General features: G+C 57.5%; 53 protein-coding genes (1 of these 53 only partly in view). 20 read left to right on the forward strand and 33 right to left on the reverse strand.

Annotation, left to right across the window (positions count from 1 at the left end; translation table 11 throughout):
* Positions 1-89 precede the first annotated feature (89 nt).
* Together HMPREF1144_RS10485 and HMPREF1144_RS10490 are read right to left on the reverse strand one after the other, a co-directional pair.
* A complete protein-coding gene (locus tag HMPREF1144_RS10485) occupies positions 90-1,805 on the reverse strand; it encodes an AsmA family protein (RefSeq protein ID WP_009652746.1) in 1,716 nt (571 codons plus the stop codon).
* A 145-nt stretch (positions 1,806-1,950) separates the two neighbouring features.
* The gene (locus HMPREF1144_RS10490) at positions 1,951-3,342 is read right to left on the reverse strand and encodes a nucleobase:cation symporter-2 family protein (RefSeq protein WP_004855527.1); all 1,392 of its coding nucleotides are present in this window, start codon (positions 3,340-3,342) and stop codon (positions 1,951-1,953) included.
* 286 nt (positions 3,343-3,628) lie between these two features.
* Between HMPREF1144_RS10490 and gltS the strand changes: the two genes are divergently transcribed.
* Positions 3,629-4,831, forward strand: a complete 1,203-nt coding sequence (gltS, locus tag HMPREF1144_RS10495; protein WP_004855526.1) for a sodium/glutamate symporter — start codon at positions 3,629-3,631, stop codon at positions 4,829-4,831.
* 215 nt (positions 4,832-5,046) lie between these two features.
* On the opposite strand, the gene glpK is transcribed toward gltS, so the two are convergent.
* Entirely contained in the window at positions 5,047-6,558 is a 1,512-nt protein-coding gene (gene glpK, locus HMPREF1144_RS10500; protein ID WP_004126722.1) for a glycerol kinase GlpK, read from the reverse strand.
* Between the two features lie 21 nt (positions 6,559-6,579).
* Entirely contained in the window at positions 6,580-7,431 is an 852-nt protein-coding gene (locus HMPREF1144_RS10505; protein ID WP_009652759.1) for an MIP/aquaporin family protein, read from the reverse strand.
* A 442-nt stretch (positions 7,432-7,873) separates the two neighbouring features.
* Here HMPREF1144_RS10505 and zapB point away from each other — a divergent pair, with 442 nt between their 5' ends.
* The 4 genes from zapB (at position 7,874) to HMPREF1144_RS10525 (ending at position 11,590) form a co-directional block, all read left to right on the forward strand.
* On the forward strand, positions 7,874-8,119 hold the full coding sequence (gene zapB, locus HMPREF1144_RS10510) for a septal ring assembly protein ZapB (protein ID WP_009652751.1): 246 nt from the start codon (positions 7,874-7,876) through the stop codon (positions 8,117-8,119).
* Positions 8,120-8,269: 150 nt separating this feature from the next.
* On the forward strand, positions 8,270-9,259 hold the full coding sequence (locus tag HMPREF1144_RS10515) for a sulfate ABC transporter substrate-binding protein (RefSeq protein WP_004855524.1): 990 nt from the start codon (positions 8,270-8,272) through the stop codon (positions 9,257-9,259).
* 197 nt (positions 9,260-9,456) lie between these two features.
* Positions 9,457-10,212: a CDP-diacylglycerol diphosphatase gene (locus tag HMPREF1144_RS10520; protein WP_009652756.1), complete on the forward strand. Its 756-nt coding sequence runs from the start codon at positions 9,457-9,459 to the stop codon at positions 10,210-10,212.
* Positions 10,213-10,285: 73 nt separating this feature from the next.
* A complete protein-coding gene (locus HMPREF1144_RS10525) occupies positions 10,286-11,590 on the forward strand; it encodes an SLC13 family permease (protein WP_009652736.1) in 1,305 nt (434 codons plus the stop codon).
* A 94-nt stretch (positions 11,591-11,684) separates the two neighbouring features.
* Here the strand turns inward: HMPREF1144_RS10525 and tpiA are convergent, their stop codons facing one another.
* Together tpiA and HMPREF1144_RS10535 are read right to left on the reverse strand one after the other, a co-directional pair.
* A complete protein-coding gene (gene tpiA / locus HMPREF1144_RS10530) occupies positions 11,685-12,452 on the reverse strand; it encodes a triose-phosphate isomerase (RefSeq protein WP_009652753.1) in 768 nt (255 codons plus the stop codon).
* A gap of 108 nt (positions 12,453-12,560) precedes the next feature.
* A complete protein-coding gene (locus HMPREF1144_RS10535) occupies positions 12,561-13,160 on the reverse strand; it encodes a DUF1454 family protein (protein WP_004855520.1) in 600 nt (199 codons plus the stop codon).
* A gap of 112 nt (positions 13,161-13,272) precedes the next feature.
* On the opposite strand from HMPREF1144_RS10535, the gene HMPREF1144_RS10540 reads away from it, so the two are divergent.
* The gene (locus HMPREF1144_RS10540) at positions 13,273-13,701 is read left to right on the forward strand and encodes a DUF805 domain-containing protein (RefSeq protein WP_004855519.1); all 429 of its coding nucleotides are present in this window, start codon (positions 13,273-13,275) and stop codon (positions 13,699-13,701) included.
* On the opposite strand, the gene fpr is transcribed toward HMPREF1144_RS10540, so the two are convergent.
* The 7 genes from fpr to gmk all read right to left on the reverse strand — a co-directional run bounded on the left by fpr (position 13,702) and on the right by gmk (position 21,637).
* Complete coding sequence (fpr, locus tag HMPREF1144_RS10545) at positions 13,702-14,448, reverse strand: ferredoxin--NADP(+) reductase (RefSeq protein WP_004855518.1); 747 nt, start codon at positions 14,446-14,448, stop codon at positions 13,702-13,704.
* 96 nt (positions 14,449-14,544) lie between these two features.
* Positions 14,545-15,555, reverse strand: a complete 1,011-nt coding sequence (gene glpX / locus HMPREF1144_RS10550) for a class II fructose-bisphosphatase (RefSeq protein WP_004855517.1) — start codon at positions 15,553-15,555, stop codon at positions 14,545-14,547.
* 53 nt (positions 15,556-15,608) lie between these two features.
* On the reverse strand, positions 15,609-17,690 hold the full coding sequence (recG, locus tag HMPREF1144_RS10555; protein ID WP_004855516.1) for an ATP-dependent DNA helicase RecG: 2,082 nt from the start codon (positions 17,688-17,690) through the stop codon (positions 15,609-15,611).
* A gap of 2 nt (positions 17,691-17,692) precedes the next feature.
* Complete coding sequence (gene trmH / locus HMPREF1144_RS10560) at positions 17,693-18,382, reverse strand: tRNA (guanosine(18)-2'-O)-methyltransferase TrmH (protein ID WP_004855515.1); 690 nt, start codon at positions 18,380-18,382, stop codon at positions 17,693-17,695.
* A gap of 162 nt (positions 18,383-18,544) precedes the next feature.
* Complete coding sequence (gene spoT, locus HMPREF1144_RS10565) at positions 18,545-20,665, reverse strand: bifunctional GTP diphosphokinase/guanosine-3',5'-bis pyrophosphate 3'-pyrophosphohydrolase (RefSeq protein ID WP_004855514.1); 2,121 nt, start codon at positions 20,663-20,665, stop codon at positions 18,545-18,547.
* Positions 20,666-20,683: 18 nt separating this feature from the next.
* Positions 20,684-20,959, reverse strand: a complete 276-nt coding sequence (gene rpoZ / locus HMPREF1144_RS10570; RefSeq protein ID WP_004106927.1) for a DNA-directed RNA polymerase subunit omega — start codon at positions 20,957-20,959, stop codon at positions 20,684-20,686.
* A gap of 54 nt (positions 20,960-21,013) precedes the next feature.
* A complete protein-coding gene (gmk, locus tag HMPREF1144_RS10575; RefSeq protein WP_004126677.1) occupies positions 21,014-21,637 on the reverse strand; it encodes a guanylate kinase in 624 nt (207 codons plus the stop codon).
* Positions 21,638-21,894: 257 nt separating this feature from the next.
* On the opposite strand from gmk, the gene ligB reads away from it, so the two are divergent.
* Positions 21,895-23,571 (forward strand): NAD-dependent DNA ligase LigB, encoded by a 1,677-nt coding sequence (gene ligB / locus HMPREF1144_RS10580; protein WP_009652741.1) that lies wholly within the window; start codon positions 21,895-21,897, stop codon positions 23,569-23,571.
* Between the two features lie 5 nt (positions 23,572-23,576).
* On the opposite strand, the gene HMPREF1144_RS10585 is transcribed toward ligB, so the two are convergent.
* Positions 23,577-24,194 carry a trimeric intracellular cation channel family protein gene (locus HMPREF1144_RS10585; protein ID WP_004126674.1) on the reverse strand — a complete coding sequence of 206 codons (618 nt, stop codon included), beginning with the start codon at positions 24,192-24,194 and terminating at the stop codon, positions 23,577-23,579.
* A gap of 274 nt (positions 24,195-24,468) precedes the next feature.
* On the opposite strand from HMPREF1144_RS10585, the gene HMPREF1144_RS10590 reads away from it, so the two are divergent.
* On the forward strand, positions 24,469-25,728 hold the full coding sequence (locus HMPREF1144_RS10590; RefSeq protein ID WP_004855511.1) for a chloride channel protein: 1,260 nt from the start codon (positions 24,469-24,471) through the stop codon (positions 25,726-25,728).
* A 73-nt stretch (positions 25,729-25,801) separates the two neighbouring features.
* On the opposite strand, the gene HMPREF1144_RS10595 is transcribed toward HMPREF1144_RS10590, so the two are convergent.
* Positions 25,802-26,665 carry a YicC/YloC family endoribonuclease gene (locus HMPREF1144_RS10595; RefSeq protein ID WP_004855510.1) on the reverse strand — a complete coding sequence of 288 codons (864 nt, stop codon included), beginning with the start codon at positions 26,663-26,665 and terminating at the stop codon, positions 25,802-25,804.
* A 123-nt stretch (positions 26,666-26,788) separates the two neighbouring features.
* On the opposite strand from HMPREF1144_RS10595, the gene rph reads away from it, so the two are divergent.
* Positions 26,789-27,505, forward strand: a complete 717-nt coding sequence (gene rph, locus HMPREF1144_RS10600) for a ribonuclease PH (RefSeq protein ID WP_004106921.1) — start codon at positions 26,789-26,791, stop codon at positions 27,503-27,505.
* A gap of 65 nt (positions 27,506-27,570) precedes the next feature.
* On the forward strand, positions 27,571-28,212 hold the full coding sequence (gene pyrE / locus HMPREF1144_RS10605; protein WP_009652758.1) for an orotate phosphoribosyltransferase: 642 nt from the start codon (positions 27,571-27,573) through the stop codon (positions 28,210-28,212).
* Between the two features lie 152 nt (positions 28,213-28,364).
* Here the strand turns inward: pyrE and slmA are convergent, their stop codons facing one another.
* The 3 genes from slmA to coaBC all read right to left on the reverse strand — a co-directional run bounded on the left by slmA (position 28,365) and on the right by coaBC (position 30,786).
* Complete coding sequence (gene slmA, locus HMPREF1144_RS10610) at positions 28,365-28,961, reverse strand: nucleoid occlusion factor SlmA (protein WP_004855507.1); 597 nt, start codon at positions 28,959-28,961, stop codon at positions 28,365-28,367.
* A 177-nt stretch (positions 28,962-29,138) separates the two neighbouring features.
* Positions 29,139-29,597, reverse strand: coding sequence for a dUTP diphosphatase (gene dut / locus HMPREF1144_RS10615; RefSeq protein WP_004855506.1), 459 nt, complete (start codon positions 29,595-29,597; stop codon positions 29,139-29,141).
* Positions 29,575-30,786, reverse strand: a complete 1,212-nt coding sequence (coaBC, locus tag HMPREF1144_RS10620) for a bifunctional phosphopantothenoylcysteine decarboxylase/phosphopantothenate--cysteine ligase CoaBC (protein WP_071532253.1) — start codon at positions 30,784-30,786, stop codon at positions 29,575-29,577. The genes dut and coaBC overlap by 23 nt, the downstream gene beginning before the upstream one ends.
* 175 nt (positions 30,787-30,961) lie before the next feature.
* On the opposite strand from coaBC, the gene radC reads away from it, so the two are divergent.
* From radC to mutM, 4 genes are all read left to right on the forward strand, one after another.
* Positions 30,962-31,627, forward strand: a complete 666-nt coding sequence (gene radC, locus HMPREF1144_RS10625; protein ID WP_032743493.1) for a RadC family protein — start codon at positions 30,962-30,964, stop codon at positions 31,625-31,627.
* Positions 31,628-31,843: 216 nt separating this feature from the next.
* Positions 31,844-32,080, forward strand: a complete 237-nt coding sequence (gene rpmB / locus HMPREF1144_RS10630) for a 50S ribosomal protein L28 (RefSeq protein ID WP_002436699.1) — start codon at positions 31,844-31,846, stop codon at positions 32,078-32,080.
* A 20-nt stretch (positions 32,081-32,100) separates the two neighbouring features.
* Positions 32,101-32,268 (forward strand): 50S ribosomal protein L33, encoded by a 168-nt coding sequence (gene rpmG / locus HMPREF1144_RS10635; RefSeq protein WP_003024094.1) that lies wholly within the window; start codon positions 32,101-32,103, stop codon positions 32,266-32,268.
* A 199-nt stretch (positions 32,269-32,467) separates the two neighbouring features.
* Positions 32,468-33,277: a bifunctional DNA-formamidopyrimidine glycosylase/DNA-(apurinic or apyrimidinic site) lyase gene (gene mutM, locus HMPREF1144_RS10640; RefSeq protein WP_004855503.1), complete on the forward strand. Its 810-nt coding sequence runs from the start codon at positions 32,468-32,470 to the stop codon at positions 33,275-33,277.
* Positions 33,278-33,400: 123 nt separating this feature from the next.
* On the opposite strand, the gene coaD is transcribed toward mutM, so the two are convergent.
* The 7 genes from coaD to rfaQ all read right to left on the reverse strand — a co-directional run bounded on the left by coaD (position 33,401) and on the right by rfaQ (position 40,334).
* A complete protein-coding gene (coaD, locus tag HMPREF1144_RS10645; protein ID WP_004106901.1) occupies positions 33,401-33,877 on the reverse strand; it encodes a pantetheine-phosphate adenylyltransferase in 477 nt (158 codons plus the stop codon).
* Positions 33,874-34,650: a glycosyltransferase family 2 protein gene (locus HMPREF1144_RS10650; RefSeq protein ID WP_004855501.1), complete on the reverse strand. Its 777-nt coding sequence runs from the start codon at positions 34,648-34,650 to the stop codon at positions 33,874-33,876. The genes coaD and HMPREF1144_RS10650 overlap by 4 nt, the downstream gene beginning before the upstream one ends.
* Positions 34,650-35,924 carry a lipid IV(A) 3-deoxy-D-manno-octulosonic acid transferase gene (gene waaA, locus HMPREF1144_RS10655; protein WP_004855500.1) on the reverse strand — a complete coding sequence of 425 codons (1,275 nt, stop codon included), beginning with the start codon at positions 35,922-35,924 and terminating at the stop codon, positions 34,650-34,652. Before waaA ends, HMPREF1144_RS10650 begins: the two co-directional genes overlap by 1 nt.
* A gap of 92 nt (positions 35,925-36,016) precedes the next feature.
* Positions 36,017-37,006: a glycosyltransferase gene (locus HMPREF1144_RS10660; protein WP_009652743.1), complete on the reverse strand. Its 990-nt coding sequence runs from the start codon at positions 37,004-37,006 to the stop codon at positions 36,017-36,019.
* Between the two features lie 30 nt (positions 37,007-37,036).
* Positions 37,037-38,131 carry a glycosyltransferase gene (locus tag HMPREF1144_RS10665; protein WP_004855496.1) on the reverse strand — a complete coding sequence of 365 codons (1,095 nt, stop codon included), beginning with the start codon at positions 38,129-38,131 and terminating at the stop codon, positions 37,037-37,039.
* A gap of 2 nt (positions 38,132-38,133) precedes the next feature.
* Positions 38,134-39,261 (reverse strand): glycosyltransferase family 4 protein, encoded by a 1,128-nt coding sequence (locus HMPREF1144_RS10670; protein WP_009652752.1) that lies wholly within the window; start codon positions 39,259-39,261, stop codon positions 38,134-38,136.
* A complete protein-coding gene (gene rfaQ, locus HMPREF1144_RS10675) occupies positions 39,258-40,334 on the reverse strand; it encodes a putative lipopolysaccharide heptosyltransferase III (protein ID WP_009652755.1) in 1,077 nt (358 codons plus the stop codon). Before rfaQ ends, HMPREF1144_RS10670 begins: the two co-directional genes overlap by 4 nt.
* A gap of 111 nt (positions 40,335-40,445) precedes the next feature.
* Between rfaQ and HMPREF1144_RS10680 the strand changes: the two genes are divergently transcribed.
* Together HMPREF1144_RS10680 and HMPREF1144_RS10685 are read left to right on the forward strand one after the other, a co-directional pair.
* Positions 40,446-41,408, forward strand: a complete 963-nt coding sequence (locus HMPREF1144_RS10680) for a polysaccharide deacetylase family protein (RefSeq protein ID WP_009652742.1) — start codon at positions 40,446-40,448, stop codon at positions 41,406-41,408.
* 21 nt (positions 41,409-41,429) lie between these two features.
* Entirely contained in the window at positions 41,430-42,512 is a 1,083-nt protein-coding gene (locus HMPREF1144_RS10685) for a glycosyltransferase family 9 protein (protein WP_004855485.1), read from the forward strand.
* A gap of 26 nt (positions 42,513-42,538) precedes the next feature.
* On the opposite strand, the gene HMPREF1144_RS10690 is transcribed toward HMPREF1144_RS10685, so the two are convergent.
* The 5 genes from HMPREF1144_RS10690 to rfaD are packed head-to-tail and all read right to left on the reverse strand — an operon-like array spanning position 42,539 to position 47,566.
* Positions 42,539-43,705 (reverse strand): O-antigen ligase family protein, encoded by a 1,167-nt coding sequence (locus HMPREF1144_RS10690; protein WP_009652750.1) that lies wholly within the window; start codon positions 43,703-43,705, stop codon positions 42,539-42,541.
* Positions 43,683-44,591 carry a sugar glycosyltransferase gene (locus HMPREF1144_RS10695; protein ID WP_009652754.1) on the reverse strand — a complete coding sequence of 303 codons (909 nt, stop codon included), beginning with the start codon at positions 44,589-44,591 and terminating at the stop codon, positions 43,683-43,685. Before HMPREF1144_RS10695 ends, HMPREF1144_RS10690 begins: the two co-directional genes overlap by 23 nt.
* Positions 44,591-45,562, reverse strand: a complete 972-nt coding sequence (gene rfaC / locus HMPREF1144_RS10700) for a lipopolysaccharide heptosyltransferase RfaC (protein WP_009652757.1) — start codon at positions 45,560-45,562, stop codon at positions 44,591-44,593. Before rfaC ends, HMPREF1144_RS10695 begins: the two co-directional genes overlap by 1 nt.
* Before the next feature lie 3 nt (positions 45,563-45,565).
* Complete coding sequence (gene rfaF / locus HMPREF1144_RS10705; RefSeq protein WP_004855479.1) at positions 45,566-46,624, reverse strand: ADP-heptose--LPS heptosyltransferase RfaF; 1,059 nt, start codon at positions 46,622-46,624, stop codon at positions 45,566-45,568.
* A gap of 9 nt (positions 46,625-46,633) precedes the next feature.
* The gene (gene rfaD, locus HMPREF1144_RS10710; protein WP_004126603.1) at positions 46,634-47,566 is read right to left on the reverse strand and encodes an ADP-glyceromanno-heptose 6-epimerase; all 933 of its coding nucleotides are present in this window, start codon (positions 47,564-47,566) and stop codon (positions 46,634-46,636) included.
* A gap of 214 nt (positions 47,567-47,780) precedes the next feature.
* Between rfaD and kbl the strand changes: the two genes are divergently transcribed.
* The 3 genes from kbl (at position 47,781) to HMPREF1144_RS10725 (ending at position 50,968) form a co-directional block, all read left to right on the forward strand.
* Complete coding sequence (kbl, locus tag HMPREF1144_RS10715; RefSeq protein ID WP_004855476.1) at positions 47,781-48,974, forward strand: glycine C-acetyltransferase; 1,194 nt, start codon at positions 47,781-47,783, stop codon at positions 48,972-48,974.
* Positions 48,975-48,983: 9 nt separating this feature from the next.
* On the forward strand, positions 48,984-50,009 hold the full coding sequence (gene tdh / locus HMPREF1144_RS10720; protein ID WP_004855475.1) for an L-threonine 3-dehydrogenase: 1,026 nt from the start codon (positions 48,984-48,986) through the stop codon (positions 50,007-50,009).
* Positions 50,010-50,170: 161 nt separating this feature from the next.
* On the forward strand, positions 50,171-50,968 hold the full coding sequence (locus tag HMPREF1144_RS10725) for a glycosyltransferase family 2 protein (protein WP_042927492.1): 798 nt from the start codon (positions 50,171-50,173) through the stop codon (positions 50,966-50,968).
* Here HMPREF1144_RS10725 and HMPREF1144_RS10730 read toward each other — a convergent pair.
* Genes HMPREF1144_RS10730 through gpmM form a run of 3 tightly spaced genes read right to left on the reverse strand, consistent with a single transcriptional unit; the run spans position 50,965 to position 54,729 of the window.
* Complete coding sequence (locus HMPREF1144_RS10730) at positions 50,965-51,900, reverse strand: divergent polysaccharide deacetylase family protein (RefSeq protein ID WP_025107809.1); 936 nt, start codon at positions 51,898-51,900, stop codon at positions 50,965-50,967. The two genes, HMPREF1144_RS10725 and HMPREF1144_RS10730, sit on opposite strands and share 4 nt — an antisense overlap.
* Before the next feature lie 3 nt (positions 51,901-51,903).
* The gene (gene envC, locus HMPREF1144_RS10735; protein WP_004855470.1) at positions 51,904-53,175 is read right to left on the reverse strand and encodes a murein hydrolase activator EnvC; all 1,272 of its coding nucleotides are present in this window, start codon (positions 53,173-53,175) and stop codon (positions 51,904-51,906) included.
* Between the two features lie 9 nt (positions 53,176-53,184).
* Complete coding sequence (gene gpmM, locus HMPREF1144_RS10740; protein WP_042927493.1) at positions 53,185-54,729, reverse strand: 2,3-bisphosphoglycerate-independent phosphoglycerate mutase; 1,545 nt, start codon at positions 54,727-54,729, stop codon at positions 53,185-53,187.
* A gap of 245 nt (positions 54,730-54,974) precedes the next feature.
* Here gpmM and HMPREF1144_RS10745 point away from each other — a divergent pair, with 245 nt between their 5' ends.
* A protein-coding gene (locus HMPREF1144_RS10745; protein ID WP_004126582.1) for a rhodanese-like domain-containing protein crosses the window boundary here: on the forward strand, positions 54,975-55,251 show its 5' portion. It continues 155 nt past the right edge of the window; the window shows 277 of its 432 coding nt (coding positions 1-277); the start codon lies at positions 54,975-54,977; the stop codon falls past the right edge of the window.

A 55,251-nucleotide genomic window follows, 5' to 3' on the forward strand; every position in this document is an offset into this window, starting at 1 on the left:
GGGAAATAGGTACAAACAGCCGCTTAATGGCAACAGGTTTCGCGAATGGAACAGGCCCCTCTCCCGTGGGGGGAGAGGGAGAGGAAAAGTCAGGGCGTCGTTGTCGCCGGCGCTGAAGGGGGCTGGGTGCTGGTGACCTCCCCGTTGCGCATCACCTGCGCCACCTGCTGTTTTTCCATATTTATCGCGCTCAGCTGGCCGTTGACGGTCGGCTTCAGCGGCGCATCCGCCAGCACGCTGCCGGTCGCCGTCAGCTGAAGGTTACCGTCGCCGGAAACCGGCAGCGCGGGCCAGCCCCACGCCTGCAAAATATTCAGCGGCACGCCGCGACCGTTCAGGCTCAGGTTGACCAGGCGCTGCGGGAGCTGCGACACCGCCGCGGTGGCTTGCAGGATCCCTCGCTCGGTAAAGGCGCTGAGCTCGTTAACGTTCACCGTGGAGGCATTGGCGCTCAGCTTCAGCGACGGGCGGCGGACGTCAATACGATTAAAGGTCGCGGCGGCGGCGTTCAGCGTCGCGCTACCGCTCCACACGCCCCAGCTGCGGTTTTTCACCAGCTGCAGCTCGCCGCCGTAGCCGTCGAGCGCGGTGATTTGCCACGGGAACGCCGGTTCAATATCGATAATCAGGTTGCGGCTGGCGCTGAACTTTCTCAGCGTCAGGCTTTGCAGCCAGTCGGGCAGCGGCGCCATCCACAGCTGCTTCCAGTTGGTTGGCAGCGTATATTCCAGCCCGGCGAACGCCGCGTCATCCAGCACCAGCGCATGGCCGGCGCGCAGCCAGTTGCCGGACGTGCGCACCATCCCGCCCTCCCAGCGTGAGGTGAACTGGCGCAGCGCGATGCCCTGCGGTGAGAACCCGGCGTTAAGGATCGGGTCGAGGAAATGCAGCGAGCCGTAAATGAACTCGTTTGCGTTCATCGACAGCGTACCCTCCTGGGTTTGCCAGTCGCCGCGGCTCAGGGTGAGGTTGCGCAGGTTAAGATCGAGGCCGGCGATCGCCCAGTCAGGCCCCTGCAGGCTGGCGTCGGTTACATCAAGGCGGCCAATCTTTAGTGACGGCAGGGTGGTCAGCGGCGCGAAAAAGTCGGCAAGTGATTTATCGCTTTGCAGGCGAATCTCGTTGAGCCGCAAATTATCGACCTGCCAGCCGCCGTCGGCGCTGCGTTTCGCCGTGCCGGTGAGCGTACCGCGGGCGACGTCCGCTCCAATGGTCGAGAGGGACACTTCGCCGTTATCAATATTCCCCTGAATCAGCACGTTGCTGGCTTCAATACCGTTGAGCGTCATCGACCCGGCGCTCATCTGAATCTGCGTTTTCTTGCCGAGCACGTTGCCCGCTTCCGGCGCCCACGGGCTGACGCCGCCGGTGACGCGCTGCGCGCTCAGATCCCAGTCGCTCTCCGGGCTATTGAACGCCATATTGCGCAACTGGAGACGGTCGGCGGCGAATGGCAGCGCCGCGGAAGAAGGGGAGAAGTTCAGCGTGCCGTCGCTGAGGACGATTTCGTCAGCATGCAGCGGGTCGCTAAACTGGCGGCTGCTAAACCCGATATCCACCGTTTGCGCCACCAGCGTGGCGGGTTTGCCGTCGCGTCCGAGGGTGACGTTTTGCAGCTGCAGGTGCAGTGGCGAGGAGAAATTATGGTCCATCTTGTTGAAAGAGACCTTCCAGCCGGTACCGTCGCTTAGCCAGGCGCTGGCCTGGCGCCCGCCCCACTGGGTTTGCAGCAGGAAGTAAGCGGCAATAATCACCACCAGCAGGGCAATCAGCAGCCAGAGAATCAGCTTTCTGAGAAATTTCATGGTCTTCGATCCTGAGCGAGGCACATAAGGCTGTTATGCCCGAATTATGCGCAATCCTCAAGACAGGAATTGTGTAATGAGATGATGTGAGGTTGATGATGCTGACGCTCCGGCCAGCATCGCATGGCCGGAGCGTCAGAGAGGATCAGTTTTTCTCTGGCGGGAAAATCAGATTCAGAATAATCGCCGTGATGCCGCCAGCAGCGATACCGGAGGAGAGCAGATTCTTCAGCCAGTCAGGGGCGAACTGCAGGATCAGCGGCTGCTGGGAAACGCCGAGGCCGACGGCCAGCGACAGGGCGATAATCAGGATCGCGCGGCGGTTCAGCGGCTCGCGGGAGACGATACGCACGCCGGAGGCGGCAATGGTGCCGAACATCACCAGCGTCGCGCCGCCGAGCACCGGCTCAGGAATATGCTGCACGAAGCCGCTTACCGCCGGGAACAGGCCGAGCACGATCAGCATCAGCGCGACCACGAAACCGACATAGCGGCTGGCGACGCCGGTCAGCTGTATCACGCCGTTGTTCTGGCCAAAGCAGGAGTTCGGAAAGGTGTTGAATACCGCCGAAACAAACGAGTTCAGACCGTTGGCCAGCACGCCGCCCTTCAGACGCTTCATATATAGCGGGCCGGAAACCGGCTGCTCGGAGACGTCAGAGGTGGCGGTAATATCGCCGATGGTTTCCAGCGAGGTAATCATAAACACCAGCATCAGCGGCAGCAGCAGGTTCCAGTCGATGCCCAGCCCGTAGTACAGCGGCGTGGGTACCATAATCAGACTGCTTTCCGTCGGCGCGGTATTGGCCGGCAGCATATCGAGTAGCCATGCCGCCAGGTAGCCGGCCGCCATCGCGATAACCAGCGAAGCGATGCGCAGGTACGGGTTGCGCTGGCGGTTAAGGATAATAATCAGCGCCAGCACGATCCCTGCCAGCAGCAGGTTTTTTGGCGCGCCGAAGGTATGGTCGGCCATGGCGGCATAGCCGCCGCCGATGGAGGTCAGGCCAACCTGAATCAGCGACAGGCCGATAATCATCACCACCACGCCGGAGACCAGCGGGGTAATAATGCGGCGGGCGAGATGCAGAACGCGGGAGAGAACCATCTCTGTGCAGCTGGCCAGCATCAGGGTGCCGAACAGCGCGGCCATCATGGTCGGAACGTCGGCGCCGCCGGTTTTCAAGGCGGTCCCGCCCATAATCAGCGGCGCGACGAAGTTAAAACTGGTGCCCTGAATCGAGAGCAGACCAGACCCCACCGGGCCCCAGGCTTTAATTTGAATGATGGAGGCCACGCCGGAGGCGAACAGGGACATGCTGATGATGTGTTGCGTATCCTGAGCCGGAAGGCCCAGAGCCTGGCAAATTAACAGCGCCGGAGTGATGACCGCGACAAACATCGCCAGCAGGTGCTGGAACGCGGCGAACAGGGTTTGCGGTAGCGGCGGGCGGTCTTCAAGGCGGTAGATTAATTCGCTGGTTTGCTTATGCGCAACCGGTTGCGCATTTTCTGATTCTGCGGTGTTAACGGACATCACAACAATCCCAAAGGTGGCAAAGCGGGGATTTTATCGGACTGTAGACCAAAAGCAAACGTTTGCCACTCTTTAGCGGCAAATATTTAAGCATCGGAAAAGTGTCAAATATTTATTAACATTTTGTATGCTTGATCGCATCATTATCCCTACAAAATATCTTTTCCTGTCCTTTTTTCCGTAGTTCTGCTTAAAATCCCTTCCCGATTACTCATGATGAGAAGCAATCGACACCGGGAATACCGTCGCGTGTGAATGGATCATGCGCCTATAAGGAGCTCTTTTTATGTTTCATCTCGATACCTTATCGACGCTCGTTGCCGCAACACTCGTGTTGCTACTGGGTAGAAAACTCGTTCAAATCGTCCCTTTTCTCAAGAAATACACCATTCCTGAACCCGTTGCGGGCGGCCTGCTGGTCGCGCTGGCGCTGCTGGTATTAAAGAAAAGCATGGATATCGAAATTGATTTCGATATGAGCCTGAAAGATCCGCTGATGCTGGCTTTCTTTGCGACTATCGGCCTCAACGCCAACCTCGCCAGCCTGCGCTCCGGCGGCAAAGTGGTGGGGACGTTCCTGATTGTGGTGGTGGGACTACTGCTGTTGCAAAACGCGCTCGGAATCGGCATGGCGAAGCTGCTGGGCCTCGACCCGCTGATGGGGCTGCTGGCCGGTTCGATTACCCTTTCCGGCGGCCACGGTACCGGTGCGGCGTGGAGTAAGTTGTTTGTTGAGCGCTATGGTTTTGCTAACGCCACCGAAGTGGCGATGGCTTGCGCAACCTTCGGTCTTGTCCTTGGCGGCCTGATCGGCGGACCGGTGGCGCGCTATCTGGTTAAGCACTCTTCCTCCCCGGACGGTACGCCGGACGATCAGCTCGCGCCGACCGCGTTTGAAAAGCCGGATATGGGGCGCATGATTACGTCGCTGGTGCTGATTGAGAGCATCGCGCTGATCGCCATCTGTTTGACGGTAGGGAAGATCGTTGCGCAACTGCTGGCGGGAACCGTATTTGAACTGCCCACCTTTGTTTGCGTGCTGTTTATCGGCGTGATCCTGAGCAATAGTCTGTCGGCGCTGGGGCTGTACCGCGTGTTCGATCGCGCGGTGTCGGTGCTGGGTAACGTCAGCCTGTCGCTATTCCTGGCGATGGCCCTGATGAGCCTGAAGCTGTGGGAGCTGGCGTCGCTGGCGCTGCCGATGATTATTATTCTGGCGGTTCAGGCAGTGGCTATGGCGCTGTATGCTGTGTTTGTGACCTACCGGATGATGGGCAAAAACTACGATGCCGCGGTGCTGGCCGCCGGCCACTGTGGTTTCGGCCTCGGCGCGACGCCGACAGCGATTGCCAATATGCAGGCGATTACCGACCGTTTCGGTCCGTCGCACATGGCGTTTCTGGTGGTGCCGATGGTGGGCGCGTTCTTTATCGATATCGTTAACGCGCTGGTGATTAAGCTCTATCTGCTGCTGCCGGTATTTGGCTGATTAAAACCCGGTGGCGCGCTACGGGGTTGTGCAGTCTGCGGGCTGTAGCCCGGGTAAGGCGTTTACGCCGCAACCCGGGGATACTCCGGGATTCATACATCGGCGCGGTTTCTCCCCAGCTCGCGCTGCGCTTAGCCGGGCTACGGGGGGCGGTCTGCGGGCTGTGTAGCCCGGCTAAGGCGTTTACGCCGTCAGCCGGGAATACCTCAACAATCTTACGCTTCGTCGTGCTCTTCCCACGCCAGCGCGCGTTTTACCGCTTTCTTCCAGCCGCTGTAGCGATAGTTACGCTCGGTGGTTTCAATTCCTGGACGGAACTCGCGCTCGATAACGGCTTTCTCCTGCAGCTCATCCAGGTTTTGCCAGAAACCGACCGCCAGACCGGCCAGATAGGCTGCGCCCAAAGCGGTGACTTCGCGGACTTCCGGGCGTTCCACGCGGGTGCCGAGAATATCGGACTGGAACTGCATCAGGAAGTTGTTGGCGACCGCACCGCCGTCAACGCGCAGGGCGTGCAGACGGATCCCGGAGTCAGCCTGCATCGCTTCCAGCACATCGCGCGTCTGATAGGCAATCGACTCCAGGGTGGCGCGAATAATATGGTTGGAGTTCACGCCGCGGGTCAGGCCGAAGATCGCGCCGCGGGCATAGGGATCCCAATACGGTGCGCCGAGGCCGGTAAAGGCCGGAACGACGTACACGCCGTTGGTATCCTTCACTTTGGTGGCGAAATATTCGGAATCGAACGCGTCGCTAATCAGCTTCATCTCATCGCGCAGCCACTGGATGGAAGCGCCCGCCATAAACACCGCGCCTTCCAGCGCATAGTTCACCTCACCGCGCGGGCCGCAGGCGATAGTTGTCAGCAGGCCGTGCGTTGACGTCACCGCTTTCTCGCCGGTATTCATCAGCATAAAGCAGCCGGTACCGTAGGTGTTTTTCGCCATCCCCTCTTTCACGCACAGCTGGCCGAACAGCGCCGCCTGCTGGTCGCCCGCGATGCCGGCGATCGGAATACGCGTCCCGCCCTTACCGCCGATGTTGGTCTGGCCGTACACTTCGGAAGATTTGCGCACTTCCGGCAGCATGGCGCGAGGGATATCCAGCGCGTCGAGCATTTTGTCGTCCCAGTCCAGCTCGTGGATATTAAACAGCATGGTACGCGAGGCGTTGGTGTAGTCGGTTACGTGAACGCGTCCCTGGGTCATTTTCCAGATAAGCCAGGTGTCTACGGTACCGAACAGCAGCTCGCCGCGTTTAGCGCGTTCGCGCGCGCCTTCGACGTGGTCGAGGATCCACTTCACTTTGGTGCCGGAGAAGTAGGGGTCAACCACCAGGCCGGTGGCCTTGCGGATGTACTCTTCCATGCCGTCGCGCTTGAGCTGTTCGCAGATCTCGGCGGTACGACGGCACTGCCAGACGATGGCGTTATAAATAGGCTTGCCGGTTTCGCGCTCCCACACGATGGCGGTTTCACGCTGGTTGGTGATGCCGATCGCCGCGATTTCATCGGAGCTGATATCGGCTTTTGCCAGCACTTCGACCAGCGTAGAGCTTTGCGATGCCCAGATCTCCATCGGGTCGTGTTCAACCCAGCCTGGACGCGGATAAATTTGTTCGAATTCTCGCTGAGAAACGCTGACGATATTGGCATCGTGATCCATTACCACGGCGCGGGAGCTGGTGGTGCCCTGGTCGAGCGCTACGATATATTTTTTGTCGGTCATAGTATGAGTCCCGTAGTCAGATTACAGCGAAGCTTTGTGTTGCGTCGTAGAGGGGGATGCGGCTTCTTTCTCTTCGACGACGCAGGTGTCGCAAGGCAGGTGGCGGCCAATCAGCTTGCGGTAGCAGAATGCGCCTAGCGCAGCACCGACGATTGGCGCACACAGCGGCACCAGGAAATAAGGAATATCTTTGCCGCCGGTGAGGGCGACGTTGCCCCAGCCTGCCAGCCAGGCGAAGGCTTTCGGTCCGATATCACGCGCCGGGTTCATGGCGAAGCCGGTCAGCGGGCCCATGGATGCGCCGATGACGGCGATCAGCAGACCAATCAGCAGCGGCGCCAGCGGGCCACGCGGCACACCGTTACCATCGTCGGTCAGCGCCAGAATAACGCCCATCAGGATAGCGGTAATCACCATTTCTACCGCGAAGGCCTGCACAAAATTGATATGCGGATTCGGATAGGTGGAGAAAATGCCTGCCAGCTCGAGACTTTCGACGCTACCGCGCACCATATTGTGGGTATGTTCGAAATCGAAGAAAAGATTGTAATAAAGCCCGTAAACTAAAGCCGCAGCGCAAAAGGCGCCAGCGAATTGCGCAACGATAAAAGGAACAACTTTACGACCGTCAAAGCAGGCGAACAGCCACAGCGCGATGGTGACCGCCGGGTTAAGGTGCGCACCGGAAACCCCTGCGGTCAGGTAAATCGCCATGGCGACGCCCAGACCCCAGATGATGCTGATTTCCCATTGACCGAAGCTGGCTCCCGCGACCTTAAGCGCAGCGACGCACCCAACGCCGAAAAAGATCAACAACCCGGTACCGAGGAACTCTGCGATGCACTGGCCTTTTAGTGTTGATGTTTGGCTCATAATCGAATCCTGAAGCGTAGTGATGATTATTGTATGTGTGAAGGTCGCAGGCGACCACGCTGCCATGTAGGCATAGTGTTAATTTATCGTTAACGAACAAAAACGAGAAATATCGAAATTCAAATGTGTGTACCACGTCAAGAAAATGAGCGTTTTCGCGCCATAAACGCGTGTTCGGCCGTTTGCGGGAGCGTTTCACCGCACATTTTTTTACGTGTTGATTAACAATTACGAAAAAGTACCGGGTAAAAGCGGCGAACGGACCAGGTAAAGGCTGAAAAGTGTTGCAAACCGCAATCTACGCGGGTTGTCGCTGGACAGGGGAGGCGGGGCTTCATACAATCGACTACATCACCACTGTAGTGCGCTAATTTTCGTTAAGGCGTCAACGCGTATACGAAACGGACGGTTTCTATCAACGCCTTGCAAGTTCAGGAGAGGTATGACGATGTCATTAGAAGTGTTTGAGAAATTAGAATCTAAAGTTCAGCAGGCGATTGATACCATCACTCTGTTACAGATGGAAATCGAAGAGCTGAAAGAGAAGAACAACACGCTGGCGCAGGAAGTACAGAGCGCGCAGCACAGCCGTGAAGAGCTTGAGCGTGAAAACGGTCAGCTGAAAGAACAGCAGCAGGGCTGGCAGGATCGTCTGCAGGCGCTGCTGGGCCGCATGGAAGAAGTCTGATGCTTCCCGCTCCCTCCCGTTCGGGAGGGGGCAAACTCTCCCCGCTCTATATACTCACAAGTTATAGCCAATCTTTTTTTATTCTTTAATCATCAGTCCGCTTTCTGGCACGCTTAATCCATCACAACACTACATAAAGAGAGCGGTGCGATGAATAAGTGGGGCGTGGGGTTAACTCTGTTGCTGGCATCCGCCAGCGTTCTGGCAAAAGACATTCAACTATTAAACGTTTCTTACGATCCAACGCGCGAGCTGTACGAACAGTACAACAAAGCTTTTAGCGCCCACTGGAAGCAAGAAACCGGCGACAACGTGGTGATTCGTCAATCCCACGGCGGCTCCGGCAAACAGGCTACCTCGGTGATCAACGGCATTGAAGCCGACGTGGTGACCCTTGCGCTGGCCTATGACGTTGATGCGATTGCCGAACGCGGCCGAATCGACAAAAGCTGGCTGAAGCGTCTGCCGGATAACTCCGCGCCGTATACCTCAACCATCGTGTTCCTCGTACGCAAAGGCAACCCGAAGCAGATTCACGACTGGAACGACCTGATTAAACCGGGCGTGTCGGTGATTACCCCGAACCCGAAAAGCTCCGGCGGCGCGCGCTGGAACTATCTGGCGGCATGGGGCTATGCCCTGCACCAGAACAATGGCGATCAGGCGAAGGCGCAAGAGTTCGTAAAAGCGCTGTTTAAGAACGTTGAAGTGCTGGATTCCGGCGCCCGTGGTGCGACCAACACCTTCGTGGAACGTGGGATCGGCGATGTGCTGATTGCCTGGGAAAACGAAGCCCTGCTGGCGACCAACGAACTGGGTAAAGACAAATTTGAGATCGTGACCCCGAGCGAATCGATTCTCGCCGAGCCGACGGTTTCCGTGGTGGATAAAGTGGTCGACAAGAAGGGCACTCGCCAGGTGGCGGAAGCGTATTTGAAGTACCTCTACTCGCCGGAAGGCCAGGAGATTGCGGCGAAGAACTTCTATCGTCCGCGCGATCCTGAGATAGCGAAAAAATACGCGAATGAGTTCCCGAAACTGAAGCTGTTCACCATCGATGACGTGTTTGGCGGCTGGACGAAAGCGCAGAAAGAGCACTTTTCCAACGGCGGCACCTTCGACCAGATCAACCAGCGTTAAATAGCCTCTCCTTATCCCCGCTTGCGCTGCGCTTAGCGGGGATACAACTCTTGTCGCCCGGACAGGCGTAAGCCGCGACCCGGGGTTGAGAAGTCTGGTAGCGCCGCCTCCGGGAAAACACACCGAACCTCATCCTGTTTTCATTTGGTCATCAAACTGCGTTACTCTTCCGTTTCTGGCTGAGACAGGAAAAAATAATGCGAAGAGTACGATACCTTTTATTAGCGCTGCTGGTGGTCGTTGTGGCGGCGATGGCCGGCGGCTACTACTGGCTTCATTCCGGCAACCCTGATGCGTTGCGCAAAATTGTTCTGCAACAGTGCGTCCCCAATCAACAGCAGCACCAGAATCCCGCGCCCTGTGCGGAAGTGAACCTCAAGGGCGGCTATGTGCTGTTTAAAGACCGCAATGGCCCGCTGCAGTATCTGCTGATGCCGACTTACCGTATTAACGGCACCGAAAGTCCGCTGCTGCTTAATCCCCTGACGCCGAACTTCTTCTGGCAGGCCTGGCAGGGGCGCGAAATCATGAGCCAGCATCGTGGTTCCGCCGTATCGGATGACGCGGTCTCCTTGACCATCAACTCGCGCAGCGGACGCACGCAAAATCATTTCCATATCCATATCTCCTGCCTGCGTCCCGATGTCCGTACTCAGCTGGACAAGGACGCGCCCGCTATCAGCAGCCGCTGGTTGCCGCTGCCCGGTGGACTACTGGGCCACGAATATCTGGCGCGCCGGGTCACCGAAACGGAGCTGGCGCAGCGCAGTCCGTTCCTGATGCTGGCCGAAGAGGTGCCGGAAGCGCGTGAACATATGGGCCGTTTTGCGCTGGCGATGGCAAAGCAGAGCGATGGCTCGCTGGTGCTGCTGGCGACCGAGCGTAACCTGCTAACGCTTAATCGCGCATCGGCGGAAGAGATTCAGGACCATAGCTGCGCCATTCTGCAATAACCCCACCATATCTGGCGTTTACCTGTCTTATTGTCCGTCGTATTCTTGCTGAAAAAAACGACAGGAGACAGGTATGTCGCTCTGGTTGTCCCACCCTCTGTTCCTTCCTTCTATCATCGTCGGCATCACTATTCTCCTCTGGGCGACTTCGCTACTGCCGGAGTTTATGACCGCGCTGCTGTTTTTTGCCGCAGCGATGATCGCCAAAATCGCGCCGCCGGAGGTCATTTTCGGCGGCTTTGCCTCATCGGCATTCTGGCTGGTGTTCAGCGGCTTTGTGCTGGGGATCGCCATACGCAAAACCGGGCTGGCGGACAGGGCGGCCCGGTCGCTCTCGTCGCGGCTGACCGACTCCTGGCCGCTGATGGTCGGCAGCGTGGTGCTGCTCAGCTATGCGCTGGCGTTTGTGATGCCGTCCAATATGGGGCGTATCGCGCTGCTGATGCCGATTGTGGCGGCAATGGCCAGGCGTGCCGGCATTGAAGAGGGGACGCGCCCGTGGTTTGGCCTGGCGCTGGCGGTGGGGTTCGGGACCTTCCAGCTGTCTGCCACCATCCTGCCCGCCAACGTCCCGAATCTGGTGATGAGCGGCGCGGCGGAGGGATCGTATGGTATCCATTTGAATTATCTTCCCTATTTACTGCTGCATACGCCGGTGCTGGGCTGGCTCAAAGGGGCTGTGCTGATCGCCCTGATATGCTGGCTGTTTCCTGGAAAACCGCACCCGCCGCGCGACATGACGCCGCTGCCGCCGATGAGCCGCGATGAGAAGCGCCTGGCGTGGCTGCTTCTGGTAGTGCTGACGCTCTGGGTGACGGAGAGCTGGCACGGCGTGGGGCCGGCCTGGACGGGGCTGGCGGCAGCGGTGATAACGCTGCTGCCGCGGGTCGGTTTTATCAGCGGCGAGGAGTTTTCCAGCGGCGTGAATATCCGCACCTGTATTTACGTCGCCGGGATTTTGGGGCTGGCTATCACCGTGACGCAAACCGGTATCGGCGGCGTGGTGGGGAATGCCCTGCTGCAGATTATGCCGCTGGATAAAGAGAGTCCGTTCACCAGCTTTCTTGCATTGACCGGCATTACCAGCGCGCTGAACTTTATCATGACCGCTAACGGCGTACCGGCGCTGTATACCACCTTCGCGCAGAGCTTCTCCGATGCGACCGGCTTCCCGCTGCTGAGCGTGATTATGATTCAGGTGCTGGGATACTCCACGCCGCTGCTGCCGTATCAGGCATCACCGATTGTGGTGGCAATGGGGCTGGGGAAAGTGCCTGCGCGGGCGGGAATGCTGCTGTGTGTTGCGCTGGCGGCGGTAAGCTATTTGATTCTGCTGCCGCTGGACTACCTGTGGTATCAGGCGTTGGGGAAACTGTAGGCTGCATCGCTCGGGGATTTTCCCGGAACCTGGCCGGGCAACCGGGCGATAACCCCGGTTGCAAAGCGCGACCGGGGATAGGCCTTAAAGCGAATTACGCTTTTTTCGCGGCTTCTGCTGCTTTAACGATCACCGCGAAAGCGTCAGCTTTCAGGGATGCGCCGCCAACCAGCGCGCCGTCGATGTCCGGCTGGGTGAACAGCTCTGCTGCGTTGCCCGCGTTAACGGAACCGCCGTACTGGATGATCACTTGTTCAGCCACTTTCGCATCAGCTTTCGCGATGTGGTCGCGAATGAATTTGTGTACCGCCTGAGCCTGAGCCGGGGTAGCGGATTTGCCGGTACCGATCGCCCATACGGGTTCATAAGCGATAACTGCGCCTTCGAACGCCGCCGCGCCCTGGGTTTTCAGAACGGCGTCGATTTGACGGGCGCACACTTCTTCCGTTTTGCCCGCTTCGTTTTCCGCTTCGGTTTCACCGATGCACAGAACCGGGATCAGACCCTGCTCTTTCAGTACCGCGAATTTTTTAGCGATGAGCTCGTCGGACTCTTTATGGTAGGTACGACGCTCGGAGTGGCCGATGATGATGTACTGAGCGCCGATGTCTTTCAGCATTTCAGCAGAGGTTTCGCCGGTGAATGCGCCGGACAGGTTCAGGTCAACGTTCTGCGCGCCCAGGTGAATGTGGCTGCCGGCAGCGGCTTGTTTCGCCAGGTCGATGTACATTTCAGGCGGAGCAATGGCAACTGCACAGCCGGTCACGCCAGCCAGTTCGGTACGCAGGTTCGCGACCAGTTCGTTTACCATGTGGCGGCTGCCGTTCAGTTTCCAGTTACCCATCACTAAAGGATGTCGCATTTTTATTCTCCACGCTTTAAAGCGAATTAAGGAATATAGCCGCCCCCGAGGGCAGCATGGTCTGTGAAACAGTATAGAGATTCATCACTGGAAAGGCTTTGCTTTTTGTCATTTATTGTTGTTTTCCAGCGTTTCAGATAGCGCCAGCTTAATCGGTTCAACAGCGAAGGTCAGCCCCTTTTCGCCGTTGTCCGCCACCACATAGCGCACTGCACCTTCCGTTTCAGAGAAGTAACGTTTGCCTTTTCCGGCGGTCAGCAGTTTCTGCAGCTTCTGCTGGCTTTGCGTCAGGCTGAGCGTGGGCACGAACGCGCGCATCACGGCGCTCATATACTCCTGGGCTCTCGCTTTCGCCGCTTTCTGCTGCGGCCCCTGAATCGGTAGCCAGGTGATCTGCATCGATTTAATTTTGAGCGTGCCGCGTTCAAGCGCGGTCGACGCGTAGAGGTTCTCATTGATCTTGGTGGCGGCGCGGGTCAGGTTCGCCTGGTCTTTGCTGGCGGCGACGGCGCGAAATTCATTGAGCGATAGCTTCGGGTTATCGTTGTTGAATTTTTCCCGAAACTCGCTGATGGAAATATCAAAGGCCGGCGCGCCGGAAAGAAGATAGGGCGCCGTAGCGCTGGCGTCTGACTCGGCGGACAACGCTTTTTGGCCGACGGATAATGCCGCCAGCCCAATTAAACATAAGGTTGCCCACTTCTTCATGCCCATCTTCCCTTTTTTTATCTGCTGACGATTAAAACGAGAACCGTCACGCTTGTCAAAAAGTCACGCCTTCAGGGTAAACTACGTCGGTGATGATGATAAGGAATAAAATATGACCCTACAGCAGTGGCTATTCTCAATTAAAGGGCGGATTGGACGTCGCGACTTCTGGATCTGGATCGCTATCTGGATAGTGACCATGAGCGCGCTGTTCACGCTGGCCGGCAGTAATCTTCTTAATTTACAGACGGCGGCTTTTATTCTGGTGTGCCTGCTGTGGCCGACGGCGGCGGTGACCATTAAACGCCTGCACGATCGGGGTAAATCCGGGCTGTGGGCGCTGCTGATGATTCTGGCGTGGATGCTGCTGGCGGGCAACTGGTCGATGCTGCCTGGGGTCTGGCAGTGGGGCGTCGGGCGGTTTATACCCACGCTGATTATCGTCATGATGCTGATCGACCTGGGCGCGTTTGTCGGTACCCAGGGCGCGAATAAGTTTGGTAAAGAGACGCTGGACGTGCGCTGGAAAGCGGAATCCTGATTACCAGTAGTGTTCGGCGGTCATATGACCCGGCCGGCGACGCAGGTGCTTGCTCATCTGCCGGGTCTCTTTCAGCAGCTGCTGGGTGTCGCGCACCATCTGCGGGTTACCGCACAGCATGACGTGGCTGCTCTCAGCGTTCATCGGCAGGCCGACGGCCTCTTCCAGCGCGCCGGTCTCAATCAGGAACGGGATGCGCCCCGTGAGCATGCCCGGCGCGGTTTCCCGGCTGACGACTGACTGGATGCGCAGCTTGCCCGCATAGCGCGCTTCCAGCGCCTGCATCTGCGGCAGATAGCTGAGGTCGGCGGCATACCGTGCGGCGTGCACCAGTACCAGGTTTTTAAAGCGATCCAGGTCCTTCCCTTCTTCGAGAATCGACAGGTACGGGCCAATCGCCGTGCCGGTGGCGAGCATCCATAGCGTGTCGCAATCCGGCACCTCTTCCAGCACGAAGAAACCGGCGGCTTCGCTGACAATCTGCACTTCGTCGCCCGGCTTCAGTGCCGCCAGCCGCGGGCTGAGCTTGCCCTCCGGAACCGTCACCAGATAGAACTCAAGATCGGGGTTGCTGGGGGCGTTGACGTAGGAATAGGCGCGCTGCACGCGTTCTCCGTCTACGTCCAGCCCCAGTTTGGCAAACTGCCCAGCGGTGAAGGGCGCAACCGGCGCGTGAACGGTGAGGCTAAACAGTGCATCAGTCCAGTTCTGTACTTTTACCACTTTGCCCGTAACCCAGTTTGCCATAGCGACTCTCCTCTCAATCTTGTTAACGTATCTTCACCGCGACGAGAGCAGATTTCCAGCCCGAAAAGGCTGGAAAGCTCTATTGATCAAATGTTTTTACAGGATGTGCAGCTGAATATCCGGGTCTTTGCGATCGAGATAATGAATCGATTGAATACGGCGGATAGTGCGTGATTTACCGCGGATCAGCAGGGTTTCGGTGGTGGCCATATTGCCTTTACGGGTGATACCGTCCAGAAGATCGCCCTTGGTGATGCCGGTTGCCGAGAAAACCACGTTGTCGCTGCGCGCCATATCGTCCAGGCGCAGCACTTTGCCTGCTTCAATGCCCATCGCCTGACAGCGTGCCAGCTCGTTTTCGCCGATGCGGCGGTTCTCTTCGCTATCGCCCTTCACGTGGTGACGCGCCAGCAGACGGCCGTTCATATCGCCGTCCAGCGCGCGGATCACCGCAGCGGAAACGACGCCTTCCGGCGCACCGCCGATACCGTACATGACGTCAACTTCGCTGTCCGGCATGCAGGTCAGAATAGAGGCGGCAACGTCGCCGTCGGGGATGGCGAACACGCGCACGCCCAGCTTTTGCAGCTCAACAATGACGTCGTCATGGCGTGGCTTGGCTAAGATGGTGACCGTTAATTCACTCAGCGGCTTATTCAGCGCGCGGGCGATATTATGCAGGTTCTCCGCCAGCGGCAGGTTCATATCGATGGTGCCTTTCGCCCCCGGGCCGACGATCAGCTTTTCCATGTACATATCCGGTGCGTTCAGGAAGCAGCCCTTATCGCCTACCGCCATGACCGCCAGCGCGTTCGCCTGGCCCATCGCCGTCATACGGGTACCTTCGATGGGATCGACAGCGATATCTACCGCATCGCCGTGGCCGGTACCGACGCGCTCGCCGATGTACAGCATCGGTGCTTCGTCGATTTCGCCTTCGCCAATCACGATAGTGCCGTCGATGTTGATCAGGTTGAGCATAATGCGCATGGCGTTGACGGCGGCGCCGTCGGCGGTATTTTTATCACCGCGGCCTAACCATTTGTAGCCTGCCAGCGCGGCGGCTTCGGTGACGCGCGAAAATTCGATGGCCAGTTCTCGTTTCATAATCCACTCATCTGAATAAAAATTATGCGCAGCGTGGCGAGATGACGTTCGCGCTACGCGTTGGAATAGCGTTCGGTTTCCGGCATCCAGCGCTCTATCAGCGCTTGTGCCTGCTGGGGATAGCGTTCGTGAATATGGCGGGCGATGCGCTGAACTTCCGGGATCATGGCCTGATCGCGCAATAAGTCCGCGACTTTAAATTCAGCGTTGCCGGTCTGACGGGTGCCGAGCAGCTCGCCGGGACCGCGAATTTCCAGGTCTTTTTGGGCGATGACGAAACCGTCGTTGCTATCGCGCAGAACCTGCAGGCGCTTCTGGGCGGTTTTTGACAGCGGCGATTTATAGAGCAGCACGCAGTGGGAGGCTACCGCACCGCGCCCGACGCGCCCTCGGAGCTGGTGCAGCTGCGCCAGCCCCAGACGCTCCGGGTTTTCGATGATCATCAGGCTGGAGTTGGGCACGTCCACGCCGACTTCAATCACCGTGGTGGCGACCAGCAGATGCAGCTCGCCCTGCTTGAACGCGCTCATTACCGCCTGCTTCTCGCCGGATTTCATACGCCCGTGCACCAGGCCGATATTCAGCTCCGGCAGCGCGAGCTTCAGCTCTTCCCAGGTGGCTTCCGCCGCCTGAGCTTCCAGCAGATCCGACTCTTCAATCAGCGTACAAACCCAGTAGGCCTGGCGGCCTTCGTGAGTGCAGGCGTGACGTACGCGGTCAATAATATCGCTGCGTCGCGTATCCGGAATGGCCACCGTCGTAACCGGCGTTCGGCCCGGCGGCAGTTCATCGATGACCGAGGTGTCGAGGTCGGCATACGCGGTCATCGCCAGGGTGCGCGGAATCGGCGTGGCGGTCATAATCAGCTGGTGCGGGTGAAATCCCTGCTGTTGCCCTTTCTCCCACAGCGCCAGCCGCTGATGGACGCCAAAACGGTGCTGCTCGTCGATAATCACCAACGCGAGGCCGTTAAACTGGACCTGCTCCTGAAAGATGGCGTGGGTGCCGACAATCATCTGTACCTGTCCGCTGGCGATAGCCTCCTGCTGCGCCAGGCGCGCTTTGCCTTTTTGTTTGCCCGCCAGCCAGCCCACCTCAACGCCCAGCGGTTCGAACCAACTGCGGAAGTTATTGGCATGCTGTTCAGCCAGCAGCTCGGTCGGCGCCATCAGCGCTACCTGTTTGCCGTGGGCGATGGCGCGCAGGGCGGCAAGCGCGGCGACCAGGGTTTTACCGGAGCCCACGTCCCCCTGCACCAGACGCATCATCGGCACGTCCAGCGCCATATCGCGCTCGATTTCAGCCGTGACGCGCGCCTGCGCGCCGGTCGGCGTAAAGGGGAGGGAGGCCAGCAGTTTATCTTTTAGCGTGTCGTAAGCGCTGAGCGCGATGGCGTGGTAGCGCTGGGCGCCTGCCCGCAGCGCCAGCATGCTGAGGTTATGCGCCAGCAGCTCTTCCAGGATTAAGCGCCGCTGAGCCGGATGTTTGCCGCTTTCCAGCTCGCTAAGCTGTAACGTGGGCGGCGGGCGATGCAGCGTGCGCAAGGCGTCCGGCAGGCTCATCATCCCCTGCGCCAGCTCAGGCGGCAGCAGCTCGGCGATCGCGCAGGTTTCAAGCAGCTCCAGCGCCTGGTCGGTGAGCTTACGCAGCGTAGCCTGCTTGATGCCTTCGGTGGTGGGATATACCGGGGTCAGCGTTTCCTGTAAATCAGGGGTACTCATGTCGCCCTGAACCCGATATTCCGGATGGATCATCTCCGCCCCGTGTTTACCGCGCTTCGCCTCACCGTAGGCCAGCACGCGGCGCCCGGTTGCCAGGCTATTTTTCATCGCCGCGCTGAAGTTAAAAAAGCGCATGGTGAGGATGCCGGAGCCGTCGCTTATCTGGCAGGTCATCATCCGGCGGCCGCCGAAAGTGATGTTGCAGTTGAGGACTTCGCCTTCAACGGTGGCATAAACGCCGGGCAGCAGTTCGCCGATTTGATACAGATGGGTGCGGTCTTCGTAGCGTAGCGGCAGGTGCAGAAGCAGATCCTGTACCGTATGCAGGCCGATTTTTGCCAGCTTACTGCTCTGGGCCGCGCCAACGCCCGTCAGGGAATTGAGCGGCACCGCATCCAGCAGACGGCCCTGCATGATTACTTCGCCGCCTGCATGGTGGCCCACCACGCGGCATCGGCTTCGACTTCGCCCTGCTCGTTGACGTGGGGGTAGGGAAGTCCCTTGCGTTTAGCGACCTTCGCCAGCACCGGATAGCCGCCTTCAAACAGCAGGCGCTGCTGGTCTTCTTCCGGCAGCATACTGTTCTCGCGCCGGTACATGCCGGCGTTCTGCCGCTGGCGCTGGGCTTCGTAGAGGATAAGCGCTGAGGCGACGGAAACGTTCAGCGACTGCACCATGCCAATCATCGGAATGATAATGTCCTGGTCCGCCAGGTCTAACGCTTCCTGCGTAATGCCGGTTTTCTCCTGCCCCATCAGGATACAGGTGGGACGGGTATAGTCGATTTCACGGAAATCGACGGCGTTATCAGAGAGATGGGTCGCCAGGATCTGCATGCCCTGGCCTTTTAAATGCGTGACGGCCTCGCCAATAGTACGGTGGGTTTTGACCTGCACCCAGCTATTGCTGCCGGCGGCCGCGGAGGCCATGGTACGCATACGGCTACCGGGCCAGATGGCGTGCACTTCATGCACGCCAACGGCGTCTGCGGTACGAATGACCGCAGAGACGTTATGAGGCTTATGGACCTGCTCCATGCAGACTGTCAGGTCAGGCTGGCGCCTGGCGAGCATCTCGCAGATACGCGCATAACGCTGTAAATTCATGATACTTCATCCTTCGAATGACTCTTTAATCGCGCGGATTACGCGGCCCATCCCCGGGCCTTTCCCCTTACGGGGCCGCTGTAAGCAGCATTCAAATCTGCTCCCGGCAGATTTGTCATTCGCTTGCCGCCTTGACGCAATTCGAATGATTTTGTGGAAGAGCTAGTTTCGGTTACGGGTGACTTTTATTACATCCGGCATGACGCGAATTTTGCGCATGATATTCGCCAGATGCACGCGGTCGCGCGCGGTAAGGCGAATAAAGGCGCTGTAAACGCGGCCATCTTTCTCTTCCGTATTCAGGCTTTGAATATTGGAAGAAGCGGTGTTGATCGCCGCGGTAAGATTCGCCAGGGCACCCTGATGGTTGAACATATCCACCTTGATTTCGGTGATAAATTCCTGCGCCGTTTCTTTGTCCCACTCGACCGCCATAAATTTCTCCGGCTCTTTCTGATAGCCGCGAATGTTACGACAGGACTCATGGTGAATAACCAGGCCTTTGCCCGGGCTGACGTGCGCGATAATCGGGTCACCGGGGATCGGACGGCAGCATTTGGCGAAGGTGATCAGCACGCCATCCGCGCCTTTAATCGGCAGATGATTATGGCCGACAGGCGCTGGCTGTACAGGCACGGCGGTGGTTTCACCCTGCTGCAGGTTTTTTGCTACCACGACGCTCATGGCGTTGCCGAGGCCGATTTCGGCCAGCAGATCGTCAAGCGTGGTCAGCTTCATGCGTTCAAGTTCACGCTGAATGTTCTCTGGCGGGATCTCGGCCAGCTTGCGGCTACCGCCGAGGGCGTGATTGAGCAGGCGGCGCCCGAGGCTTACGGAATCGTCGCGCTTAAGGTTTTTCAGCAACTGGCGAATTTTGGCGCGCGCTTTCGAGCTGACGACAAAGTTCAGCCATGCGGCGTTCGGACGTGCGCCCGGTGCGGTGATGATTTCCACCGTCTGGCCGCTGGAGAGCGACTGCGACAGCGGATACGGCTGGCGGTCGACGCGGGCGCCGACGCAGGCATGGCCGATATCGGTATGCACCGCGTAGGCGAAATCCACCGGCGTCGCGCCAGCGGGCAGTTCGACAATGCGCCCTTCCGGGGTGAAAACGTAAATCTCATCCGGGAACAGATCGGATTTCACGCTCTCAATAAATTCAAATGAACTACCGGCGCTCTGCTGAAGCTCCAGCAGGCTCTGCATCCAGCGCTGGGCGCGGATTTGCGCCGTGGTGCTGCTCTCGCCGCCGTGCTCTTTATAAGCCCAGTGCGCCGCCACCCCCATTTCCGCCATCTGGTCCATGTCTTCGGTACGAATTTGTACCTCAACCGGGACGCCGTGCGGGCCGATCATCGAGGTGTGCAAAGATTGATAGCCGTTCGCCTTTGGAATGGCAATATAGTCTTTGACGCGACCCGGACGCGGCTTGTAAAGGCTGTGCATCTGGCCAAGCACGCGGTAGCAGGTGTCGGAATCATGGACAATCACGCGGAAAGCGTAGATATCCATAATCGAGTGAAAGCGCTGCTCTTTGAGCACCATCTTGCAGTAGATGGAGTACAAATGCTTTTCGCGACCGCTAACGCGACAGGGAATTCCCGCTTCCTGCAAACGCCCTTCGATTTCGGAGAGGATCTTTTGAATCATCTCTTTACGGTTGCCGCGCGCCGCTTTAACCACCTCTTTAATGACGCGGTAGCGGTTAGGATACAGCGCCTCAAAGCCCAGCTCTTCGAGCTCGGTTTTGATGTGATGGATACCTAAACGGTGCGCCAGAGGGCTGTAGATTTCCAGCGTTTCGCGGGCAATGCGGCGGCGCTTGTCCGGGCGCAATGAGCCCAGCGTGCGCATGTTATGGGTGCGGTCAGCGAGCTTGATAAGGATGACGCGGATATCCTGCACCATCGCCATAATCATTTTGCGAAAGTTTTCAGCCTGGGCCTCTTTCTTGTCGCGAAACTTAAGCTTATCAAGTTTTGACACCCCCTCTACCAGTTCAGCAACGCTTTTACCGAAAAGCTGCTCCATGTCCTGGTAGGTGGCGGGGGTATCTTCTATCACGTCGTGCAGCAGAGCGGCCATCAGCGTTTCATGGTCGAGTTTCATCTCGGCCAGGATACAGGCTACCGCTACCGGGTGCGTGATATAGGGTTCACCGCTTGAACGTGTCTGGCCCTCGTGAGCGTCACGTGCAACGAGATAAGCCTGCCGAAGACGTTTAATTTGCTCTTCGGGCAGGTAGTTTTGAATCAGCTGATTCAGGCTTTCAAACAGATACAAGGGCGACCCGCAGTGTGATTAACGACGACCTTCAGCAATAGCGGTAACGGCTTGTAATTCAGCGGCTTCCTGCTCTTGCTGTTCCTGGCGCTCACGAACGTCGAGGATCTTGTTGTTGATCAGACCTTCTTCGATTTCGCGCAGTGCGATAACGGTAGTTTTATCGTTTTCTTCCGGTACCAGCGGATCCTTTCCGCCTACCTGCATCTGACGAGCGCGACGCGCGGCGACCAGTACCAGGTCAAAACGGTTACCAATTTTCTCTACAGCGTCCTGAACAGTTACGCGTGCCATACTTAAAATGCTCCACAGGTGAAGAAATGACTGGGCATGATACTGAATGTGGGTTCAGTCTGCCAACAGTTTGGTGATTAAAGCGCCATGTCGCTGCTTTTGGCGGCTCATGCGCAGACGTTCGGCGCGAATAATAATTTTCAAATCGCTCAGCGCGGTATCAAAATCATCATTCACAATCAGGTAATCATACTCCGCGTAATGGCTCATTTCTGCAACTGCCTGCGCCATACGTTTCGCGATAACCTCTTCGCTATCCTGACCGCGGCCGCGCAGGCGACGATCAAGCTCATCTTTTGACGGCGGCAGAATAAAAATGCTGCGCGCGCCGGGCATTCTGTTGCGGATTTGCTGCGCGCCCTGCCAGTCGATATCAAGGAAGACGTCGACCCCGGTCGCCAGTACCTGCTCGATAGCTTCGCGCGAGGTGCCGTAATAGTTGCCAAAGACTTCTGCATGTTCAAGAAAAGCGTCTCTGCCAATCATCGTCCTGAATTCGTCGTGATTCACAAAGAAATAGTGTTCACCGTGCACTTCACCCGGGCGCGGAGCGCGCGTGGTATGCGAAACAGAAACCTGAGAGTCGTACAACGGTTGGGTTTTTAATAAAGCCTGAATCAGGCTGGATTTACCCGCGCCGCTAGGGGCGGAAACAATATAAAGCGTGCCTTGAGCCATGAGTGTCTTTTGTATGTGGTGGTCGAAATAGAGCTTACATACGAGCCTATTATACACGGCGGCACCGCGTGACGCAGTCCCTGTCACACTTTTTGCGTTCTTTCTTTCATTTTGCTTGCCGTTTCCCTGATTTCTCCGGGCGTTGCAGAAACAACGCAGAAAACCTGGATGCCTGCTCGCAGCGTTAAAAATCCCTCCTCGCGGACGAAAATACGCCTGCGGCACAATCGCTGACGAGAAAACAGGAGGGCATCGCGATGCAAAATGGAGTCTGGGCGCTGGTGCTGTGGATGCTGGTGGGATACGGGCAGGCAGCCTGCCCCGCGTGGCCGCAGGCCAGGGCCGATCGGGAGATTGAACGTCTCAGCCAGCAGATAACGGAATGGAAAAACGCCTACTGGCAGCAGGGGAGCAGTACGGTAAGCGATGAGGTCTATGACCAGCTTGCGGAGCGGCTGGCGTACTGGCGGCGCTGCTTCACCGGCGAGGCTCCCGTTCACGATGCGTCTCCTCCCCTAAAAGGGGAGGCCAGACATCCGGTGGCGCACACCGGCGTGCGTAAACTGGCAAATCAAGCCGACGTGGCGCGCTGGATGCGCGGTCAATCCGGCATGTGGGTACAGCCTAAAGTCGATGGCGTCGCGGTCACGCTCGTGTATCGGCAGGGGCGTCTGACCCAGGCGATAAGCCGGGGTAATGGCCTGGCCGGGGAAGACTGGACGGCCAGGGTCTTGCAGATCCCCTCCGTGCCTAAAGTCTCTGATGGTCTACTCGCGAATAGCGTGCTGCAAGGCGAGCTGTTCCTGCTCCGCGAGGGGCATGTGCAAAAGCGAATGGGCGGCATGAACGCGCGGGCAAAAGTAGCCGGCATGATGATGCGACAGGAGGCGCAAGCGGAGCTTGATAGGCTGGGCATCTTTATCTGGGCGTGGCCAGATGGTCCAGAGGATATGGAACAGCGGCTGGCGCTGCTGCGGCACGGCGGCTTTCTTTACAGCGCGCTTTTTTCGCATCCTGTCGCGGATGCGCAGCAGGTTGAACAGTGGCGCCAGCGCTGGTTCACTTCACCGCTGCCTTTTGCCACCGATGGCGTTGTGGTGCGGCGGGCGAAAGAGTCCTCCGGGCGCTTCTGGGTTCCGGGTCAGGGCAATTGGGTTATCGCCTGGAAATATCCGCCAGCCTCGCGGGTTATGGAGGTTCGCGGTATCAGCTTCAGCACCGGTCGTAGCGGTAAAATAGCCGTGGTGGCGCTCCTGGAGCCGCAGCTGCTGGACGATAAGCGCGTGCAGCGGGTGAACGTCGGCTCGGTATCCCGCTGGCACAATCTGGACATCGGTGTTGGCGATCAGCTGCAAATCAGCCTTGCCGGGCAGGGGATACCGCGCATCGATTCGGTCGTCTGGCGCACGGCTCAGCGTAATAAACCCCAGCCACCGGCGGCGCGTTTCAATGCCTTAACCTGCTATTTCGCCACCCCAGAGTGCGCGGAGCAGTTTCTCTCGCGGCTGGTCTGGCTCTCATCCCGATCGGTTCTCGATATTGACGGCGCGGGGGAAACGCTGTGGCGCTCCCTGCATGACGCGCGCGGCATGGAGCATCTCTTCTCATGGCTGGCGTTTACGCCGGAGCGGCTGCAATCCATCCCGGGCATCTCTGCGCAGCGCGGGCAGCGGCTGTGGCATCAGTTCAACCTTGCGCGCGAACGGCCTTTCCTGCGCTGGATACAGGCAATCGGCGTGCCCATACCGAAGACGGCATTTGCCGGGCTGAAGGAGGATGACTGGCAACGGATGCAGGATCGCAACGAAGAGCAGTGGCGACGCCTGCCGGGCATCGGGGAAGAACGGGCGCGGCAGCTGGTGACGTTCTTGCATCATCCGGATGTCGCCGCGCTAGCGAAGTGGCTAAGCGGGCAACACGTTCCGGGATTCTGAAAGCACTAATGTGCGCTATGGTTGTAGTTAAATACCGGCAGGCCCAGCTTCCAGCGCAGCGCCAGCATGCGGGCGGTAAAGCCGAACAGCAGGGTGGAGATCACCACCACATCGTGATTGCTGACGTAATGCTGGAGCGCGATATAAAGCACCGCGGCGGCGAATGATACCCCGGCGTACAGCTCTTTCTGGAACACCAGCGGGATGCGCTTGCAGAACATATCGCGCAGCACGCCGCCAAAGACGCCGGTGATCACGGCGGCAATGGAGGCGATGACCGGGCCCTGGCCCATATCCAACGCGATCTGGGCGCCAATGATAGAAAACACGATCAGGCCGAGCGCATCAAGCACCAGAAACAGACGGCGCAGATGCGGCATCACCGGCGCGGCAATTGTGGTCAGGACCGCGGCGACGGCGACAATAATCACGTATTCAGGGTGCTGCACCCAGCCCAGCGGGTAGTGGCCAAGCAGAATATCGCGCACTGAACCGCCTCCGAGAGCCGTCGCGGTGGCAATAATAATGACGCCAAACGTATCCATACGGCGGCGTCCGGCAGCCAGCGCGCCGGTCATGGCTTCCGCCGTAATCCCAATCAGATAAAGAATATGAAGCAGCATAAATCCCCCACGGTGATGGCGGAAGGTTAACGATTTGTGCTCAGGATCACGATTGAGATTTTCTAAAGTGAATGCGTTTAACCTGGTTAAACTAATGCACGATCGGTTTAAATCGGCTGAAGTTAACGGTTTATTTGTCATTTATTCATTTTTATTGATTATAAAAAGTAATGTGAAAGCCGTCGATGCGTAGCGGTATTGAAAACGCGATGAATACCTGTTGTTTAACTCTCAACCTTTATCCTTTTATTTTCCTCCTTCAAGGCCTCAGAAAATGACTGCAGCAGCTGGCAATAAAAACTATCTCACCCGCCTGATTGCCGTTGTGCTGACGGGGCTGCTTGCCGGCCTGTCAGGCATGGTTCTGGCGCTGATTTTACACGCAATTCAGCACCTGGCCTTTGGCTACAGCCCTGGGCAGATCGTGAGCGCGGAGTCATTTCTACAGGGCGTCACGGATTCATCCTGGCCTCGCCGCCTCTTGGCAATCGTCGCGGGAGGAGCCATCGCAGGATTCGGCTGGTGGCTCCTTGGGCGCTATGGGCAGAAGCGGGTCTCAATAGCGTCAGCGGTGGCGAATCCTGCGGTGCCAATGCCTGCGTGTACCACAACGATTCATGCCCTGTTGCAGATCGTCACCGTGGCGCTGGGCTCTCCGCTTGGCCGCGAAGTGGCTCCGCGTGAAATGGGCGCGCTGGGGGCAGGGATGGTGGCGCGTAAGCTGGGACTGCTGGCGGATGAAACCCGAACGCTGGTTGCCTGCGGCGCCGGTGCGGGCCTGGCGGCGGTGTATAACGTTCCGCTGGCCGGGGCGTTATTCAGCCTTGAGGTAATGCTGCTGTCGTTTAGCTGGGAAAAAACGCTGGCGGCGATGATTACCTCGGCGATTGCCGCGTGGACGGCAACGCTCGGGTTAGGCGAGGAATCGCAATACCATTTTACTTCCGACATCCTGCCGCATTCATTTCTCTGGTGGGCGATTATCGCTGGCCCCATTCTTGGCGCCGGGGCCTGGCTCTTTCGCAAAGCGACCAGCACGGCTCGCTCGGGCGTTCGAAGCAACTGGCAGATGCCGGTTTTCTGTCTGCTGGCGTTTTCCCTGCTTGCCGTCCTCAGCCTCTATTTCCCCCAGCTTCCGGGAAACGGTAAAGGGCCTATGCAGCTGGCTCTCAGCGATGAACTGGGTTTCCCCGGGGCGGCGATGCTGCTGGCGCTAAAAATGGTGGTGATTCTGGCGGTGCTGCGCGGCGGCGCGGAGGGCGGGCTGCTGACGCCGGGGCTGGCGGTTGGCGGCCTGACCAGCCTGCTGCTGTGTATGCTCTGGCAACAGCTGCTTCCCGGCGGAGATTACGGCAGTTTTGCTCTCGTTGGCGCGGCGGCGTTCCTCGCCGCATCCATGCAGATGCCGCTAACGGCGGTGGCGCTGGTGATGGAGTTCACCCACATGGATCACAGCTATCTTGCTCCCACTCTGCTGTGCGCTGCAGGGGCGTTTTTAACCTGTCGGATACTGGATAAAAACTATTCCTTCTGAAACGCGGCGAAAATAAAAGGCCATGATTTACCATAGCCTTTTGTCCGAACGTGATGTGGCGGGCGGGGAACCGTTACTCGATGTTTTGGATCTGCTCGCGCATTTGTTCGATCAGCACTTTCAGCTCAATGGCGGAGTTCGTCACTTCGGCATTGATTGATTTAGACGCCAGGGTGTTCGACTCGCGGTTGAACTCCTGCATCATAAAGTCGAGGCGGCGACCGACCGCTTCTTTCTTCTTCAGAATATTCCACGTCTCTTTCACGTGTGCTTCCAGACGATCCAGCTCTTCGGCAACGTCTATACGCTGCGCCATCAGCACCAGCTCCTGCTCGAGGCGGTTGTTTTCCAGCTGTACTTCCGCATCTTCCAGCTTGGCAACCAGACGCTCGCGCTGCCACTGCAAAATTTCCGGCATATGGGCACGTACTTTAGCCACCTCGGCCGTCACGCCATCGAGACGCTGTTCGATCAGCGCTTTCAGCGCCTGGCCTTCGGTTTCGCGGGCGATGATAAAGTCATCCAGCGCACCGTTTAACGCGCCCAGAATTTCGGCGGCAATGGCGTCCAGATCCTGTTCATGGGCCGACATCACGCCAGGCCAGCGCAGAATATCGACCGGATTGATTTCGCCTTCGTCGCTCTGCATTTTGACCCAGTTGGCGGCGTTAACCAGCTGCTTTGCCAGTTTTTCGTTAAGGATCAGCTCACCCTGCGCGCTCGGGTCCTGCTCAAAACGCAGGGTACATTCGACTTTACCGCGGGTCAGACGGGAGCGAATACGTTCACGCACCACGGGCTCCAGGCTACGGAACTGCTCCGGCAGGCGGAAGTAGGTTTCCAGATATCGTTGGTTTACCGAGCGCAGTTCCCACGCGGCGCTACCCCATTCACCCTTGATTTCACGCCGGGCGTAGGCGGTCATACTGCGGATCATAGACGTTCCTGTTTTTAAAGGAGAGTGGGGTGGATTATAGCTTTCGAGGCCTTATCAGGATAGGAATAAGCGCGCATTATCCGTATAATGCGCAGCCACATTCGTTTCAAGCCGGAGAACATCATGCGTCCAGCAGGCCGTAGCGCTAATCAAGTGCGCCCAGTAACCCTGACCCGTAACTACACAAAACACGCAGAAGGCTCCGTGCTGGTCGAATTTGGTGACACGAAAGTATTGTGCACCGCTTCTATTGATGAAGGCGTGCCGCGCTTTCTGAAAGGCCAGGGCCAGGGGTGGATCACCGCCGAATACGGCATGCTGCCGCGTTCTACCCACACGCGTAACGCGCGTGAAGCCGCAAAAGGTAAGCAGGGCGGACGCACCATGGAAATCCAGCGCCTGATCGCGCGTGCGCTGCGCGCTGCAGTTGACCTGAAAGCACTGGGTGAATTCACCATCACGCTGGACTGTGACGTGCTGCAGGCAGACGGCGGCACCCGTACCGCGTCTATCACCGGAGCCTGCGTGGCGCTGGCCGATGCGCTGAATAAGCTGGTCGCAGCCGGTAAGCTGAAAACCAACCCGATGAAAGGAATGGTGGCGGCGGTCTCCGTAGGCATCGTGAATGGCGAAGCGATTTGCGATCTGGAGTACGTTGAAGATTCCGCGGCGGAAACCGATATGAACGTGGTGATGACCGAAGATGGCCGCATCATTGAGGTGCAGGGTACGGCGGAAGGCGAGCCGTTCACCCATGAAGAACTCCTCACCCTGCTGGCATTGGCCCGGGGGGGTATCGAATCCATTGTCACGACGCAGAAAGCGGCGTTGCAAAACTAGTTTTTAAGGCGACTGAGAAGTCGCCTTTTTTTTGTCCGTAGAAAAGTAAGATGAGGAGCGAATCCATGAAACCGTATCAGCGCCAGTTTATTGAGTTTGCGCTTAACAAGCAGGTACTTAAGTTTGGCGAGTTTACGCTGAAATCCGGGCGCAAGAGCCCCTATTTCTTCAACGCCGGCCTGTTTAATACCGGGCGCGATCTGGCTCTGTTAGGCCGTTTTTACGCCGAAGCGCTGGTGGATTCCGGGATTGATTTTGACCTGCTGTTCGGCCCGGCCTATAAAGGCATTCCGATTGCCACGACCACGGCGGTCGCGCTGGCGGAACACCATGACCGCGATCTGCCTTACTGCTTTAACCGCAAAGAGGCGAAGACTCACGGCGAGGGCGGAAACCTGGTGGGGAGCGCGCTGCAGGGCCGCGTCATGCTGGTGGATGATGTTATTACCGCAGGCACCGCGATTCGGGAATCGATGGAAATTATTCAGGCCAACGGCGCTGAGCTGGCGGGCGTACTGATCTCTCTGGATCGTCAGGAGCGCGGGCGCGGCGAAATCTCCGCGATTCAGGAAGTTGAGCGCGACTACGGCTGTAAAGTAATTTCTATCGTGACGCTGAAAGACCTGATTAGCTATCTGGAAGAGAAGCCGGAAATGGCTGAACACCTGAGTGCCGTTCGCGCCTATCGCGAAGCGTACGGCGTATAAATATCTGCCCGGCAGGCAACGGTCTGTCGGGTCGATTGCCGGCAAAACGGCCAGCCGCGGCGAGAAGAGCGCCAGGGTATCAATGCGGATAATGCCGGGCATTCCTGCGGGAAGAGATGCAGCCCTTCGGGCTGCACAGAGACCGGCGAGAATTATTTCAGCTGGGCGGCGACCAGCGGCCAGCGGGCGTCAAAATCGTCCGTCGGGCGATATTTAAACTCGCTGCGCACAAAGCGCGATAGCATCCCTTCGCAGAATGCCAACAGCTGGCTGGCCAGCAGGGCTTCATCGACGGTATAGCCTTCGCCTTCGCGCATTTTCTTTTCACGCAACACCTGACGCAGCTGGACTTCAATGCGCTCGAACAGCTGATTGATGCGGTCCTGAAGCCGGTCCTGTTCAAACATCAGCGCATGGCCGGTCAGAATTCTTGTCAGCCCAGGATTACGCTCGCCAAACCCAAGAATCAACAGCACAATCAGACGCAGGCGCGCTGAAGTGTCTTTTTCATCCTTTAAAATCAAATTGATGCGCGTAATCAGGCTGTCTTCGATAAATTCAATCAGGCTGTCAAACATGCGGGTCTTGCTAGGGAAGTGCCGATACAGAGCCGCTTCGGATACGCCAACGGACGCCGCCAGTTTCGCTGTGGTAATGCGCTGACTTCCATCGCTGGATTCAAGCATTAGCGCCAGAGATTGAAGTATTTCTTCGCGACGATTCCTTTTCGCAGTTTGTTTTTCTGCCATGTTTTAAAATACCCCTGAAAAAAAGCACTTGTCAGGCAGGCACCCACAAAGCGACCGCAAGCTGTTGCCTGCGGTGATGTTATTGCATTAGTGCGCTTTGCGATGCTGGTTCCACTTCATCCTTCAGGCAGCCCTTTTGCCGGCAGCGCCCCGAAAGAGTTTTGTCTATCGCCGGGCTTATTGACGCCCTGAGTGACCGAAGCCGCCTTCGCCGCGATCGGTGGCGTCAAAATCTTCCACCAGGTTAAATTCTGCCTGCACAACGGGCACAAACACCATTTGCGCGATACGCTCGCCGGGTTCGATGCTGAAGCTCTGCTGGCTGCGGTTCCAGACGGAAACCATCAGCTGGCCCTGATAGTCAGAATCAATCAGACCGACCAGGTTACCCAGTACGACGCCGTGCTTATGGCCCAGCCCGGAGCGCGGGAGAATGACCGCGGCCAGAGAAGGATCGGCAATATGAATCGCCAGGCCGGTCGGCACGAGGGTGGTTGCGCCGGGAGCCAGCTCTACGGCGTCATCGAGACAGGCTCGCAGGTCAAGTCCGGCGGAGCCGGAGGTGGCATAGGTCGGCAGCGGAAATTGCTGACCAACGCGCGGGTCCAGAATCTTAACGTCGATTTTTTTCATCATAACGGGTAACGATCTCGTCGAGTAATAATTGGCCCAGGAGTTCCTTGCGCTCAAGTGCTAAGCGCTTATCTCCCTCCTGCCAGAAAAGGTGTAATGCATTGCTGTCGCTGTTAAATCCTTGATTTGGCTGTGAAACATCATTAGCGCAAATCAGATCAAGATTTTTGCGGGCTCGCTTTTGCCGTGCGTATTCTTCCACATTATTTGTTTCGGCGGCAAACCCAACGACGTAAGGGCGGTTGGCCTTAAGCGCGGCGACCCCTGCGACGATATCCGGATTTTTAACCATTTTCAGGGTTAATTCATCACCTTGTTTTTTGATTTTTTCTTCGGCGATGGCGACCGCACGGTAGTCAGCGACCGCCGCACAGCCAATAAAAATATGCTGCTGAGGCGCGCTGTTTTGCACCGCTGCTTCCATTTCCAGCGCGGTGGTGACATCAATTCTGTGTACAAACGGCGGCGTAGGCAGCGAAACCGGGCCGCTCACCAGCGTGACGTTCGCCCCGCGGCGCGCGGCGGCGGCGGCAATCGCGAAGCCCATCTTACCTGAACTGTGATTGGTGATATAACGCACCGGATCCAGCGGCTCGCGGGTGGGGCCCGCGGTAATCATGATGTTCAGATGTTGCAAATCTTTGACAGGCGAGAAATGCTGCGCGGCCATATCCACAATGGTCAGCGGGTCCAGCATCCGCCCCGGGCCAACATCGCCGCAGGCCTGGCTGCCGCTGTCCGGACCCCAGACCAGCAGACCGCGGGCGGCAATGACGTCCAGATTATGCTGAGTGGCGGCGGCGCGATACATCTGCTGATTCATGGCGGGCACGACGGCGACCGGCGACGGCGTCGCGAGACAAATCGTCGAAACAAGATCGTTGGCCATCCCTGCCGCGACGCGAGCGATTAGGTCGGCGGTGGCGGGGGCGAGAATGACCAGGTCGGCCCATTTCCCCAGCTCAATATGGCCCATCGCCGCTTCGGCGGCCGGGTCGAGCAGGCTGTCGGAAACCGGATAACCGGATACCGCCTGTAGACTTAATGGCGTAATGAAGGCTTTTGCGGCTTCCGTCATGGCGACGCGGACATCCGCGCCGCGGTCACGCAGGCGGCGCACCAGTTCCGGCGTTTTATAGGCAGCAATGCCGCCGCTCACGCCAAGAACGATCTTTTTACCAGCCAGACTCATCATGATTTTTTCCTGTTGCGGTACACCAGAATTCGCGCATCTTATCACAATCCTGACGGCATCGTGTGCCTCGCGGAGATACACTTTGCGAGGCGCTACGCAGGGATAAAACTTGCGTCTCGGCGGCGCAAAAAGGCTGTGCCAGGATAGCGCGCAGTGGGAAGGAGATGCCGCGATGGAAATACAAGAAACCCTGATGCCGAGGGAAAAGATGCAGCGCTACGGTATCGAAGTTTTGTCGGATATTGAGCTGTTGGCGCTATTTTTACGTACCGGTACCCGCACGCAGGACGTAATGACATTTTCGCGGGAGCTGCTACAGCGTTTTGGCTCGCTGTACGGCCTGCTATCGGCGGAAGAGTCGCAGTTTGCTGAGGTGGAAGGCATTGGTCTGGCGAAATATGCGCAGCTAAAAGGGATTGCTGAACTGGCGCGACGCTATTTTAGCCTGCGAATGACGGAAGAACCCTCGCTGGTTACCCCATCGATGACGCGGGAATTTCTGCAAAGCCAACTGGCCGACGAAGAGCGCGAGATCTTCATGGTGATCTTTTTAGACAATCAGAACCGGGTATTGAAACATAGCCGACTTTTTTCTGGTACTCTTAGCCACGTTGAGGTGCATCCGCGAGAAATCGTACGCGAAGCCATCAAAGTGAACGCCGCCGCGGTGATCCTGGCACATAATCATCCATCCGGTAGTCCTGAGCCGAGCAAGGCCGACAGGTTGATTACCGAAAGAGTGATAAAATGTTGTCGATTCATGGATATACGTGTGCTGGATCACCTTGTTATTGGCCGCGGAGCGTACGTATCTTTTGCTGAACGCGGCTGGATTTAGCCCCGATCGCGCGATCCATCGGGATCTTTGTCTGTTCGGGACTTGAGCACATCGCCGAGTCAGCGTATACTACGCCACCTTTGAGAATCTCGGGTTTGGCATTTGGGCCTGGCAATCGAGAGTTCGCTTAGAACTGCGATGACCGGGCTGTAAAGCCTGACGAGGCGCCAATACCCCATACGAAGCTCGAGCTAATTTGATTTTTGGAGAATAGACATGTCCCGAGTCTGCCAAGTTACTGGCAAGCGTCCGGTGACCGGTAACAACCGTTCCCACGCACTGAACGCGACTAAACGCCGTTTCCTGCCGAACCTGCACTCTCACCGTTTCTGGGTTGAGAGCGAGAAGCGTTTTGTCACCCTGCGCGTATCTGCTAAAGGTATGCGTGTTATTGATAAGAAAGGCATCGATACAGTTCTGTCAGAACTGCGTGCCCGTGGCGAAAAGTACTAAGTACTTAGAGGAAATAAATCATGGCTAAAGGTATTCGTGAGAAAATCAAGCTGGTTTCTTCTGCTGGTACTGGTCACTTCTATACCACCACGAAGAACAAACGTACTAAGCCGGAAAAACTGGAACTGAAAAAGTTCGATCCAGTTGTCCGTCAGCACGTTTTATACAAAGAAGCTAAAATCAAATAATTTTAGATTCCTTGTAATAAAAAACCCCGCCCTGGCGGGGTTTTTTATTATCAAGACTACGCTACCGTCTACACCGTTGGCGCTGGCGAACGTTTACCCCCTGCGCCAGGCGGAAGAGCATGCTGAACAATCATTGCCCTGAACCTCGTCGCTGAACGCGGTAAGATAGTGCATCTTGCCGTTTTTGTTCGAGAAAAGAATGCCTGAATTACCTGAAGTAGAAACCAGCCGCCGCGGCATTGAGCCGCACCTGGTGGGAGCCACCATCCTGCACGCCGTTGTGCGCAACGGGCGCCTGCGCTGGCCCGTTTCTGAAGAGATCTATCGTCTGAGCGACGTTCCGGTGCTCAGCGTACGCCGCCGCGCTAAATATCTGCTGCTGGAACTGCCCGACGGCTGGATTATCGTCCACCTTGGGATGTCGGGAAGCCTGCGTATCCTGAGCGAAGAGCTGCCTGCGGAAAAACACGATCACGTGGACCTGGTGATGAGTAACGGCAAGGTGCTGCGCTATACCGACCCGCGTCGTTTTGGCGCCTGGCTGTGGACCAAAGCGCTGGAAGGGCATCCGGTGCTGGCGCATCTGGGGCCGGAGCCGCTGAGCGATGAGTTCAACGTCGATTATCTGCAGGCGAAGTGCGCGAAGAAGAAAACCGCGATTAAGCCCTGGCTAATGGATAATAAGCTGGTGGTCGGCGTGGGCAATATCTACGCCAGCGAATCGCTCTTTTCGGCGGGTATTCATCCCGACAGGCTGGCCTCTTCGCTGTCGCGCGAGGAGTGCGGGCAGCTGGTGAAAGTGATTAAGCTGGTCCTGCTGCGATCCATCGAACAGGGCGGGACGACGCTGAAAGATTTCCTGCAAAGCGACGGTAAACCGGGCTACTTTGCCCAGGAGCTGCAGGTGTATGGCCGCAAGGGCGAGCCGTGCCGCATTTGCGGGACGCCGGTTATCGGCAGTAAACACGCCCAGCGGGCGACGTTTTATTGCCGCCAGTGCCAGAAGTAATATGCGGTGGTTGCCGTGGACCCGGCTCGCGCTGCGCTTAGCCGGGCTACAGGGCTGCGCTTGGTCCGGTAGCCCGGACAGATGCGCAGCAGCGCCTCCGTGAAGAGCCCCGATGGCGCAGGATTACAGCTTCTTCAGCAGCGCCTGGTGAACGTTTGCCGGCAGAAAGTGAGAAACGTCGCCCTGGTGGCGCGCCACTTCTTTTACCAGCGAAGAGGAGATAAACGACCACTCTTTGCACGGCATCAGAAATACGCTCTCCAGCGTCGGCATCAAATGACGGTTCATATGCGCCAGCTGCATCTCATATTCAAAATCCGCCACCGCCCGCAGGCCGCGAATTAAAATGTTCGCCTGCTGCGCGCGGGCAAAATTGGCCATTAAATCGCTGAAGCCAATAACCTCAACGTTGACCAGATGCGCCGTTGCCTGGGTGGCCAGCGCGATGCGCTCGTCGAGAGTGAACATCGGCTTTTTGCTCGGGCTGGCGGCAATAGCCAGCAGCACCTTATCGAACATGCTGGCCGCGCGGGTGACGATATCGATATGGCCGTTGGTGATAGGGTCGAAGGTTCCCGGATAGATCGCTTTTGTGCTCATAATGACACTTTCTCCGAGTAGCCGCGGCTCAGGGCCCACAGCTCGGTGTATTTATTAAACGTGTATTGCGCGTTGACCACCGCCAGCAGCCAACCTTGTTTCCCATCCAGAATGCCCCCGCGCAGCAGCAGCGTTTTCACAAAGGCGCCCAGCGTATGGCCGAAGATAGCGGCCAGCGAGGTCTTCTTCCCTCTTTGATGGCGCTCCTGCGCCCAGGCGGCGGCGTAGGCCAGCTGCTTTTGCTGAAAGCCGGAAAAATCGCGGCAGGTCAGATGCAGCAGGTCCCCCGCGAGTTCGATAACCTGCGCGCCCTGGGCGTCGAGAGATTCGTGGACCAGATTAGCGTTATAGCGGTAACGGTCGCGTTCGTACAGGCGCATCACGCGGTCGGGGTACCAGCCGCTGTGGCGCATAAAGCGACCAAGGAAATAGTTGCGCCGGGCGATGCTGTATATCGCGCCGCTTTGCGGCGCGACCAGCACGCTGCGGATGGACTGCGCAAGCTCTGGGGTAACGCGCTCGTCGGTATCGATCATCAGCACATAGTCGCCGGTGGCGTAGGCCTGGGCGCGCTGGCGCTGAATACCGTAGCCCTGCCAGTCGCGATTGACATACACCTGAACGCCCTGGCTGCGGGCGAGTTCGACGGTGTTGTCGCTGCTGCCGGAATCCAGCAGCACTATCTCATCGGCCCAGCTTACCGACGCCAGACAATCAGGCAGCAGATCCGCCGCGTTTTTGGCGATCATCACGACAGAAAGTCGAGGCGACATCAGTGGCTCCGCTGCGGCAGATAGGGTTGCAATAACTGTAGCAGACGAGAGAGCGCGCCCTGGTTTTGGTGCAGAACTTCCACCGCATGGCGACCGTACCACAGACGGTAATCTTCATCGGTCAGCAGGTTAGACACTTGCGTTACCAGCGAGTCGGCGTCGGTGACGGTAATCAGTCCATCGTCCTGCTGCAGCTTGGCGCAGATATCTTTGAAGTTGAACGTGTGAGGACCCATCAGTACCGGTATCGCATGGGCGGCGGGCTCCAGCGGGTTATGGCCGCCGCGCTCTACCAGGCTACCGCCGACAAACGCGAGGTCGGCAATACCGTACAGCAGCATCAGCTCGCCCATGGTATCGCCAATCACCACCTGGGTACTGTTCGACGGGATTTCGCCGGTGCTGCGCAGGGTGTAGCTCATTCCTGCTTTTTGCACCATCTCGCGGGCGTCGCCGAAGCGCTCCGGGTGGCGAGGGACAAGGATCAGCAGCAGGCTGGGGAAACGCTCGAGCAGCTTTTTATGCGCCTGAAGAATAATTTGTTCTTCACCGTCGTGGGTGCTGGTGGCAATCCACACCTGGCGGTGCGGCGCCCACTGGCGGCGTAGGGTGATGGCGCGAGCCGCCAGCTCCGGCGTGACCGAAATATCAAACTTCAGGCTGCCGGTGACCGCCAACTGATTGCGTTTCAGGCCAAGGGCGATAAAGCGGTTGGCGTCTTCTTCGTTCTGCGCGGCGATAAGCGTAATGCGGCTCAGCAGCCGACGCATAAATTTACCCAGTTTGGCATAGCCTTTCGCCGAGCGTTCGGACAGACGAGCGTTAGCGATCACCAGCGGGATTTTACGCTTGTGCAGCGTGGCGACCATGTTCGGCCAGAGTTCGGTTTCCATGACGATAACCAGCTTTGGCTGAACGGTATTGAAGAAGCGGTTCATCGCGCCGGGCAGGTCGTAGGGCAAATAGACGTGATGCACGTCTTTGCCAAAAGCGGACATGGCGCGTTCAGAGCCGGTTGGCGTCATGGTGGTGACGGTGATCGGCAGATAGGGGTAACGGTGGCGTAGCGCGCGCACCAGCGGAATAGCCGCCAGCGTTTCACCTACGGAAACGGAATGCAGCAGGATGCCACCCGGTTCTACCTTGTTCTGGCAGAAGCCATAACGTTCCTTCCAGCGTTTACGATAGGCAGGGGCCTTACGGCTGCGTAACAGCAGTCGCAGCCACACCAGCGGCTGAATGAGGTAAAGTAGGGCGGTATAAAGCAATTCCAAGCGATTTATCCGTATTTATGTTTTTGCGGGCAAATTCTAAGCATTTAACCCGCGTAAAGCTATCTCTTTGGCGGAAACTAAGGGATTCAGTATTAAGCCGCGTCGCGATAGCGCTTGATGCGCAGATAGCGGCGTCCAAGACGCCAGCGTAGACGGAACGTACGGGCGTTTTTCCAGATCAGGCGCCAGATGCCGCGGTCGAAAAATTCTTTAATGATAATATGCTTTTTTGACTCATCTTTCATGCTATCGAAGGTATGAATAATTCCCAGCCCCTCTTTGGCGATCTGCCAGCGGCAGGCGGAAATATCGCGAACCTTGTCCGGATAGCGCTGGTTGATGGCGTCCAGCATCTCCAGAATCTTCATGTAGTGGCGCGCTGAACGCATCAGCGTGTCGTCGTTGTCCGGCTTATGCGACACCGATTCCGAATGAATATAGTAATCGTAGAACTGCTCGCTGGTGTACTGCACGCGTTCTGCCGCCAGCAGCACTTCGGTGGTCCAGGGAATATCCTGATGACGCAGGCCAGGCTCAAAATGGAAGCGGTGGCTCGCGATAAATTCCCGGCGGTAGATATTGAGCCAGGTGACATGCAGGAACTTACGAGAATCCAGCGCCTGCTTTAACCAGACGTGGCCGGGCAAAACGCCGGTCGACTGCAGCCGGTCCAGCGGAAAAATGGGATGGATATCTTTTTTCGTCTCGTAGACGTAGCGGCCGTTGCAGGTGGCGACGTCAAGATTGCCCTTTTCCGCCATCTCCAGAAGCGTACGGTACATGCCCGGGTAAAGCTTATCGTCGATATCCGGGAAGGTCAGGTACTTACCCGTCGCCGCGGCGAGGCCGGTATTGCGCGCCACCGACACGCCCTGGTTTTCCTGCTCCAGCACGAGCACGTTTTGCAGGCGCTCTTTCCACTGCTCGATAACCGCAAGGCTGCCGTCCGTCGACCCGTCGTTCACCAGGATCAGTTCATAGCTTTCCAGCTGCTGTTGCTCAAGGCACTCAAAGAATTGCGCAAGGAATTTTTCGCCGTTATAGACGGCGGCTACGATGCTTAGTAAAGGCGTTTGACTCATAACTCATTCGATCCTGGTTGAATAACGGCGTCAGGCGCTGCGCAACTGACGATACTGCTGGCAAATCGATGCCACGCTGAATTTCTCCAGCGCCGCTGCGTCGATGGCCGGCGGGCTATGGTAAATGCTTTGCATCGTCTGAGCCAGCGCCGGGCTGTTGAGATCCGCCAGGCCGCGCGACAGCTCGCCGGTGAGGATCTCGGTCACGCCGCCCGGGCAGCGGGTGCTGGCGACCGGCGTATCCAGCAGCAGCGCCTCAACCACCACGTTGCCAAAGCCTTCGCTATCGGAGCTGAGGACCAGCATCCGCGCGCCTTTGATCCACGGCAGCGGGTTTTTCTGGAAGCCTTTAAACAGGACGCGATCGGCAACCTGTAGCTGCTGCGCCAGCTGGCGCAGGCGCTGCTCTTGTTCCGGTTTTCCCTGCCCCAGCAGCACCAGCGGCGCATCAATACCGCTTTGCGCATAGGCCTCAATCAGGCGGTCGTGGCGTTTACCGGGATGAAAGCGGCCCACGTGGATAATATAGTCGCCGTCGGGGCGCTGGCTGGGCTCTTCGGCCGCGGCGCGCAGGGCGGGGATATCAAACGGGTTATAGATGGTTTTCAGCTGGGCCGGGCGAATAGCGAACTGCTCGACCAGGTCTTGACCGACCGCATTGGAGACGGTGACGACATTGCGTCCCTGATAAACGCGCCCGATCTTCTGCTTTTTCATCCAGCGGTTAAAACCGCTGCGGTGTCCGAGATAGGACGTGGAGAACACGCCGTGCAGGCAGAACCAGACGTTGCGCCCGTTCAACAGGCGGCTGCGGGAGACGATGCGGTCGGTTTTATGCAGATTCGAGAGCACCAGATCGAAACGGCCCTGCTGTTCTGCTTTCTCGATTGCCGCATCAAGCTGGCGCGCGCGCCGGGATAGCTCGGTGAGTTTGCGCCAGGGTTTGCGGCAGCGGTCGGCGATGACCTGATAATCCAGCCCCGCCGGTAGCGGATACTCGCAGACGTCGCGCAGGGAAAAAAGCGATACCTGTTCACCCTGGCTGATAAAATGCGCTGCCAGCGTCAGCACGACTTTTTCCGCGCCGCCGCCGGGCAGGCCGTCGATAACAAACAGTATGCGCATCGTTATTTCACCAAATCCTGATAGAGGGAGAGCAGCTGTGCCGAGAGCCGTTCGCTGGTGCAGGTCATGATCCGCTCGCGGGCGCGCTGGCCTTCTGCAGAACCCAAAGCCCGAGCAGGCAGGGCGTTAACCGACTCCTGCAGGGCCGGGATATCCAGCGCATCGCAAACGTAGCCATTGCTGCCCTGAACGATAAACTCCGCGCCGCCGCAGCCGGTAGTCGTAATCACCGGCAGGCCGCAGGCCATCGCTTCGAGAATGACGTTGGGGAACGGATCGTACAGCGTCGGCAGCAGCAGGCCGTCGGCCATCTGATAGAACGGCAGGGTTTCCGACTGCATGCCGAAAAAGCGCACCCGTTCCTCGCAGTTCAGCGTTTTCGCCAGCTGCTGATAGCGGCCCTGCTCTTTATCTTTGCCCACCACCAGCAGGTAGCGGTTGGTTGGCGCGATGGCGCGGATCGCCGCATCCAGCCCCTTGCGCTCAAAGCCGGAGCCGACGTAGATCAGGCAGGTCGCCTGGCGCGGCAGATTCCATTTGGCGCGCAGCGCGACAAAGGCTTCTTCCGTCGGCGGCAGAAAACGCTGGTTATCAATAGCGTTATAGATAACGTGGATTTTTTCCGCCGGCAGGGCGAAGTCTTCAATAATCTCGCGTTTAATCATCTCCGCGTTGCAGATAACGCCGCGCAGGTGCGCGTCCTGGTACATGTCGCGCTCGGCCTGCATCACATAGCGATGGTAGCGGTCGGCAAACAGCAGGCGGCTTTTCCAGCCGGGCAAAATGCGCGAGCGCTGCTGCAGCCAACGGCGGTGTACGCCGTCTCCGGCGCGGTACAGGTCGCAGCCGGGGATACGCTCATGGCTTTGCACCAGATCGAAGGCTTCGCGCTGCCACAGCTGGCGGGCGGCGTCGGCAAATCCTCGCTCGCGGCTGATCCGCCCCCATTTGCGCGGATTGCAGATGTGGATGTTCCACTCGGGCTTCACCGGCCCCTGCCATTCGCGGGTGATGACGTTCAGTTCAAGATCGCTGTCGTCGAGGGCTTCCAGCGCGCGGGAGACAAAGCGCTCCGCGCCGCCGTCCGGGCGATACTTCTGGCGTACCAGAGCCAGCCTGAATTTACTCATGCCAGTACCTTTTTCGCCGCCGCGATAACCGCGTCGGTGGGGATTAAATCGAGAAAGCGTTCGTTGGTGTTGGTATCAATGTCGTCAGGATCGGGAATCGATCCGAAATCACCCGCCCAAATCACCTCGCCCTGTGCCTGCCATGGACGCCAGAAGGTGAGCTTGGAGGGGCCGAATAGCGCCACCAGCGGCGTACCGAGCGCGGCGGCCATATGCATCGGCACGGAGTCGACGCCGATAAACAGGCGGGCATGGTCGATGACGGACGCCAGCTGGCGCAGGGTGAGCAGCCCTGCGAGGGAGTGCAGGCGAGCAGTGGGGCAGCCGGCCATAATGGTGTCGATCATCTGCTTCTCTCTGGCGTCAGGGCCGGAGGTCAGCACGACCGGGTAGCCTGCTTCAGAAAGCGCGTTTATCAGGGCGCTCATCCGCGCTTCGCGCCAGCACTTAAAGAACCAGCGGGAGGTTGGCTGAATGACGATATAGTTATCCTGAAATCCTGTCGGCAGCAGCGCGCGGCTGGCGCGCCAGTCCTGCTCGCTGTAGCCCATCGTCGCCGGCGCGTCAGCAATATCCAGCCCAAGCGGCGCCAGAATCGACAGATTCTGCTGCACGGTATGCAGCTGGTTATGCCGCTCGGTTGAGGCGAGGGCGGTATGGCAAAAACGCCAGGCCGGATGGCGACGCTTCGGAAAGTCAAAGCCGATACGGATGGCCGCCCCGGTCAGTTTGGTGATGATCGCGCTGGGCCACTGATCGGCAAGATTGAGCACCATATCGTAGCGCTGCTGGCGGAGCGTGCGAATCAGCCGCCACTCCATCTTCAACTGATGGCCGGCGCCCTGTTTTTTCCAGCGCCGGTCAATGCCGTAAATGTGGCGGATATCCGTATTCGCTGCGAGCATATCCCGGGTTTCTTCATAAAGCAGCACATCCACACAGGCGGCGGGATATTGCTGCTTAAGCGCGTGAATAAGCGGCGTTATCAATAACATATCGCCATGATGGCGAAGCTTAATAACCAGGATTCGCGCCGGGTTCACGCGGCCGGAAGTGCGGGTTTCAGGCGTCATTCTCTATTCTTCATTCAGGGGCAGGGCTCCGATTCTAGGGGATCAGATAGATTGAGAGAAGCCTTGTCTTGCTCTACCATGACCCGATACGTATGGCCTGAGGACGTTTTCGTGCACAAACCCGCATTTCTCATCACGATTGATACAGAGGGTGATAACCTCTGGCAAAAACATGACAGCATCACCACCGAGAATGCGCGCTATCTACCGCGTTTTCAGCAGCTTTGCGAAAAGTATGGTTTTAAACCGGTCTGGTTGACCAACTATGAAATGGCTATCGACCCGGTTTATATCGAATTTGCCAAAGATGCGATCGCCCGGGGAACCGCGGAAATCGGTATGCATCTCCACGCGTGGAACAGCCCGCCGACCGATCCGCTCACCGATGACGACTGGCGACATAAACCGTATTTAATCGAGTACAGCGATGTGGCGATGCGGGCCAAAGTCGACTATATGACCCGTCTGCTGGAGGACACCTTCCAGACCAAAATGGTCAGCCATCGCGCCGGGCGCTGGGCGTTTGACGAGCGCTACGCGCGTCTGTTGGTGGAGTATGGCTATCTGGTGGATTGCTCGGTTACCCCGAGGGTGAACTGGAAGACGGCGAAAGGCGCTCCGCAGGGCGACGGCGGTACCGATTACCGTCATTTCCCGCAGCACGCCTATTTTCTTGACGAGAATGATATCCGTCGTGAAGGGCAATCATCGCTGCTGGAAGTGCCGATGAGCATTCAGTACAAGCATTCCGCGTGGATGAATAGCCTGAAGCAGGGCTACGATCGCCTGCGCGGCAAAGTACGCTCGCCGTCGGTACACTGGCTGCGTCCGATGGGCGGCAACGTTGAGACGATGAAAAAAGTGGTCGAACAAACGTTGACTCAGGGTAATGACTACGTCGAATATATGCTCCACTCTTCAGAGTACATGCCCGGCGGCAGCCCAACGTTTAAAAACGAGCAGGATATCGAGCGCTTATATGCCGATCTGGATGCTTTTTTCAGCTGGCTGGCGCCGCAGGTGAAGGGAATGACGTTGGCGGAGTACTACCAACAGAAACTCACACAGCGATAAAAGATCACAACCAGGTACCATATGCGTATCGTGAAGCAGTTTACGCGGAAGAAAAATGCCTTCTTCCGCGAAATTAAGTTTAATTTAATTAACTATCGTTACAGAAATAAAAGCGCACGCCAGCCCTTTAATTCCGCGAAGATTCAGCATGTTTTATTATTGCGCCTGGATGACAAAGTTGGGGATATGGTTGTAACGACCGGCTGCGCAAAGCTTTTAGCTGACCGGGGCTATAAGGTTTCGGTTCTTACCGGGCCGGTCTGTAAGCAGATGCTTGCCGGTGCGGATTTTCTTGAGCAGGTTTATTTATATCAGCCGCGGATGCCGTTAAACGCACTGCGTGCGGCAGGATTTGACGCGGTCGTTGATTTTGATGACGTGAAAACCTACGAGCGTTTTAAACTGCTGGCTGATTTACGCCCTGGCTGCGTTATCGGTTTTAATAAACAAGAATATAAGCTTTACGATCACTCCATCCCTTTTCTGGATAGCAGCAGCCATATTTCCGCGCGCTATAAAGCCGTCGCCAGGCTATTTGGCATAGAGCACCCTCATTACCACTATCATCTGCCCGGCGACGCTTTTGAGCGGGAAAGAGTCAAAACACTGCTGGCTCAGCACAAGGGGAGTCAGCTCTGTATTGCCATAAACCCGTTTACCGCCTCAACGGATAAAGACTTTTGCCGTCATCAGGTTTCTGCCCTGATTGAGCGCTTATATACGCTCCCTTATAAAATCAGCGTCGTGATGGTCGGGCATAGCGAGAAAATTCGTCAGCTTAATCTGGAAACGGCGCTGCATCTGCCAGATAGCAATATTAATTCAGCGGTTGAGATTGTTCGCCACTGCGATCTGGTGATTACGGCGGATACCGCCATCGTGCATATTGCTCGCGCGTTCGACAAGCCCATGGTGGCGGTTTACAACAAACGTAAACTCAAAGATACCGGTTTGCCGGGCTATACCATTTGGGCGCCGGGTTATGACAAGGCCAGACAAATTGTCTGCGAAGAGACTAACGTCGCCGACATGACCATTGACGCGGTCTGGCCGGTGATCAAATCGCAGGCGGATGCCCTGATCGCCGTTCGCCAGCAGGCATAAAAAAGGGCCCTCTGCGGGCCCTTCTCTTAGCGTTTCGCCTTCAGGCTGCCGCTCAGCGCGATGCCCAGCGGCAGCCAAAACAGCGGCCAGCTTTCGCGAGGGTTGCTGATGATAAACATGCCCTGCGAGGCCATAAAAATCAGCGCATAGATAAAAATCGCCAGCCCGTAGCGGCCATCCTGCTGTTTGCGCCATGCCTGCCATAACCCTCCGGCAATCACCGCCAGCAGCAGCGCCAGGCCGATTATACCGCCTTTCAACAGTGCGCCAAGATAGACGCTGTGGGTGGTGGTAATATGCTCGCCGCTGTAGTTGGTAAAGTTCAGCTCGTAGTCAAAACCCCGACCCAGCCACGGCTGGCTGGCCACCTCCTGGAGCGTATGGCGCCAGATACTCAAGCGCAATCCGCTTTGGGTGCCCAGCTCTTCAAAGCGCGCTAGCAGCAGGTCTCCCGTTGGCGTAAAGAAGAAAAGCGCGCCCAGAACCAACGCTAACGCGGCGACAATCAGAAGGTTGCGGCGGGTAAAGACGTGCAGGTGCAGGGTGCAAACAAACGCCACCAGCAGGGCGATAATCGGGCCGCGGCTTTGGGTCAGAAACAGCATCACCAGCATGATGGCCATCGGCACATACAGCAGGTGGCTGCTTTTCTCCTTCAGCAGCATCGCGCAAATAAGGATGCCGATACCGCAATAGCCCGCCAGGTCGATCACGTTGGTCGGGCCGGGATTCTCCGGCGAAACCAGGCGTTCCTTGAGGACCAGCGTGAAGTCAATCGCCATCGTCCAGACGGAGAGCACCGTGATCCCGGCCACGACGCTCAGCAGCGCCAGATGTCGGGTCCGGGGATGGCCAAGTAGCGTTGTCAGCAGCAGAAGATAGAAAATTAAATAGGCGCCGTGGGTCAGAGGGGAATCGATATGCTGCGGCGTCTGCCCCCAAATATTGCTCAGCGCATAGTACACGCAGAATACCACCAGCAGGCTATAAACCGGCCACCGCTGGCGGATGCTTTCCGCTATTGCCTGACGGTTGTCTTTGTTAAGCAGTGAAAGCAAAAACAGCAAAATAGATAAATGAAGGAGGTTATTTGTCCGGGTTGATACGCAGAAAATAGCGCTAAAAAACAGAAACAAAGTGAAGAAAACGGTGTAGCCCTGTCTGGCGTAACTACTTATTTTTAAAGTACTCATCAAAAGAAACCTTTGCGAAAATCGTTTCCGGAACTGCGCTTTCTAACGAGAAATTGACAACCCGAATATGGTTTTGTTGCAGCACGTTGGCAGCGTGCGAAAAGGACGGCATGACCAGGTCATCCACCTTATTTGCCAGCCAGGAGGGGAGTTTATCCTGTTCCGTTTCGTAGAATCGCGGCTGGTTGAAGTTACTCATATCCAGACCGCTTATCAGAATGGTTTTAAATCCCAGCCACATCAGAATTTGCAGGGCCCAGTAGACCACGGTTCCGGCATCGAAAATACCCTGGCGGATATCAGTGCTAAAGCAAATATCCTGCCGCTGCGGGTGAAAGCGTAGCGCGGGGACGCCGCGCCAGGCCTGCTGTATCGCGTTTTTGGCGACTTTGGGCTGATAAATTTTATAACAGGCGTCTTCAATTAATGCCAAACGACAGCGAAGCTCTGCGCCGTGGCGGTCGAGGATTTTGGCGATACCGTGCATGGTGGTGAAGAGCACGAGATCGGGTTGGCTAATCACTGAACGAATCACGTCCGGCTTTTTATCGTAAAACACCATATCGACAATGGTATAGAACGAAAATTTAATTTTATCAGAGAGATGCCAGGCGCCATTCACCCCCATCACCGGAACGCTTTTCGGCAGCCGCGTGAAATCAATACGGCGCGTAGAGGGGCCGGTGGCGGTCAGCAGCACCTCGCCCTGGGCGCTATCCTTCAGTTCGCTGAGATTAACCAGTGGCACCGTTTTCCCTTTGTATTTCAAGGTGCGGATTTCACCGCTCTCCGCGCGCGTGATGTGGGTAAACGGCCAGAGATTTTCGTTATGGCGAAAGGCGCGTCGATGCGTGTAGCGATAGATCTGCTTAAATAATGAACCCATTAAGCCAGTTCCTGAGATTTCAACAGTTGCCGAACCCGGGACGCGGGAATATCTCCCGTGCTGCTGCCGCTTTCCGGGCGCACCACGTGCTGATTTTTACCGTAGCCGCCAATCAGCCCCGGATCGGTCGGGCCGTACAGCGTGAAGTTCGGTTTATCGAGCGCGGCGGTGAGATGGCTCAGCCCCGTGTCGACGGAAACGACCCCGCGCGCGCCGGCCAGCACCTGGGCTACCTGCTCCAGGCTCATGCGCGGCAGGACGTCGACAAAATCGTGCCCTTCCGCCAGGCGTCCGGCCCGCGCCTCTTCATGGGGCGCGCCCCACGGCAGTTTGATGCGTATGCCGCTGTCGGCAAGCAGGGCGATAAGCGCCCGCCAGTTCTCTTCCGGCCAGTGTTTATCATCGCGCGTCGTGGCGTGGAGGAACACCAGATACGGCGCAGCGGACGGGTCAGCCTGACGCAAAAAATGGCGGGCGATCGCGTAGTCGCCCTGGGTTTCCGGCTTCGCGTAGCCGAGGCTTTTCGCGAACAGCTCGCGGGTGCGCTCAACGGCGTGCTGCTGTTTAGCGATATGGTGACGACGGTTGTAAAACAGGCTCGCCAGCGGCTCGCGGGCGGTCTGCCAGTCCATACCGTGCTTCACGCCGCGGGCCAGCCGGGTGACCAGCGCGGCGCTCTTCACCAGCCCCTGGGCATCGATGATCGCGTCATATTTTTCCGCGCGCACGGCCTCGCGGAACGCTTTGCGCTCGGCTTTGATCGGCGCGGAAAACCACGCCTTACGCCAGCGGCGAATCGCCACCGGGATGACCCGGTCGACGCTCTCATGCCAGGAAGGGATCTGCGCGAAGCCTTCTTCAACCACCCAGTCGAAACGAATGCCGGGAAAGGCCAGCGCAGCGTCGCTCAGCGCGGGCAGCGTGTGCAGCACGTCGCCCATGGATGAGGTTTTTACGATCAGTACCCGCATCCGCTAGTCTTCCTCTTGTTCCGTTTTTTCCAGCAGCAGGTCGTTTAATTCTTCCAGCACGCGCTGCGGCGTAATGTCGATCAAACTCTGATGATAGCCTTCGGCGGCGTCGCCTTTACGCACTTTGTGGTAGCCGCTGATCAGGCGGATCACGCGTGCTTTGTGCGACAGCGGTGGCGTGAAGTCCGGGCTGCTGGGCCCGTAGAGCGCCACCAGCGGACGGTCCAGCGCGGCGGCGACGTGCATCAGGCCGGAATCGTTGCTGACCACCGCTTTACAGGCGGCGATCAGAATAACGGCCTGCTCAAGTTGAGTCTCCCCGGCCAAATTGCGGCACCATGCCTGCTGTTCGGTATTGAGAGCGGCGAGGATTTCATTGCCCGCTTCGTGGTCTTTCGCGGAGCCAAACAGCACGATCTGAAAGCCTTCGTCGATCAGCTGTTTCGCCAGTTCGGCGTAGTGATAGTGCGGCCAGCGTTTTGCCGGGCCGAACTCTGCGCCGGGGCAGAAGCCGATGAGCGGGCGCTCGGCTGAGAGGTTAAACGCGCTACAGGCCTGCGATTTTTCGCCTTCATGCACCTGCAGCTGCGGCCAGAGCAGCGGCTGCGGCAGATCTTTCGCGCAGCGCATCACGCTTTTGTCGTAGGCCAGACCGACGTAGCGTTCGACCATCAGCGGCCAGGCGTCTTTATCCAGCTTACGGGCATCGTTCAGCAGGCCGTAGCGCATTTCGCCGAGCCAGCCTGTGCGATGCGGTATTCCCGCAAAGAACGGCACGAGGGCCGATTTAAACGAGTTGGGCAGCACGTAAGCGCGATCGTAGCGACGTTCGCGCAGGCTGTGCCCAAGCTTACGCCGTTCACCGATTTCCAGCGCGCCGTGGCCGAGCGGCATCGGGATCGCTTCGTTGACTTCCGGCATGCGCGATAGCAGCGGACGGCACCATGCGGGCGCCATCACGTCGATTATCGCCTGGGGATAGCGCGCCCTGAGCGTACGGTAAAGACTTTGCGACATCATCATGTCGCCCACCCATGACGGGCCAACCACCAGTATTTTCATGCTTGCTTCTTACGCGTCGCGGTTCAGCCAGGCCATATATTCCGTTACGCCTTCGGCAACGGTCTTAAACGGTTTATCGTAACCCGCTGCGCGCAGGTTAGTCAGATCCGCCTGGGTAAACGCCTGATAGCGGCCTTTGAGTTTATCCGGGAACGGAATGTACTCGATGCTGCCTTTCTGGTGATAAGCCAGCGTTGCGTCGGCAACGGCCTGGAAAGACTCCGCGCGCCCGGTGCCGAGGTTGAAGATGCCGGAAACGCCGTTTTCCCAGAACCACAGGTTCACCGCCGCGACGTCGCCGACGTAGACGAAGTCGCGCTTGAAGCCGTCGCTGCCTTCGAACAGTTTCGGACTTTCGCCATTATTCAGCTGGGTGTTCAGATGGAAAGCGACGCTGGCCATGCTGCCTTTATGGCCTTCGCGCGGCCCGTAGACGTTGAAATAGCGGAAGCCGACAATCTGCGAGTTCGCTTCCGGCAGGATCTGACGGACGTATTCATCAAACAGGAACTTGGAGTAGCCGTAAACGTTGAGCGGCTGCTCGTATTCGCGGGATTCAATAAAGTCGCTGGTACGGCCGCCGTAGGTCGCTGCGGAAGAGGCGTACAAGAACGGGATTTCACGCTCCAGACAGTAGTGCAGTACCTCTTTGGAATACTGATAGTTGTTATCCATCATGTACTTGCCGTCCCACTCCGTGGTGGAAGAGCAGGCGCCTTCATGGAAAATAGCGTCGATATCGCCGAATTCTTCGCCCGCCATAATCTGGATCAGAAAGTCTTCTTTATCCATGTAGTCGGCAATGTTCAAATCCACCAGATTGATGAATTTGGTCCCGTCTTTCAGATTATCTACGACCAGAATGTCGGTAATACCCTGGTCATTCAGCGCCTTAACGATATTGCTGCCGATAAAGCCTGCGCCGCCGGTAACGATGATCATAACTGTAACCTTTGAAGTTGGTAGTCCAGAGACAATCCGGACATGAATACTCCTATCATATCACTACATCGGAAAGGCTTCAGCCATTCGCCGATAAGGTAGAGAGGGACTCGTGATTTATGCTGCAAATAATTCATGCAGTAATGCATCATCTCGTATCAGCGTATAGCTTTAGGTAATATGTGCCAAATTTTGCCGAATCTGGAGAGTTGCAATGCGTGGGGATTTCTACAAACAGTTAACCAATGACCTGAATACCGCGCGCGCGGAAGGGTTGTTTAAAGAAGAACGGATTATCACTTCGGCGCAGCAGGCGGATATCACCGTCGGCGGCAGCCAGGTCATTAACTTCTGCGCCAATAACTATCTCGGCCTCGCGAACCACCCGGAACTGATTGCCGCCGCGAAAAGCGGGATGGACAGCCACGGCTTCGGCATGGCCTCCGTGCGCTTCATCTGCGGTACCCAGGACAGCCACAAAGCGCTTGAGAAGAAGCTGGCCGATTTTCTCGGTATGGAAGATGCGATTCTCTACTCCTCCTGCTTCGATGCCAACGGCGGCCTGTTTGAAACCCTGCTCGGCGCAGAGGATGCGATTATCTCCGATGCCCTGAACCACGCGTCGATCATCGACGGCGTGCGCCTGTGTAAAGCGAAGCGCTTCCGCTATGCCAACAACGATATGCAGGAGCTGGAAGCCCGTCTGAAAGAGGCGCGTGAAGCCGGCGCGCGCCATGTGCTGATCGCCACCGACGGCGTGTTCTCCATGGACGGGGTGATCGCCAACCTGAAGGGTGTCTGCGATCTGGCGGATAAATACGACGCGCTGGTGATGGTCGATGATTCGCACGCCGTGGGTTTTGTGGGTGAAAACGGCCGCGGTTCCCATGAGTACTGCGACGTGATGGGCCGCGTCGACATTATCACCGGTACGCTGGGTAAAGCGCTGGGCGGCGCGTCCGGCGGCTATACCGCCGCGCGTAAAGAAGTCGTCGAGTGGCTGCGCCAGCGCTCGCGTCCGTATCTGTTCTCCAACTCGCTGGCGCCGGCGATTGTCGCCGCCTCCATCAAAGTGCTGGAGATGGTGGAAGCGGGCAGCGAGCTGCGCGATCGCCTGTGGGCTAATGCGCGTCTGTTCCGTGAAAAAATGACCGCGGCAGGGTTTACCCTTGCGGGCGCCGATCACGCCATTATCCCGGTGATGCTCGGTGAAGCCACCGTGGCGCAGCAGTTCGCGCGCGAGCTGCAAAAAGAAGGTATTTACGTCACCGGATTCTTCTACCCGGTGGTACCAAAAGGCCAGGCGCGTATCCGTACCCAGATGTCTGCGGCGCATACCCCTGAACAAATTGAACGTGCGGTGGAAGCCTTTACCCGCATCGGTAAACAACTGGGCGTCATTGCCTGAGGGTGTGAGATGAAAGCGTTATCCAAACTGAAGGCGGAAGAAGGCATCTGGATGACCGACGTACCGGAACCGGAAGTCGGCCACAACGATCTGCTGATTAAAATTCGCAAGACCGCGATTTGCGGTACTGACGTGCATATCTACAACTGGGACGAGTGGTCGCAAAAGACCATTCCGGTTCCGATGGTAGTGGGGCATGAATACGTCGGCGAAGTGGTGGGTATCGGCCAGGAAGTTCGCGGCTTTAAGCTGGGCGACCGCGTTTCCGGCGAAGGTCATATCACCTGCGGCCACTGCCGTAACTGCCGCGCCGGGCGTACGCATCTGTGCCGCAATACGACGGGCGTCGGCGTCAACCGTCCGGGCTGTTTTGCCGAATATCTGGTGATCCCGGCGTTTAACGCCTTTAAAATCCCCGACAATATCTCTGACGATCTGGCGTCGATTTTCGATCCGTTTGGCAACGCCGTGCATACCGCGCTTTCATTCGACCTCGTCGGTGAAGATGTGCTGGTTTCCGGCGCCGGCCCGATCGGCGTGATGGCCGCCGCGGTGGCGAAACACGTTGGCGCGCGCAACGTCGTGATTACCGACGTTAACGAATATCGCCTGGAGCTGGCGCGCAAAATGGGCGTCACCCGGGCGGTGAACGTTGCGAAAGAGAACCTTAACGATGTGATGGCCGAACTGGGCATGACCGAAGGTTTCGACGTGGGTCTGGAGATGTCCGGCGCGCCGCCGGCGTTCCGCACCATGCTCGATACCATGAACCACGGCGGGCGCATCGCCATGCTGGGTATTCCACCGTCGGATATGTCTATCGACTGGACCAAGGTGATTTTCAAGGGGCTGTTTATCAAAGGGATTTATGGTCGCGAAATGTTCGAAACCTGGTACAAGATGGCCGCGCTCATTCAGTCCGGTCTCGATCTGTCGCCGATCATCACTCACCGCTTTGGTATTGATGATTTCCAGCAGGGCTTTGACGCGATGCGTTCCGGCCAGTCTGGCAAAGTCATTCTCAGCTGGGATTAATTTCCCCCGGTCTGCATTTTAAAAAGGCGCCTGCGGGCGCTTTTTTTGAGAGTTGCCCTACATTTTTGTGATACTTAATCCACTCCGCACTTTTTCTAAATCGCTTTCTCGCCTATTCGTTTATACAGTCAGTTTAACCATGGTTTAACCCTATAAAGATTATGCTTAAACTTTCTGTATGCTTATTGACCTGTAATTCATCCCGCTTATTACGGGAGGTTTTACCACCTTTGCTTAAGGTAGCCGATGAATTTATCGTCATCGATTCAGGCAGCACGGACGCCACGCTGCAGATTTGCCAACAGTTCGGTCTCACCGTTCACCATCATGCTTATACCACTCACGGCACGCAGATGAACTACGCGACTTCCCTCGCCAGCCACGACTGGGTGCTGTGTATGGATAGTGATGAAATCCTTGATGACGAGGTGGTGGCGGCAATTCTGGCGCTCAAGGCCGGCGATGAGCCGGACCCCGCCTGCGCATGGCGTCTGCCGCGCTACTGGTTCGTGCTGGGTGAAGAGGTGCGCACCATTTATCCGGTATCATCGCCGGATTTCCCGGTTCGCTTGTTTAACCGCTCCGTCGCCAGGTTCAACGATCGGCCGGTAGACGATCAGGTGGTTGGCTTTACGCACTCTGCCCGGCTACCGGGATTCGTGCGCCACGATACCTTCTACTCCCTGCATGAAGTGTTTAGTAAGCTCAATAGCTACACCACGCGGCTGGTTAAATACCAGAAGATCAGGCCATCTCTCGCACGCGGAGCGATCAGCGCGATTGGCGCTTTCTTTAAATGGTATCTGTTCAGCGGGGCCTGGCGAAAGGGCAAGGTGGGCGTGGTCACCGGGCTCTATGCGACCTTTTACAGCTTTCTGAAATACTTTAAAGCCTGGTATGCCCATCAGGATAAGCCGGAATCCGCGGCGGATAAGCACACGGACTCCCGGACGATTTAATTGGTAGGCTTATCCCAGCCCTGCCACTTCAGCTGGTAATACTGCACCAGCGTGCTCTGAGTGATGCTTTCGCTCAGAATGGTAAAGAAGCGGCTGGCGTTGACCGGTTCCGGCGGACGCTTAGATTTGCACTGTTTCACGCCGCGGAACGGATTGCGCGGCGGCTGAACGGACGGCGGCGCGGTGTTCGGCGTTGAGGTATCCACCTGCGGCTCGTTGAGCAGGCTGCTCGGGCGAACCAGAGTGATATCCGGCGGCAGGTTATACACCATCTGCTGCAGCACGCGCACCGTAGTCGGGTGCGGGTGGCCGATAGCAATGGCGGAACCGTTACGCCGCGCCAAAGCGATAGCGCGGTTGAACTGATAGCGGATATCCGCTTCGTTTTGGGTATCGTCGAGGAAAACCTTACGCTTAATCACCTTTACGCCGGTGCCCTGCGCCGCGCGCATGGCCTGGGTATTGCCGATGGTGACGCTATCGAGGAAGTAGAGATTGTAGCGCTCGAGCGCCTGCATCACCTTCTGCATGCCGAAGAGATTCGACGTCATGGCGCTGCCCATATGGTTATTCAGCCCCACGGCGTACGGAACCTTACCGTAGGCTTCGCGGATAATGCGCTCTATCTCGCTGCTGTTCATATCCGGGCGGAGGGTGTCTTTTTCCAGCGGCTGTTTGCTGAGCGGCGCCATTGGCAGGTGGATGAGCACCTCGTGGCCAAGATTATGCGCTTTGGTCGCCATTTCTCGGGCGTGAGGCGCATTAGGAAGGACGGCAACGGAGATCGTCGCTGGCAGCGCCAGCACCTGGTTTTCCGTTTGTGGACGATAGCCAAAGTCGTCGATAACAATGGAGAGTTTGCCGGCAAATACCGGCGACGCCATAACCAGCGTACCGGTTACCGCGAGTGCAATTCTGCGAAATTGAAGCAAAACTTATCTTCCCAACCACGGCTGTGGATTGACCGCCTGACCCTGGCGGCGAATTTCGAAATAGAGCGACGGACGGCCCTGACCGCCGCTGCTGCCTACGAGAGCGATCGGCTGGCCCGCCCGGACCTGTGTGCCGACGCTGACCAGCGCGCTTTGGTTATAGCCGTAAAGACTCATGTCGCCTTTGCCGTGTTCAACGACCACCACCAGACCATAGCCCTGCAGCCAGTCGGCGAGAATAACCCGACCATCGGCAACGGCCTTGACCTCGGTGCCTTCAGACGCAGCGATAACCATCCCCTTCCAACGTAGTTCACCTTGCAGCTGTTCGCCATAGCGATGGAGAATTGAGCCGCGAACCGGCCAGAATGCCTGGCCACGCGGTGAACCAAGCCCGCCGGTGCGGGACATCAGCGAGCGTTCGCTTTCGGTCGGTTTGTAGGTGGTGCCTTTACGCGAGGCTTCCTGCTGGCGATCGCGTACGTCCTGCGCTTCGCGGGCTTCGCGATCCGCTCGCGCTTTGGCCGCCGCCGCCGCCTGGGCGATACGGCCGCGCAGGCGTGATTCGTTAGCCCGCATTTCGCTGAGCTGCTGCTGGCCTTGCTGAATAGAGGATTCCAGGCTGGCGAGGGTCTTTTTACGCTCGTTGCGCGCCTGCTCCAGCTTGCTCTGCTGGGCACGCTGTTCGTACACCAGGGTTTGCTGCTGGCTCTGTTTCTCTTCCAGCATCGATTTTTGCACCGCCACGTCTTCGCGGGTTTTCTTCAACTGGGCGATGGTTTCCTGGCGCGCCTGGTTCAGATAGCCAAAGTAGGCCTGCAGGCGCTGATTACGCTGCCCCTCTTCGCCGCTGAGGATCATCTGGATGCCGGTATGTGGCCCCTGACGAAACGCGGCGTCGAGCTGCGCGGAAAGGTTACGCTCCTGCGAGGCGCGCTGACGCTCCAGCTTGGCCAGCGCGGCGTTCATTTCGTCGATTTGCTTATTTAGCTGATTCAGCGTTTCCTGGGTTTCGCGTAGCTTTCGCGCGGCAGCGGAGATGGCCTCCTCCTGCGCTTTAAGCTGAGCGACCAGGGAAGCGCGCTGCTGCTGCTGCTGCTTAATCGCCCGCTGTTTAGCTGCGATATCGGCCTGAATGGATTTAAGCTGGTCGCGATCGTCGGCGTGAGCAGATGCGGCGCACAGCAATACGCCAGCGCTAAGCGCGCTGGCGTAAAGGACGGATCGAACTGCCGTTGCGATCCATGTAGTTGAATAAGTCGCCTTTCCCCTCATGGGGAAGGATTATTCCACGATGAACAGCGGCTTGCCAGTCATCTCTTGCGGGATTTCCATTCCCATCAGCGTCAGCATGGTCGGCGCGATGTCGGAAAGTTTGCCGCCGTTAACCGCTTTGACGTTTTTATCGCCAACGTAAATCAGCGGAACCGGCAGGTTGGTGTGCGCGGTGTGCGCCTGGCCAGTGGCCGGATCGCGCATCTGCTCGGCGTTGCCGTGGTCTGCAGTAATCAGCAGCTGTCCGCCAACGGATTCAACGGCTTTGCTCACCTGGTCGATGCAGTCATCCAGCGCTTCGACCGCTTTAACGGCGGCTTCCATTACGCCGGTGTGGCCAACCATATCGCCATTCGGGTAGTTACAGATGATGGTGTCGAACTGACCGCCCTTGATGGCGGCAACCAGTTTTTCGGTCAGCTCAGCGGAGCTCATTTCCGGCTGCAGATCGTAGGTGGCGACCTTCGGTGAATTGATCAGAATGCGCTCTTCGCCTTTGAACGGCTCTTCAACGCCGCCGTTGAAGAAGAAGGTCACGTGAGCGTATTTTTCAGTTTCGGAAATGCGCAGCTGGGTTTTGTCGTTCTTCGCCATCCATTCGCCGAAGGTGTTCACCAGAGATGCCGGCGGATAAGCGCAGGCGACTTTAATGTCCGCGGCGTACTCGGTCAGCATGACGAAATCGAGGTTCACCACTTTCTTACGGGCGAAGCCGTCGAAATCGGCGTTAACGAAGGCGCGGGTAATTTCGCGCGCGCGGTCGGCGCGGAAGTTCATGAAAATCAGCGCATCGCCGTCTTCCATCGCCGCATCGGCCTGGCCTGCAGCGCGAATAACGGTCGCTTTCACGAACTCATCGTTTTCATCGCGCGCATAAGCGGCCTGCAGGCCCGCAACGGCAGTATCGGTCTGGAACTCGCCTTTTGCCAGGGTCATCAGATCGTAAGCCTGCTCAACGCGGTCCCAACGATTGTCGCGGTCCATAGCGTAGTAGCGGCCAATGATCGAGGCAACGCGGCCTTTGCCCAGCGCGGCAAATTTGTCTTCGAATTTCGCCAGCGTCTTTTCAGCGCTGCGCGGCGGAGTATCGCGGCCGTCGAGGAAGGCGTGCAGATAGATTTTATCCGCGCCGCGTTCGGCTGCCAGCTCAACCATCGCCATGATGTGGTCTTCGTGGCTGTGAACGCCGCCCGGAGACATCAGGCCCATGATATGCACGGCTTTGCTTGCGGCAACGGCTTTATCGACCGCGCCGGTCAGTACCGGGTTGGCGAAGAAGGTACGTTCTTTGATTTCAACGTCCAGGCGGGTGAGATCCTGATACACGATACGGCCCGCGCCGAGGTTGACGTGGCCCACTTCAGAGTTGCCCATTTGACGATCCGGCAGACCGACTTCCAGGCCTGAAGCATCAATCAGGGTATGCGGACGTTTCGCCCACAGTGCGTCCATAACAGGGGTTTTGGCGCTGTAAATAGCGTTATCCTGCTGGTCTTCACGGTAGCCATAGCCATCCAGAATCACCAGTACCATAGGTTTTTTAGAAACCGACATTGCGACAACCTCATGCTCAAAGACAGAAAATTTGCGTAATTTTACTACAGCTGAATCGATCAAATCACCGTAAAAGATCAAAGAAAGAGGGCGGCCAGAGCGCATTGCCGCGGCGAGAGCGGTTTTTTTTCGTGACGGGCCGCAGAAAATACATTACATCGCGCTCACTGGCTGTATTTGCCGCAATGCACAGGTATACTCCTTCCCTGGTTTTTTTCTCACTTAGTCGGGAGTTGTAACCCCCCATGCAAGAAATTATGCAATTCATCAGCCGTCACCCCGTCCTGAGCATCGCGTGGGTCGCGCTGCTGGTGGCGGTGCTGTTCACTACCTTTAAAGGGCTGATGTCGAAAGTTAAAGTCATCACCCGCGGTGAAGCGACGCGCCTGATCAACAAAGAAGATGCCGTGGTTGTCGACCTGCGTCAGCGTGACGATTTCCGTAAAGGCCACATTGCGGGTTCTATTAACCTGCTGCCGAGCGATATCAAAGCAAATAACGTCGGCGAGTTGGAAAAGCACA

The sequence above is a fragment of the Klebsiella sp. OBRC7 genome (genome assembly GCF_000293135.1).
Classification (GTDB): Bacteria; Pseudomonadota; Gammaproteobacteria; order Enterobacterales; family Enterobacteriaceae; genus Klebsiella; species Klebsiella michiganensis.

What these genes read in the sequence shown, in the direction of transcription:
- rpoZ (WP_004106927.1), bottom strand. Translation starts at nt 20,959, where the DNA reads ATGGCACGCGTAACTGTTCAGGACGCTGTAGAGAAAATTGGTAACCGT.
- HMPREF1144_RS10695 (WP_009652754.1), bottom strand. Translation starts at nt 44,591, where the DNA reads ATGGGTTCATTATTTAAGCAGATCTATCGCTACACGCATCGACGCGCC.
- HMPREF1144_RS10660 (WP_009652743.1), bottom strand. Translation starts at nt 37,006, where the DNA reads ATGAGTCAAACGCCTTTACTAAGCATCGTAGCCGCCGTCTATAACGGC.
- HMPREF1144_RS10665 (WP_004855496.1), bottom strand. Translation starts at nt 38,131, where the DNA reads ATGCGCATACTGTTTGTTATCGACGGCCTGCCCGGCGGCGGCGCGGAA.
- rfaD (WP_004126603.1), bottom strand. Translation starts at nt 47,566, where the DNA reads ATGATCATCGTTACCGGCGGCGCAGGCTTTATCGGCAGCAATATCGTT.
- coaD (WP_004106901.1), bottom strand. Translation starts at nt 33,877, where the DNA reads ATGAGCACAAAAGCGATCTATCCGGGAACCTTCGACCCTATCACCAAC.
- radC (WP_032743493.1), top strand. Translation starts at nt 30,962, where the DNA reads ATGGAAATACAAGAAACCCTGATGCCGAGGGAAAAGATGCAGCGCTAC.
- HMPREF1144_RS10525 (WP_009652736.1), top strand. Translation starts at nt 10,286, where the DNA reads ATGTCGCTCTGGTTGTCCCACCCTCTGTTCCTTCCTTCTATCATCGTC.
- rfaC (WP_009652757.1), bottom strand. Translation starts at nt 45,562, where the DNA reads ATGCGGGTACTGATCGTAAAAACCTCATCCATGGGCGACGTGCTGCAC.
- slmA (WP_004855507.1), bottom strand. Translation starts at nt 28,961, where the DNA reads ATGGCAGAAAAACAAACTGCGAAAAGGAATCGTCGCGAAGAAATACTT.
- trmH (WP_004855515.1), bottom strand. Translation starts at nt 18,382, where the DNA reads ATGAATTTACAGCGTTATGCGCGTATCTGCGAGATGCTCGCCAGGCGC.
- HMPREF1144_RS10520 (WP_009652756.1), top strand. Translation starts at nt 9,457, where the DNA reads ATGCGAAGAGTACGATACCTTTTATTAGCGCTGCTGGTGGTCGTTGTG.
- coaBC (WP_071532253.1), bottom strand. Translation starts at nt 30,786, where the DNA reads ATGAGTCTGGCTGGTAAAAAGATCGTTCTTGGCGTGAGCGGCGGCATT.
- tdh (WP_004855475.1), top strand. Translation starts at nt 48,984, where the DNA reads ATGAAAGCGTTATCCAAACTGAAGGCGGAAGAAGGCATCTGGATGACC.
- HMPREF1144_RS10485 (WP_009652746.1), bottom strand. Translation starts at nt 1,805, where the DNA reads ATGAAATTTCTCAGAAAGCTGATTCTCTGGCTGCTGATTGCCCTGCTG.
- rph (WP_004106921.1), top strand. Translation starts at nt 26,789, where the DNA reads ATGCGTCCAGCAGGCCGTAGCGCTAATCAAGTGCGCCCAGTAACCCTG.
- rpmG (WP_003024094.1), top strand. Translation starts at nt 32,101, where the DNA reads ATGGCTAAAGGTATTCGTGAGAAAATCAAGCTGGTTTCTTCTGCTGGT.
- HMPREF1144_RS10690 (WP_009652750.1), bottom strand. Translation starts at nt 43,705, where the DNA reads ATGAGTACTTTAAAAATAAGTAGTTACGCCAGACAGGGCTACACCGTT.
- HMPREF1144_RS10670 (WP_009652752.1), bottom strand. Translation starts at nt 39,261, where the DNA reads ATGAGTAAATTCAGGCTGGCTCTGGTACGCCAGAAGTATCGCCCGGAC.
- rpmB (WP_002436699.1), top strand. Translation starts at nt 31,844, where the DNA reads ATGTCCCGAGTCTGCCAAGTTACTGGCAAGCGTCCGGTGACCGGTAAC.
- mutM (WP_004855503.1), top strand. Translation starts at nt 32,468, where the DNA reads ATGCCTGAATTACCTGAAGTAGAAACCAGCCGCCGCGGCATTGAGCCG.
- zapB (WP_009652751.1), top strand. Translation starts at nt 7,874, where the DNA reads ATGACGATGTCATTAGAAGTGTTTGAGAAATTAGAATCTAAAGTTCAG.
- ligB (WP_009652741.1), top strand. Translation starts at nt 21,895, where the DNA reads ATGCAAAATGGAGTCTGGGCGCTGGTGCTGTGGATGCTGGTGGGATAC.
- gmk (WP_004126677.1), bottom strand. Translation starts at nt 21,637, where the DNA reads ATGGCTCAAGGCACGCTTTATATTGTTTCCGCCCCTAGCGGCGCGGGT.
- envC (WP_004855470.1), bottom strand. Translation starts at nt 53,175, where the DNA reads ATGAGGGGAAAGGCGACTTATTCAACTACATGGATCGCAACGGCAGTT.
- tpiA (WP_009652753.1), bottom strand. Translation starts at nt 12,452, where the DNA reads ATGCGACATCCTTTAGTGATGGGTAACTGGAAACTGAACGGCAGCCGC.
- glpX (WP_004855517.1), bottom strand. Translation starts at nt 15,555, where the DNA reads ATGAAACGAGAACTGGCCATCGAATTTTCGCGCGTCACCGAAGCCGCC.
- HMPREF1144_RS10685 (WP_004855485.1), top strand. Translation starts at nt 41,430, where the DNA reads ATGCGTATCGTGAAGCAGTTTACGCGGAAGAAAAATGCCTTCTTCCGC.
- glpK (WP_004126722.1), bottom strand. Translation starts at nt 6,558, where the DNA reads ATGACCGACAAAAAATATATCGTAGCGCTCGACCAGGGCACCACCAGC.
- rfaF (WP_004855479.1), bottom strand. Translation starts at nt 46,624, where the DNA reads ATGAAAATACTGGTGGTTGGCCCGTCATGGGTGGGCGACATGATGATG.
- kbl (WP_004855476.1), top strand. Translation starts at nt 47,781, where the DNA reads ATGCGTGGGGATTTCTACAAACAGTTAACCAATGACCTGAATACCGCG.
- recG (WP_004855516.1), bottom strand. Translation starts at nt 17,690, where the DNA reads ATGCAGGGCCGTCTGCTGGATGCGGTGCCGCTCAATTCCCTGACGGGC.
- HMPREF1144_RS10535 (WP_004855520.1), bottom strand. Translation starts at nt 13,160, where the DNA reads ATGAAGAAGTGGGCAACCTTATGTTTAATTGGGCTGGCGGCATTATCC.
- HMPREF1144_RS10650 (WP_004855501.1), bottom strand. Translation starts at nt 34,650, where the DNA reads ATGTCGCCTCGACTTTCTGTCGTGATGATCGCCAAAAACGCGGCGGAT.
- pyrE (WP_009652758.1), top strand. Translation starts at nt 27,571, where the DNA reads ATGAAACCGTATCAGCGCCAGTTTATTGAGTTTGCGCTTAACAAGCAG.
- gpmM (WP_042927493.1), bottom strand. Translation starts at nt 54,729, where the DNA reads ATGTCGGTTTCTAAAAAACCTATGGTACTGGTGATTCTGGATGGCTAT.
- HMPREF1144_RS10585 (WP_004126674.1), bottom strand. Translation starts at nt 24,194, where the DNA reads ATGCTGCTTCATATTCTTTATCTGATTGGGATTACGGCGGAAGCCATG.
- HMPREF1144_RS10590 (WP_004855511.1), top strand. Translation starts at nt 24,469, where the DNA reads ATGACTGCAGCAGCTGGCAATAAAAACTATCTCACCCGCCTGATTGCC.
- HMPREF1144_RS10505 (WP_009652759.1), bottom strand. Translation starts at nt 7,431, where the DNA reads ATGAGCCAAACATCAACACTAAAAGGCCAGTGCATCGCAGAGTTCCTC.
- fpr (WP_004855518.1), bottom strand. Translation starts at nt 14,448, where the DNA reads ATGGCAAACTGGGTTACGGGCAAAGTGGTAAAAGTACAGAACTGGACT.
- rfaQ (WP_009652755.1), bottom strand. Translation starts at nt 40,334, where the DNA reads ATGACGCCTGAAACCCGCACTTCCGGCCGCGTGAACCCGGCGCGAATC.
- HMPREF1144_RS10490 (WP_004855527.1), bottom strand. Translation starts at nt 3,342, where the DNA reads ATGTCCGTTAACACCGCAGAATCAGAAAATGCGCAACCGGTTGCGCAT.
- HMPREF1144_RS10540 (WP_004855519.1), top strand. Translation starts at nt 13,273, where the DNA reads ATGACCCTACAGCAGTGGCTATTCTCAATTAAAGGGCGGATTGGACGT.
- HMPREF1144_RS10725 (WP_042927492.1), top strand. Translation starts at nt 50,171, where the DNA reads ATGCTTAAACTTTCTGTATGCTTATTGACCTGTAATTCATCCCGCTTA.
- gltS (WP_004855526.1), top strand. Translation starts at nt 3,629, where the DNA reads ATGTTTCATCTCGATACCTTATCGACGCTCGTTGCCGCAACACTCGTG.
- HMPREF1144_RS10515 (WP_004855524.1), top strand. Translation starts at nt 8,270, where the DNA reads ATGAATAAGTGGGGCGTGGGGTTAACTCTGTTGCTGGCATCCGCCAGC.
- HMPREF1144_RS10595 (WP_004855510.1), bottom strand. Translation starts at nt 26,665, where the DNA reads ATGATCCGCAGTATGACCGCCTACGCCCGGCGTGAAATCAAGGGTGAA.
- dut (WP_004855506.1), bottom strand. Translation starts at nt 29,597, where the DNA reads ATGATGAAAAAAATCGACGTTAAGATTCTGGACCCGCGCGTTGGTCAG.